The following is a 56,587-nucleotide window of genomic DNA, read 5'->3' on the forward strand; positions in this document are numbered from 1 at the left end:
ACCATTTCTAGTTCATATTGTTGGGGGGTTTTGTCTCTAAGCATGGTGAATCCATGTTGTTCACTATGCTCATTAGATCAAAGGCCTGGATCTGCGTCCAGGCCTTTTTCAACAGTCTGAGGCATCCTTCGGGATGCCTTTTTTTATTCTATTTGTTACAACTGATTGAACGGGAGAAGCGTAAGCTTTTGCTTTCTGATAAAGTCAGCTCTCTCATGGAATGTGCAACCCAGATTGGTAATGTTTGCAGAGTAGGTCGAGCCATTTTGAGTATGAATAGGTTGAAACTGTCGTTGGTACCGCTGCTGGCCCTGCTTGCCAGTGGTTGCAGTACCTTACCCGATAATCAGTACGGGCAGGCGCAAATGGGTAATCTGATTCTGGTTGAGCCCCTGGCGGCGAATATGCGCAGCCAAATGGCGCTGGCCAGATATAATCAGATCCTTGGGCAGGTTGAAATGAGTGATGGCCAGCGTGCTGAGCTTTTATATCAGCGCGGCATGCTCTATGACAGTGTGGGTCTCTCGGGTCTTGCCCAGTTTGATTTCTCCACCGCCCTCAAACTCAAGCCCAATATGGCAGAAGCCTACAATTTTATTGGTATTCACCATACCCAGAATATGGAATTTATCCAGGCTTATGAAGCCTTCGATGCCACTCTGGAAATCGACCCCAACCATGAGTTCGCCTTTTTAAATCGCGGCATTGCCTTGTACTACGGCGGTCGCCCCGAGCTTGCCATTGACGATCTCAATCGTTTCTATGCCAAGGACGAAACCGATCCATACCGCGTGCTTTGGACCTATATCGCCGAGTATGAAGTAAGCGATGCGCAGGCACAGAGCAATCTACGGCAAAGCCGTTCCAAACTCAGTGATCGTAACTGGGCCACCCTATTGGTAGATTTTTACCTGGGTGATTTGTCCGAACAGCAGCTCTTGGCTTCGCTGCTGTTGGATGTGCGTAATCAGCAAGAACTGGCTAACCGCCTTTGCGAAGCGTACTTCTACCTGGGTAAATACTATGGAGAGCGCGGTAACAGAGGTAAGGCATCCAACTATTTCAAGCTGGCCCTTTCTACCAATGTCTATGAATTTGTCGAGCATCGTTACGCCAGACTCGAATTGGATCTGCTGCGTGAAGAGGCGCTGATGAATAGCAAAATCCAATGAAAAGCCTGAAGACATTGCTGGTGGCAGTGCTGATAGCGCTGGGGGCATTTATTCCCTTTACCAGCAGCAGTCGCGATCAGGCCTACTTACTGTCGGTGCAAGAGCAGGGCAGGCCTTATGCCCTGTATTTGGCGGTACAAGGCGGTTCCGAGGAAGCACTGCGCCAGTTGAGTGACTACGCCAGTCAAAGCAATGATCCCTATTGGTTGCAACAGGCGGCTTTGCTCGGGGATGCCGAGGCTTACTATTCCCTGGCCATGCAGGAAGATAACGAGAGCAAACAACAGCGGATCATGAGTCGTGCCGCAGAGGCCGGTCACGCCAAAGCGCAGTACGAACTGGCTTTATTAAGTGACGATCTCAATCGGCGAATCAAATGGTTGCAACAATCCGCTGAGCAAGACTATCTGCCGGCGGTGATTGCGCTTTATCAGTGGTATTTGGCAGACTTGCAGCCAGAGGCTGCACAGCCCTGGCTTGAAAAGGCCGCTCAGTCAGATGGTCCCAGTGCCTTGCTGTTAGCCCGGACTTTATGGCGCCAGGGCGAGTATGAGCAGGCCAAACAATACTTTGAGCGGGCCGACGAGTTGAAAGTACCTCAGGCCGGGGATTATCTGAAACTGATCTCGCAAAACTGGCGTAATCAAGCAGTGAACAAAGTGAACATTGCAGCGGTGAATAACACACAGCAATGTGCCATCAAGATCCAGCCATTGGCGCTGTCGTTGGAAAATCTTATTCAATATAAGCAGCTTGCCAGCAATTTTAAGCAGGATAAACGTCTGCAGGATTTACCCATCTGTTTGGGCACGCCGCTGTGGCTTAAACCTGATACCTTAGCTTGCAGTGATAACTGGCAGGGCTCGCGTCGCTTGGGCTGTGACGCATCGAAGCTGGATTCACTGCCACTGGATGCCGATTTTACCCATGTGCTGGTGCTGGCCGAACTGGGTAAAGCCAACGTCAATAATGGCATTATGTATTTGGATTTGGGCGATACCTACTCGGTGTTTGTACACGAGTTGGCCCACTTTTCCGGGTTTGTGGATGAATATCCCTTGTCGAGCGAGATGGCCGAACAGGTATGTCAGCCTCATCACCCGGCGCCTAATCTGGTATTTGTCGAAGGAGATGAGGTAATGACGGCCGCCTCAGAGAAATGGGGCGAGGCGCAGCAAGGGTGGAAACTGGCCAGGGCACGCACCTGTAATAACCATGCGATGCAGGCCTATAAGGCCAGTGACAGTCTGACCTTTATGGAATATCACGATCAGGAGTATATTCCCGAGTTGTATCTGGCCCTGTGGAAGGCCAGTCTCGAGCAACAAGAAACCTTATTGCCGGCCTATATCAATATTGCCCAAGCCTTGGAAGAAAGAGGGCGCCTTGATGCAGCGCAGCGCTGGTGGCAGCGTCATGCCCGCTATCAATACAATATTTACGGACCTTATCCACAGGTGGTTGGTAGCGCTGCACCAACTACCACCACTGAGCTTGTCTCCCAGTAAGGCGTCTTTCGCTGCATGCCTACCTTATTTGTTATCGGCTATGTATGGCCTGAGCCAAATTCATCGGCGGCGGGCAGTCGCATGGTGCAGCTACTCAGGTTATTCAAAGACGCCGGCTACCGGATCATCTATGGCTCTGCGGCCGAGCCTAGCCAGCACGCTATTGAACTCAGCAGCATCGGCGTGGAGGCGGTCACTCTGGTGCTCAATTGCAGCAGTTTCGATGATTATATTCGCCATCTGCAGCCGGATGTGGTGATGTTCGACCGATTTATGATGGAAGAACAGTTTGGTTGGCGGGTAGAGACCCATTGTCCGAATGCCCTGAGAGTCCTGGACAGCGAGGATTTACACAGCCTGCGCCATGCCAGGCATGTGGCGTTTAAAGCCGGGGAGCCTGTCAGCAATCAGTATCTGCACAATGAACTGGCCAAGCGCGAGGTAGCCGCCATCTTACGCTGCGATCTCAGCCTGATGATCTCTGAAGCCGAGATAGCGTTACTGACCAATCATTTCAAGGTTGAGTCTGCTTTGCTGCATTACACCCCCTTTATGCTGGATGCTGACCAACACCCTGACGTTTTGACCTTTGCTCAGCGGCAGCACTTTGTCAGCATTGGCAATTTCAGGCATGCTCCCAACTGGGATGCCGTCCTCTATTTAAAAGAGTCTATCTGGCCTTTAATTCGCGCGCGCTTGCCTGACGCACAGCTACATATCTATGGGGCTTATCCACCGCCTAAAGCCACCTTGCTACATAATGAGCGCCAGGGCTTCTTGGTAAAGGGCTGGGCCGAAAATGCCCTGGCGGTGGTGGGGAATGCCCGCGTGCTGCTGGCGCCACTACGCTTTGGCGCCGGGCTCAAAGGCAAGCTCATAGATGCCGCCCTTTGCCACACGCCTGCGGTGACAACCACTATCGGCGCTGAAGGACTCTATGCTGAACTGCCAAGTGGCCTTGTGGTGACAGACGAGCCACAGGCCTTTGCTCAAGCGGCCGTGAATTTATATACAGATGCCGGGCAATGGCAAAAGCACAGCAATAACGCCGCGCAGCTGATTGCTAGTCGGTTCAATGCTGCACAACATGGTCCATGCTTACTAGAGCGTATTGAGACCTTAAAGGCGGGCTTGGATCAACACCGTCTGGATAATTTCCATGGCGCCATGCTGCGTCATCATCGACTAAAAAGCACGCAGTATATGGCCCAGTGGATAGAAGCAAAAAACAAGTTAAAGGCCTCGGATGAAAATCAAAACTGATATCCTTTGGGAGCGGAAAAAGTAGAAGGGGAAATGGTGGATACTAGAAAATGGATCGAGGTTATCCTGATGCCACTGGCAGTGGCACTTGTGGGGATATTAGGTACCTATCTCGTTACCGAGCAGCAGGACAGAACTAGCGCAACACTGGCCAATTCAGATCGGCAGATAAAGATCTTAGAAATCTTTGCTGACAAGGTTACCAGTAGCGATGATAAAGAACGTCTCCTTGCCATCAACTTGCTGGGGGCGCTGGACAATGAGCTCGCCGAAAAACTGGCGCAGGCCGTGGTAGATAGCGAGCCTGGGCAAACCCAGGTAAAGCAGGCCGCCATGCGCCTGGCGGCACTGGCGAAGGCAAGGCAGGCCCACATCCCAATTGTTTATCTGCATATTTCATCCGATGCTCTGACCCAGGAAGCCAAGGAGGTTGAAACTTCGCTAAGCGCTTTGGGCTGGCATGTTGAAGGGGTAGAAAGCCTTCAGCACAAAGGATTGTCTCACTCAGAATTGCGATACTTTCATGCCGAGGAAAAACAACAGGCCGAAGCGGCCGTTAAACAGTTGGCAGAAAAAGGCATTAAGCTGAGTTTACGCTTCGTACCTGGTGATAAGCGCACCGCTGAAGTCGGTGCCAGTCATTTTGAAGTCTGGCTTATCGAGTAAACCCTTTGCGGGTGTTACTTGGATTGGGCTCAGCCTCACCCGACTCTCGACCCAATCGGATAGGTTGCTCAGTGCCACAAGCACCGGCGGCAATACAGGGCAGCGGTTTATAGGTCCGTGTGGATTGACTCGTTAGGTATCACGGTAGGCACCGCATTACTTAGCCTGATGCCGTTTTTTCGATGATTACTGAGATAACCGCGGCGGTGATAAAAAGAAAAATACAGCTAATCAAGATATAGAACATCCACTTCATCAAGGCCGGTATTCTCTTTTTAAACAGCACCGCTAAAGCGACTGGAATAGCCGCAGCCAAGAGGAAATACCAGTTCGGAAGTTTGTCCAGGCCGAGCGATGGCCCCACCACTTCCCCTAAGGTCAATAACAGAATCGTGCATACCAGCCAGAATCCAAAAAACGAGTAGACGGGGTGAAGAAACAGGCCCGTGACTATCGCCATCAGCTGACTGCCTGCACTTCCACCACCACCCACGCCATGAACAACACCCTGACCGGCACATCGATCACACCGGTGCATGCCCATACCCGCACCAACCTTGTTTGGATCGTATGCATTAAGGAGGGATACGACCCGGCCTGTACCGTTACATTTCGGACACTGTGCCATCGTCATCTCCCGCGATCGTTTTCGCACAACACCTAACAGCTAATTATACTGTACCTTGCAATTTAGATTACCTTGTAAGGTTGAAAAGTCTAATGTCCGGGATTCGCACCTCCCAGTCCTGTATATGCCATCAAAGGCCTGTTTCTAGCAGGTTATCTTAAAAAGTTTCGGCAGAGCTGTGCGCGAGCAGAGGTGCTGCCTTTCTCACGCTTTATTTGTACTCCAGTTTACAGCTATAAAGCTGCCTGTCAGATTGGCGCCACCACCCATTACTTCACCCGCGCAGTGCAGCAAGCGTTGTTAAATTGGCCTGGTTGCCAGGCTCTCAAAAGAGCGCCAATGGATTTGTGCTTCATGCCGCCATGGCCCTTGTCCGCTCTGATCTCAGCACTCCCGAAAATTTTGCATTTTTTCCCCATATTTCAATCACTTTTCCAACAGCTCCGCGCACTTTGTGCTAGACATATAAATCGCGATTAGCACAATCGCTAAAATTGATTCGCTGGCGCATAAAACATAGATTACCTTCGTCAGCAATCTCACATTCCATCCTTCGGAGCTCCCTATGCAAGATGTCTTTTCGAACTGGACCGTTAAAATGCGTCTGTTTGTTGGTTTTGGGTTGGTATTGGCAATACTGGTAGTGCTGGTGGCGATTGGTATCAGCAATGTGAACTACATTGACAACATGCTGCGCCAAATCACCGAAAAGAACGCGGTAATGCAACGCTACGCCATCAACTTTCGTGGCAGCGTGCATGACAGGGCGATTGCCATTCGCGATCTGGTCATAGCGCCCGATGAAGCAGAAGTCCGAAAAAATCTGGATGAGATAGCACGCCTGGAAAAGTTTTATGCCGATTCTGCCGGGCCTTTGGACGCCATGATGGCGGGGGCGGATGTGTCTGCCAAAGAAAAAGAGATTCTCAGCAAAATCAAAACCATTGAACGCAATACACTGCCGATGATGAAGCAATTGGTGGAGTTGAAACGCCAGGGGCAACAGCAACAGGCAGAACAGCTGTTGCTCGGACAAGCCAGGAGCTCGTTTGTGGACTGGCTGGCGACCATTAACCAATTTATTGATTATCAGGAAGATAAGAATCAGGCGCTGACGGCCGATGTGCTTTCGGAAACCCGCGGCTTTTCACTCTTTATGTTGGCGTTAATGGCGGTGGCGCTATTGATTGGCGCCGTGATTGCGCTGGTCATCAGCCGTGGCTTGTATCGTTCCCTGGGGGCCGAGCCCGATGCGGTTAATCAAAGTCTTGGCCTGGTTGCCAAAGGTGATTTACGCGAGCCCATTGAGAGTCGCCACGAAAAAAGCGTGATGGGCTATTTGGCTGCCATGCAGCAGACCCTGAGTAAAATCGTTGCCAGCATCGACAAGGCCTCTGGTGATGTCAGTGCGCGCAGTCGTCAAGTGGCGGGTAACGCCGAGGATGTACTGAAGCTCTCTGCCCAGCAGCGTCAGTTTAGTCAGCAAGCCTCACAAAGCCTGCAGCGGGTGAGGGAAAGTATTTACAGCGTATCCGACTTACTTAAGCAAACCGTGGAAAACTCTGGCGCCACGGTGAAGTCGGTGCAAAGTGGGCGGCAAACCATTAATGAGACCGCAGCAGAGATCGAGAAGGTGTTTAAGACCCTGGGTAGTGCGGTGGAGCAAATTCGAAAGTTGCATCAGCGTACCGAGGCCATCAGTAATATCACCAATGTGATCAGCGGCATTTCCGAGCAAACTAACCTGTTGGCGCTGAATGCCGCCATCGAAGCCGCCAGAGCCGGCGAGTCAGGTCGGGGCTTTGCAGTGGTGGCAGATGAGGTCCGTACGCTGGCTAAACGTACCGGTGAAGCCACCGATCAGATTGCCGGCTTACTGAATGAAGTACTGAGCCAGACCACCAGTTCCGTGCAGACCATGGAACAAACACTGCCGCAAATTGAACACAGCCTTGAGCTGGGCAATCGCTCCCGCGATTTGCTTTCAGATATTGAACGCCACGCCAACGATTCACAACATCGGGTGATGGATGTGGTGTCTGTCTCGGATGAACAGGTTGCAGAGGTCAAACAGCTTTTGGAACAGATGGATAACCTGGCACAACTGGTGGAGCGCTCTCGTACGGCCCTGGAGGAAAACAAACAGGCTGTGCAAGCTTTGGATAAATTATCCGATGAGCTTGAGCAGCAGGTTGGTTACTTTAAATTGAGTTGATCCAGAATCAGGCCGAGGCGACATGCTTCGGCCTGATAATGCATGCAAAACGTTACTGTCTACGAATAAACAAACCTGTTCAGGCGGCGACAAGTGATTCCCGGCAACTGCGGCAAATATAGCGGGTGCCTTTGAGTACCTTGTTGTGGCGGCGAACCGATAACGATACCGGCCCACAGCCGCAGCGATAAACAAACTGCCTGCCTTGCACTTTGCTCACATCCATTTGATGGGTGGCTTTACCCGGTAGGTTAAAAATACCCTGCATCAAGGCCTTCCACTCGGGCCCATGAGGTAAAATCGGCCGAAAACGGCTGCCCCTTCCGTAGAGTTGAAACACCAGCAAATGACAAAGCTCATGGGGGATCACATCATTTAAAAAACACGCCAGGTTATCGGCCATCAATACCGGATTCAGGCGAATTTCATGCCGCTGCAACCTGGCGCTGCCGGCAATTTTTCCGCGTTGATTAAACGATAGCGTTGGCTTTGCAATGGTACGGTCAAGATAGTGCCCGGCTGCCTGTAAGCATTCATCCAACCGAGCGTGAACTTGTTGGATGATATCGGGGCTGATAGATGAGTGGTTTTGCATCGGCGCAGACTAGCGAAAAATGCAGCAGTTGTCACTGCTGTAAGTCCTTTGGTTTTTGAGGAAGAAGCATGCTTTGAGGCTTGGTATACACTGTTAAAAAAGGCTTGAGTACCAGGGATCATGACTATCTTTCATAACAAGCAAACCAGTGCCGCATTATTAGAACGTTGGGCGGCGCAAAAATGGGGGCCGGACAGCCAGGACAGCAGCGATGTTAATCAACGGCGTTATCTGCTGATCTACGATATCTATATCAAAGCCAGCAGCTATTCCATTATCAATAAAGTGGCCTTTTGGCTGGCCATTATTGGCGGGATGGCGGTGTTGATTTGGCCTTCATTAGCGGTTCTTGCAGAAGATTTCGGTTGGCAGATGGCCTTTTTGCAATCGGCCATGGTGCAAACTACGGTGACTGGATTGGCGGTGCTGATGTTTGGTTTGTACAGCCATTACAAAAAACGTCAGTCAGCTGCGGAAAACCTGATGCGCCAGTTGATATATGGCGACTATCAGTCGCAGGAAGCTCTGGAGCAGGTGCTAACAGAGATGGAACGCCTGGATGGCGGCTTTGGCTTTGCGCAGCATATAACGACTAAAGACAAAGAAAAGCCTTGAGGCGAATTTGCCTGTCTCCCGACTCAGCGTCTATTAATAAAAGTGATCGCTGTTTGATTGATGGAGTGCAGTTTATGGCCTTATCCCACACCCAAACCTTTGAAACCAAGCTGGCCGATTATTTTCGCGAGCGTTTGCAAGCGCAGGCCAAAAATTTGGCGCAAGCGCCGCAGGACGATACTTTCTGGTATCTGGGCCAGTTACTGGCACGACTTGGTCACCGGGACCAATTTTTTACCTACGAACAAGGTGAGTTAAGCGTGCGTCCTCTGGCGCTGCTTTACCATGATGCCTTGCAAAGTGAAGGGCATGAACGCTGTTTGCTGTTACGCCAACTTGGCGATATGGCCTTGTTCTTAGGCGCGCTTTTTCCAGAACGTTATGCCAGGAAAGGTATCGGCAAGGACTATTTTGTGGGCATGGGCGGCGGCGCTTATGACTATCTGGCCGAACATGCCAGGCAACTGCGTCATGTGTTTGAAGAATTGGCTAACGGCTTTGCTCATATGCTGGATCTGATTGCTGCCACTTGTGCCAAGCAGCAACAGTTCGATGCCTCCGATATTCTTGCCCTCTATCAGCGCTGGCATCAAAGTGGTGACAAGTTCGCCAAGCGCCAGCTTGAGGCTTTGGGGATCAGTTTACAAGGCGATAGACGTCCCAACTAAGAGCGAAGCGAAAAAGGCGTGAATTCGGTACCCTTGTCAAACACATCCACCCCTTCTGCTTTCTTAAGGCTATTGACCACTTTATAGGTGATGGGGGTCAGCATGACTTCCCATAGCACTTTGAGCACATAGTTAGTGAGCATTACCGCTAATACTAACTGCGATTCCCAAATGCCATAAAAGGCCAGAGGATAAAAGATCAGGCTATCCACCCCTTGCCCGACCATGGTGGAGCCAATAGTGCGCTGATAAAGCGCTTTACCGTCGGACCAGATTTTCATTTTCGCCATTACATAGGCATTGGCCATTTCTCCAGCCCAGATAGCGACGACGGATGCCAATACGATGCGTGGTACCTGGCCAAAATTAAGGGCAAAGGCGCTTTGCATATCGATACCGCCCAAATCCGTATTCCAGGCCGGATCTGGTGGGATGGCGGTGATAAAGGCGGCCATCCCGGCAGCAAACAATGCTGAGGCAAATCCAGCCCAGATCACTCTTCTGGCCCTGGCATAGCCATAGACTTCGGTAAGCACATCACCAAGCACATAAGAGAGTGGAAAGAACAAAATGCCGGCACCAAAGCTATAGCCGGCGATATTCGCGACTTTCCCGGCACCGATAATATTGGCGCAGACGATGATCACGCAGGTAGCCACCATGGCCAGATCATAATATTTAAAACGGTGCTGGCTTAAGCGGTTGGCGTTGTCGATATGCTCAATGTGCTTCACTTTTATTGTCCTTTTCAGGGCGCCGCGCCAAGGATTACAAAATAGATTGATGCAGTAAGGCCTGCAATCTGTCAGAGACGAAAGTGCGTTTGATGGTAATGGCGTAAAAATGCTCAAACGCCTTGGGCAGGACCATATATTCCATCAGTTGTTTGGTGCTGATTTCATCTTTCACCACCACTTTGGGTAACACGGCCAGTGCGCCCGTATCCCTCGCCAGCAGTCGCAGCATAGCCATATCGTCCGCCTCTGCCTGGACATTGGGTTCAAATTGCCAGCGGCTGCAAAAGGCATCGAAGGCGGCGCGCATTTCGGTGCGCTTGCCGGGTAGCACCCAGCGCATATTTTCATAGCCCTCAGGGAAGCTGCTTTGCGGTGCTTTGCTGACCGGACCGACGATTGAAAGAGGTTGGCGGGCCAGCATCTGTACTTGCCACAGCTGCTGTGAATCGGGCGCCACATTGATATTGGAGAGCACCACATCCAACTGGTGATTAGCCAACTCTTGCAATAACTCGGTGATCCCCTTGGAAGTCAGGGTAAAGCTGGCGCTGGGATCATGCAAAAGCGGACTGACAAAGGCCTCAATAAAGTTACGCGACATATTGGCAATGGCACCGATACGAAGCGGTGTCGCCGCTGGGGAGGAGCCTTTAAGCATGGCCTCTAATTCTTCCCCTTTGGCGAAAATATCATTGGCCATCAGCAGGGTCTGTTGGCCGACTTCGGTCAACACCAGTTTGCGTCCCTGGCGGTGGAAAAGTTGCACGTCCATATTGTGCTCCAACTGACGGATTTGCGCCGACAATGCCGATTGCGAGGTATGTAAGTCAGCGGCGGCCTGCGTCAGGTTACCGGTGCAGGCCACCTGCCAGAAGTAGTAGAGATGATGATAATTGAGTTTGGGCATAGGGGCGCTCGCAAGGTCAACGTTGAGACATCGAATTTATAGTTCGCATAATGTGAACGATTAATTAATTTATATCTATTTTAAAGAATTTCAAGCAAGCCTCATACTTCCTTGCAAATAATGACGAGGATGCCCTGATGACATTTTCCCTGCTGATTGGCTGGATATTGGCCGGCTATTTACTCTGCGGATATCGCTTGAATTCGGGTCAACAAGCCTGGCCCAGGATCCAACGATTTTATCTGGTGAATCTTGCTCTGGCCCTGGCTGCGGCAGTGCTGATGTGGCAAATCCCATCCGATGCTTCAATGTGGTTTCATGCATCGGCCGTGGGCGGCGTGATGCTGGTACTGGTTAGTTTCCTTGGTTGGATCTTAACCCGCTATGCCAAGGAGTATTTGCGCGGTGAAGCGCGCCTGAATGACTTTCAGCGTTACATGTCCCTGGCGTTGGCGTCGGTCGTTCTGCTGGTGACAACCAACCATTTGCTGGTGCTGTTGCTTGCCTGGATTGCCATCGGCTTATCTTTGCATCGCTTATTAATGTTTTATCCGGAACGGCCCCGTGCTGTGTTGGCGGCCCACAAGCAATTCTTGTTTGCACGTTTGGCCGAGGTATGTCTGCTGCTGGCTTTTGGTTTGCTGTGGTGGCAACAGCAAACGCCCTGGTTGACCGAGATCCTGGCCCATTATCAAGAAACTGACGCACTCAGTACCCTGGATGAGTGGGTGGTGATGTTGCTGGCCAGTGCCGCGTTAATAAAATGTGCACAGTTACCGGTGCATGGCTGGCTGATTCAGGTGGTGGAATCGCCCACACCGGTTTCTGCGTTGTTACACGCCGGTATTATCAACCTGGGTGGTGTGTTGCTCCTCCTGTTTGCTCCTCTTTTGAGTCTGTCGGTGTGGGCTAAGACCTTTCTGCTTATCGCGGCAGGCTTAAGTACGGTGTTGGCTGCCCTTATCATGCACACCCGCTCCAGCATTAAAGTAAAACTGGCCTGGTCCACCGTATCGCAGATGGGCTTGTTGTTGCTTGAGTGTGCCTTGGGACTCTATGAAATCGCGCTACTGCATCTGGTAGCCCATTCCTGCTACAAGAGTTTTGCCTTCCTCAATGCAGGCAGTGCGGTGGAAGACTATGTGGTCAGCAAGTTGCACCGGCCGGCCCGCTTGTCCTTGCCTGTATTGGCTGCGGTCGTATTACTAGCCAGTGCACTGGTGCTGGGGATTGCGCACTTTATGCATATCATCTGGTGGGATATGAGCCGTCTGGTGGTGATGTTGCCCTTTTTTCTGATGGCTGTGGTGCTGCTTTCCCAAAGCCTGTTTGGGCATTTGCGCACGCTGCTGCAAAGCCTTGTTTTACTGATGGTACTTGGTGGTCTCTATCTGCTGCAAAAGCAGGGTTTTGCCGAGTTGCTGGGTCTGCCCCCGCAGGTATTGAGCCCCTGGATGATGGGGTGGATGGCGGCCTTGATGACGACGCTTTTCGCCGGATACTATCTGCTCAGTTACCAAAGCAAATGGTCTGTATCACAGCGCTTGTACCGAAATCTGTATGCCGGCTTTTATCTTGATGAATGGGCAACCCGCCTGACCTTGGCGGTATGGCCGGTAAGCTTGCCACCTTCATTGCAAAGGGCGCATACACAATTTAAACAAGTTGAGGGCCGAGTATGATCCCGTTAAAACAGAACCAAAGTGTGCAGATAAACGCCAACAAGTCAGCCTTGCTGGACGGTGTGCGTCGTATCGCCCCTGCCTGGCCACTGGATCAAGCCATTGCCGTTAATCCCTTCTGGCGCATGATAGACCAACCTCTGCCACAGCTGAGTGCGCACCTGGCCTGGCTCAGTCAGGCACAATGTCTGATGAGCAAAGATTACTTCCGTAGCCGCTGGCAACAGCAGGACGTCCAGGAAGAGCAACTGCTGCAGGCCGCCCGTGAGGTGGCCCCAGATAATCCGCCCGGTGTGGAGCAATTGTTGGCGTATTTGGATGAGCAGAGCCCCAACGATCATTGGCACCATTTCAGTCAGCTGTTGGATAAGAGCCGGGATCTCAGCCATGCCATGAGCTGGCAGGATGAGATTATTCATCAGATATCCCAATTTTGCGCCAGCAATGCACAGCAGCAGGATATTAAATGGCAGGCCGACAGCCTCTACAGCACCTGGCTTGATAATATTGCCCACGACCGTGGCATTGCCATTTTAATGGGCGCCGCAGGTTTACCTGCCATCCTGAACGCCTTACCTGAGGATGCGGACAGTTTGGTCACTGAAGCGCTGAGCGAAATGACAGTACCCAGCGAACACATGGCCGATTATGCCCATGCGCTGCTGCTAAATATCAATGGTTGGGCATCCTGGACCGCTTGGCAGGATGAGCAGCATGCCCACTCCGGTCTCGACCTGACCTGGCAATTGATGGCTATTCGTATGGCATGGGAATTGGCCCTGTGGCGCTATGTGAAACAGCGTCATGCTAGTGATTTTGAAGCCCTGGCGCGTCAATGGACGCAACAGTTTAAATTGATGCCCAGGCGCATCGAACAGCAGTTGCAGGCGCAAAAGCTGGGGTGGATCTGGCAGCGCGCGTTGGAACTTAACTACCAACTGCAATTGGCCAACACCCTGCGCCCCTGGGTATCTGAGCCAATGACGCCACGGCCTGAGATGCAGGCCGTATTTTGTATCGATGTGCGCTCCGAGCCTATGCGTTTGGCGTTGGAGCAGCAGGACAGCCGGATCCAGACCCTTGGGTTTGCGGGCTTCTTCGGTTTACCCATCGAGATTGCGCCATCTTCGTCGGATTATCGGCGTGCGCAGCTGCCCGGTTTGCTGCGCCCGAGTCTTCGTCTGCTGCAGCCGGTTAATGCCGGCAAGCTGTCGCGGATTGAACGTATCAGTGCCTGGCAGCACACCACCCAATCGGGCGCAGCCGCTTTCGGTGCGGTGGAGAGCGCCGGGCTTTGGTATGGCGTAAAACTGCTTAAGAAGACGCTGTTTCCTGGCGCCAGTAAGCGTGCCGTTGAGCACCTTTGTGATCCCCAGCAGTGGCAACTGAGCAAAGAGGGAAAAGTGTTGAGCGCTGCTGACAAAGCACAGTTGCTGGCACCTGTGGTAAAAGCCATGGGCTTTGGTGGTGTGTTTGCCAAGCACATTTTGCTGGTGGGCCACGGCAGCAGCAGTGCCAATAATCCACATCGCGCCACCCAGGATTGTGGCGCCTGTGGTGGGCAGACCGGCGAGCTGAATGTGCGTCTGCTGGCTCAGCTACTGAACGATAAAACGGTGCGTGGTGAGCTTCATAAGTTGGAAATAACCATTCCCGAAGAATCGCTGTTTATTGCCGCTTTGCATAATACCACCACCGAAAATATTGAATTGTTGGATGTTAATGCGGCATCCCTGACACTGGTTAGTCATTGGCTCAAAGGCGCTACGGACAGCCGCCATCGTGCCCGTGCAGCGGCGCTAAATGTTGCCGAAGACCAAGTCGGTACAGAGTTACAAAAACGCAGCAAAGACTGGTCGCAGACGCGTCCGGAATGGGCCCTTGCCAATAACGCCAGCTTTATTATTGCTCCCAGGCAGCGCACTCAATGCCGCGATCTGCAGGGGCGTAGTTTCCTGCATGACTATCATTGGCGTGAGGATAAAGATTTCTCATTGTTGGAACTGATCATGACTGCCCCCATGCTGGTTACTCAATGGATCAACTTTCAGTATTACGCCTCGGTAACAGATAACCTGCGCTATGGCAGCGGCAATAAAGTACTGCACAACGTCGTGGGTCGTCATATCGGCGTCTTTGAAGGCAATGGCGGCGATTTACGTATCGGGCTGCCATGGCAGTCACTACATAATGGCGAAAAGCTAATGCACGAGCCGCTGCGTTTGAGCGTCTATATCGCCGCGCCACCTTCGGCCATTCTCGCTATTGTGCGAAAGCACCCTATGCTCAAACAGTTGGTGGACAATCAGTGGCTGTATATTTTTGCCTTGGATGAGTGTGCCGAAGGTTTACCACGCCGCTTGTATCAGGGCAGGTTCGAATAACCGTTTTAATAAGGCAGAGCCGCTTTGGGAATTAACATCAGGCCCTCACCGCAAATGGAGGGCGCATCGGTGGCGCTGTTGACGCGCCATGACAAACAACGGGTGATTGCACCGGTGCTAAAAGAAGTACTGGGTATTAACCTGGTGCCCACCGATGCCTTCGATACCGACCAATTGGGCACTTTCAGCCGGGACATTGCCCGTACGTTGAGTCAGCAGGCCTGCGCCCGCAAAAAGGCACAGCTGGCCTGTGAGTTAACTGGCTTGGAGCAGGGGATTGGCAGTGAAGGCAGTTTTGGCGGTGGTCCCTACGGCGATATGGTGCCATGGAATGTGGAGATGTTAGTGTGGGTGGATAGGCAAACTGGCCATGAGGTTACGGCAATAGCCCAAGGCCCGGCTTGTATGGCCCAAGCCAGTTGTCAAAGCCTGGCCGAAGTGCTGGCATTTGTCGCTAAAGCGCCAGCAGGACAGGGCTTTGTAATGCGTCCGCAGCATCAGGACCATCCACAGATGCTAAAAGGCCTGGTGGGAACGCATGCCCTAACACAAGCGTTTCATCGTTGTATGGAAATTGGGCGTGAGCAGGCGGTCTTTATAGAGTATGATCTGCGCGCCCATTTTAGCCCCCTGCGGATGGAAGCCATTGCCCAAGCGGCGCATAACCTGGCCGAGCGTCTTAAGTGCCGCTGCCCCAAGTGCGATATGCCCGGTTTTTGGCCTGATAAGGTCCAGCTTGGGTTGCCTTGTGCAGCTTGTGGTGAGCCCACTAATCAAGTGCGCTGCAAAACCGCCACTTGCCAAGCTTGTGATTACCAACAAGACTTTTCCGCAGAGAGCCAAACGGCGAATCCGTTTTTTTGCCCAAGCTGTAATCCTTAATGACTGACACTATAGATACCAAGCACCTTTATTTACGCCATGGCGCCGACCGCCAGGTGGCCAAATCCTTGCTGTTGTCGGGAAAGCTGGTCGCGATCCCAACTGAGACCGTTTATGGCCTGGCGGCACTGGCCACCAATCCCACCGCCATTGCAGCGGTATTTGCGGCCAAGCAGCGCCCGTTGGATCATCCGCTGATTGTGCATATTGGTAGTTTTTCGCAGTTGGATTACTGGGTGGAGCATGTACCGGATGAAGCCTGGCGGCTGATAAACGAATTTTGGCCGGGTCCTTTGACCTTGTTGTTGCGAAAATCAGCTAAGGCCTCCGATGCGATTACCGCCGGGCTGGACACTGTTGCGGTGCGCATGCCGGCGCTGCCCGAATTGCGTCAGTTGCTGGCAGAATTAGATCAAGGGGTGGTCGCACCCTCTGCCAATCCGCATAAAGCGTTAAGTCCCACCCGTGCTGAGCATGTACTTGGCTCTTTGCATGGCCGCATTGATGCGGTGCTCGATGGTGGTCCTTGTGATGTGGGCCTGGAGTCCACCATTGTGGACTTAAGCAGTGGCTCTCCCCGGGTGCTGCGCGCCGGCCCTATCGATGCCGATGCCCTGTCCCAGGTATTGGGACAAAAGGTCGCTCAACCTGTATCGCATGATGTCAAAGTGGCGGGCAATATGCGCGCCCATTACCAGCCCAATACCCGATTACAACTCTTAGGTAGTGCGGCACTTCGTCATAAGCTCAGTCAAGTTGGCTCTCAGTCGGCAAATTGGGTAGTGCTGCACTACTCTGAGTTGGAAATTCCTGCAGGCATCACCAGTATTAAACTGGCCAGCCAGAAACAGCTGTTTGCGCGTCATCTTTATGATGCATTGCATCAGGCCGATACTCTGGGTGCAGATGAAATCCTGGTAGAAAAGCCACCCAAAGAAGGGCAGTGGATGGATGTGTGGGACAGACTCACCCGTGCCAGCGCCACCGACCTCTAAAATCCAGTGCTTTGAATAAAAAAGCCCCGCACAAGGCGGGGCAAAGGAAGCTGACGGTTGGGATTAGTCAGCAGAGGAAGTCCATTATTCGTCCTGCATAAATCCAAGCAGGTGCAGCAAGCTGGTGAACAGGTTAAAGATGGCGACGTATAAAGAGACAGTCGCCATGATGTAGTTGGTTTCGCCGCCGTGCAGGATATTGCTGGTCTCAAACAAGATAAGGCCTGACATCAGCAATACAAACAGCGCGGATACCGCCAGGGACAGGGCAGGAATTTCAAAAAATATCGCACCCAGACCGGCCAGGAAAGCCACCAGAATACCCACAAACAAGGTACCGCCCAGGAACGAGAAGTTCTTGCGGGTGATAAGCGCATAGCCTGATAGGCCGGCAAAAATGGCACCAGTACCCAGTAATGCCTGTCCAACCACCGCCGGTGCTGCCGCCCAATAGGCAGACAGGATGGGACCCAGCGTGTAGCCCATAAAGCCGGTCAGAGCGAATACGCTAACGATTCCCCAGCCGCTGTTTCTGGTTTTGCTGGTCAGAAACAACAGCCCAAAGTAGCCGACTAAGGTGATCAGCAGGCCCGGATGGGGCAGGTTGTTGGCCATGCTGAACATGGCCACCGCACCGCTGAACAGCACCGTCATCGAGAGCAGGGCATAGGTGTTACGTAACACCTTATGGGACAGGGCGGAGGCCTGTTCGCCCTGTTGGATAATTGTCACATTTTGCTGGGTAGCCATAGTCACCTCTTAGTAGGATTTAACGTTTTAGGTAGCCGTATCCGATGCCTGATCAAGCGCCCGAGCAGGGACTCCCTGGCCCCCCTTCGAACTCCATTTGATCACTAAGGCACCGAACACGGCGGAGAGGATTGAACCGGCCAGCACGCCCAGTTTGACGCTGGACATGTATTCAGAGCCGGCTGTTTCAAAAGCCAGAGAGCCGATAAACAAGCTCATGGTAAAGCCGATACCACACAAGATGCTGACCGCGTACATCTGTCGCCAGTTAACACCTTCGGGCAGCTTGGCCAGGCCGACTTTCACCGCCAGGTAGCAGGCACCGAAAATACCCACTTGCTTGCCGACAAACAGGCCGGCCATGATGCCGGTGATAACCGTTATATGCAGGGCATTCAAATCCATGCCCAGCAGCGAAACGCCAGCATTGGCAAAGGCAAATACGGGCAAAATAAAGAGCGCAACCCAGGGTTGTAGCTTGTGCTCCAGGTGGTGCAACATCTCATGGCCGTCTTCGTCTTTGCCACGCAATGGAATAAACCAAGCGGCGGCAAAGCCGGCCAGGGTAGCGTGTACACCCGATTTCAATACGGCCGCCCAAATCACCAGGCCCACCAGTAAATACGCACCGTAAGAGCTGACGCCCAAACGGTTAAAGATAAAGAGCACCACCATGCCGGTCAGCCCGATAATCAGGGAGAGTTCGGCCAGTTCCCCAGAATAGAACAAGGCGATAATGATAATGGCGCCGATATCATCGAAGATGGCGACCGATAGCAAAAACAGCTTCAGGGTAATAGGCAAGGTGCGCCCGAACAGGCTGAATACGCCAAGGGCAAAGGCAATATCGGTGGCAGCAGGAATGGCCCAACCATTGACCGCTACGGCTTTTTCATAGTTAAAAAACGCGTAGATCAGTGCAGGTAAAGCGATACCTGCCACGGCAGCGATACCGGGAAGCATGATCTGATCTCTTGAGGCCAGATGACCGTCGAAGATTTCCCGTTTGACCTCAAGACCGATCATAAAGAAAAACACGGCCATCAAACCGTCGTTTATCCACAGCAGCAGGGGTTTATCGATAGCAAAGCCACCGATGCTTACCGCAATGGGTAGGTCCAGCAATGCCTGATAGCTCGCCGCCAGCGGGCTGTTGGCAATCACCATGGCAACTAAAGCGGCGATAACCAGTAACACGCCACCTAATGTGCCTTGCTGAACCATTTGTCGTAATTCGGACATAAATCTCCCCGTATTATCCAAACAAGAGTTATAGAGTAGTTTGATAAACAAAAATATTCGAATATATTTGAATAATCATCAGTTTATTCCTGATTAAAATGCAGCTTAACTATCACCATCTCTACTATTTTTACGTTACCGCACGTGAGGGGACCATTGCCAGGGCCGCGCAGGTGCTAAATGTCACCCCGCAAACCGTCAGTGGACAACTGGCTACCTTCGAGCATCAGCTCGGCGGATTACTGTTCGAGCGTCGCGGAAAGCGGCTGGTACTCAATAGCCGTGGTAAAACCGCTTTTCAATATGCTGAAGATATTTTCTCCCTGGGGGAGGAGCTGCAAGGCCAACTGCGCTTAAAAAGTCCCGGTACCCTCAATCGTTATACGTTGGCGGTAACTGACGTGATCCCCAAGGTCCTGGCCTATGACTTGGTGAAACCTCTGGTGTCAGCGCTGGACAGCACCCGCCTGATTTATCGGGAAGGGGAATTAGATAGTTTATTGGCCGAACTGGCCCTTAACCGAGTGGATTTGATTCTGGCCGACCGTCCTCTACCGCCAGGGGCAAATGTGAAGGCCTTTAGTCACTTTTTAGGGGAAAGTCCGCTGTGTTTCTTTGCAAGGCCAAGTGATGACTTTACTTGCACTGACTTTCCAGAATGTCTGGAGGGAGCGCCGCTGTTGCTATCCGGTGACAAATCCACAATGCGCGTAAATATACTTGCCTACCTGGAATCAGTAAAAGTACGTCCCAAAGTCATCGCCGAGTTTGACGACAGCGCGGTACTGAAACTCTTTGGTCAACAAGGCTATGGGGTGTTTTGTGCACCAGCCTGCATTGCCGAGCACTTGTGTGAGCAGTATCAGGTTATGCGTATTGGCACCGCCGGCAAAATTACTGAGCGCTATTACCTGATTACGCCTGAGCGACAAATCCAAAGCCCTCATACACAAAAGATTGTCAGTGCCGCTGAGCGTTTTTTCAATCATAGCTAGTAAAGGATCATGAAAGCGAGCTCATCGCCCCTTTTTTGGTGATCAGTTAAATATCCTGCTTCCGAAAAAACCAAAGATAGCGGAAAATAGCGCCCCAATTAGCCGGTGTGACGCAAATGTCGCTTTCTGTATTGCCGGACACCCAGTTCCATATCCAAATGTAATAGACAGTTTTTGAATCAAGTATCAGGACACGACCATGCCAAAAGCCAGTGAAATTAAAAAGAACTCAACCATCGTCTTCGACGGCCACACCTGTATCGTGCGCGATATCGAGCGCTCTGTGCCCCAGGGCCGTGCGGGTGGCAGCATTTACCGTATGCGTATGTACGATGTGGTAACCGGGGCCAAGTTCGACGAAACTTTTAAAGACTCGGATATGCTGCCTTTGGCTGATCTGGTGCGTCGTAAGGCTACTTTCTCTTATGTGGACGGTGACCAGTATGTGTTTATGGACAAGGAAGACTACAGCCAATACCTGATCAATAAAGAAGCCATTGCCGAAGAAGCGCTGTTTATTAACGAAGAAACTGATGGTATCCAGGTATTGATCGTTAGCGATGTACCGGTGGCTATCGAATTGCCCATGAGCGTTGAGCTGCAAATCGTTGAAACCGATCCTTCCATAAAAGGTGCGTCTGCCACCTCTCGCACTAAGCCAGCCAAGTTAACCACTGGTCTGGTAGTGCAGGTGCCCGAATATATCGCAACCGGCGAGTGGATCCGCATCAATACCGAAGAGCGTCGTTTCCAGGGCCGCGCGGACAGATAAGATCGCTGGAGAGCGCTGACAAAGTTAATCCTTTAGTCATTTATCGCTCACCACATTAAAAACCCCGGCATGCCGGGGTTTTGTTTTTATATAGCCAGCGGTTAGGTTGCCGGATCCTCAAAGATAGCTTCAATAGGCAACCCAAACAGGCGCGAGAGCTTAAAGGCGAGCGGCAGGCTGGGGTCGAATTTGCCGGTTTCGATGGCATTGACGGTTTGCCTGGATACCGAAAGTGCCTCAGCCAGATCGGCCTGCGTCCAGTTTCGCTCGGCACGCAGGACTTTCAGTCGGTTTTTCAACGGTATCTCCTGTTGCCCACCCATACTGACAATAAAAACGTCAGCGACATCAGCAGAATCAGATGGGCAATATCCGGTTCGAAGGCAATAAGTTTGATGTCTTCCAAGGTGCCGTAGGCTGTGGCGGCAATCACCCCTATACCCAGGGTAAAGGACGATGCATCTAAAAAGATCTTTCGCTCAAGTTCATCCATGCGGTGAACATGTCTGACCATGGCGAGCACCATCATAATGCCCAGCAACAGATTGAGTCCAAGGGCCATCAACGAGAATAATGCATCGAATTGCCACACTGCTTCCGGACCGAAGCTGAGCAGGGCTGTAGAAAGCACCCATAGCAATGTCCATAAACCGAGTTGTTTTACACTTCTCTTGTAGTCTTTTTGCCAATTGTCCGCTGATTTTTCCGAGCGCATTTTTGTCCACCTTGCTTGTCACTATGTCTAGTTTATTTTACATATCATAGTGGTACAGAGTGATGTGTCAAGTATGCTTGTCAAAAAGTAAAAATAATATGACTATAGAAACAATAAACCCCGGCATTAACCGGGGTTTCATTACAAAAGAGGGATACTAGCTAATCTGTCGCCAACATCTTAGTCTCTCTGCTAGCGTAATTGGCATCGTTAACGCTTGTCTGTCATAGTTCGCTGACCGTTTGATAGCCGATTCCCCAATTGTCGGTGTTTACCTCTTCTATCAACACAAAGGTGGTGCTTGGGCTCTTATTCAGTACCTCTACAAGAAGTTGGGTGGTGCCGGCAATCAATTGGCGTTTTTGCTCAGGCGTTACGCCTTCATCTGTTACTTTAATATTTACGTAAGGCATGTTGTTCTCCTAATTCCTTGGCATATAAGGATTATCTGCATACTGTTTGGCCATGATCCGCCAGCGTCCTTCTTCCTTGAGTAAGCTCAGGAAGTCGATAAAGTGTTGTCCCAGCAGCGGACAGGCCACTTTGGCTATGGCCTGCATGCCGCATAGTTCAATAGACAACACCCGATAGGCGAAAGGGTCGCCAATCTGGGCCGGTACCGGCCGGTGGGCCACCAATTCCAGCCACTGTGCCTTGCTGCGACGTACGCCCGGTGCGTAAAGCCTGGCCTGGGGATCAAAGATCTTATCCAACAAGGCAATATCGGCGCGGTGCAGACCGTCGAAGTACTGCATCAGCATTGCTTCAACGGCCTGTAAATCGCTGCTCAGTTCCATGGTGGAGATCATCCGGCCTGTTGTTCGGCTGCCAGGGAGGCTTGGTAACTGGCCCTGGCACTGACATGGTCGATCATGGCCTGAGCTTGGGGTCCAACAGCAATATCGACCGGGAAATACTGTCCCCAACTGGCATAGACGGCGAGTAGTATTTCGGCAGGAGAAAGGTGTTTTCCGTTTAAATACAGGCCGTCCAGTTTGTCCTCAACCACTTGCCATAACTTGCCCACCTGTGCGGCGGCTTTGTCAAAGGCCTGTTGTTTTGCAGGACTATCTTCCAATGCGTTGTTAATAAAAAACAGTTTGCTATAGGCCGGGTGCATAGTCGCATTGGCAAAGAGCAGATGCTCAATGCTTTGGGTCCGCATCAGTCCTTCACCCGGCAACAGGTCATTAGGATGTTGATCCAGAAGGTGCAGGATAATGGCTGCGCCTTCGGTGAAGATCTTGTCTTTAGTGGCCAACACCGGCACGGCGCCGATGGGGTTAATGCTTGAAAAGTCCGCCACTTTGCTTTTGTTGACCAACTCAAAAGGCTGGTTGATTTCACGCAAAATAACCTGAGTCGCCAATGAACAAGCACCGGGTGAGAAGTAAAGTGTATACATAAGGATCTCCTGTTAAATGAATTTTCCCGCTTGCGAGGGAGTTCAATATAGGGGGATTAATTAGCTAGATATATGGCTACAATGTAGTAACTCTATTTCCAAATAGGAAACAATGTGGACAAATTGCGGGCCATGCGGTGGTTTGTGCAAGTGGTCACCCAAGGCAGTTTCAGCAAGGTGGCAGAACAGACCGGTGTTAGTAAGTCTATGATCAGCAAGCAGATCAGCGCACTGGAAGAAAACCTAGGTGCCAGATTGTTGCAGCGCTCCACCCGTCGCCTGAAGTTGACACAAACCGGGCAGGATTATCTGGCCCGCTGTCGTGATATTTTGGCGCAGTTGGATGAGGCAGAGGCCCAGGTGCAGACGTTGCAACAAACCCCCAAGGGACGCCTCAAGATCAATGCGGCCATGGCATTAGGTCTGACAGCCTTGGCGCCGGCATTTGCCGAGTTTATGCGCCGCTATCCCCAAGTGGAATTGGATGTGCATCTTAGCGATGAGTCCTTGGATCTGCTGGAGCATAATTTCGACCTGGGGTTAAGAGTAGCGAGTTGCAGCTTCGATACCGGCTATGTTGGTAAAGTCATCGCTCACTTTGATTACAGCATTTGTGCTTCTGCCGCTTATCTGGAGCAACATGGGCCGATTCGTACACCAGATGATTTACTGAATCATCAGTGTTTTGAATACAGCTACTTTCGCCACAAGAACATCTGGCCGGTGGGGGCTAACGGCGTGCCGATTTCAGGCAGGCTAAAAGCCAACAATTCGGTATTTATACTGGATATGGTAAAGCAAGGACTGGGCGTTGGATTTATTCCCCGTTTTATCAGCCATCAGGCCCTGCAATCCGGGGAGGTAGAGGAAGTGCTGGCCGAAGAGGATAAACCGCCGATGTCTCTCTACGCCCTTTACCCGGTGCGCCACTTTGCCCCGCCGAGACTGACCCTCTTTATCGAATTTTTGCAGCAGTGGTTTGCAGAGCACGGTTATGGATAAGGGCGATAGCGGATAGGAGTGCTGTCAGCCCTACTTTTTCAACTCCTATCCCTTTGTCGCTTCTCTTTGGTAAGCAAAACCCCGGCAATAGCCGGGGTTTTGTATTTCTGAAGTTTGGGTTTTGCCATGACTTCTGAACTTACTTCACCTCTTCACCAGCAGCCTGGCGATCGGCGTGGTAGCTGGAGCGCACCAGTGGGCCGCAGGCGGCGTGGCTGAAGCCAAGCTCGTAAGCGATATCGCGAAGAGCATCAAACTCTGTGGGATGCACATAGCGTTTTACCGGATAGTGATGACGGCTGGGTTGCAGGTACTGGCCCAGGGTCAGCATATCCACATCGTGCTCACGCAGATCTTTGAGTACCTCCGCCATTTCTTCCTTATTCTCGCCCATGCCCATCATCAGACCGGACTTGGTCATCACATCGGGGTGCTGGGCTTTGAATTTCTTCAGCAGCTCCAGTGACCATTTGTAATTGGCGCCGGGGCGACATTCGCGATACAGGCGCGGGATGGTTTCCAGATTGTGGTTAAACACATCGGGTACGCCATTTTTAAAGATTTCCAAAGCACGATCCATACGACCACGGAAATCCGGCACCAGTACTTCAATCTTGGTACTGGGGCTGTGCTTGCGGATGGCGTTGATACAATCCACAAAATGCTGGGCGCCACCGTCACGCAAATCATCTCTGTCCACCGAGGTGATCACCACATATTTCAGCTTCATTTCGGCGATGGTTTTAGCCAGCTTTTCAGGCTCTTCAGCGCTGGGTGGCAGGGGCTTACCATGAGCCACATCACAGAAGGGGCAACGGCGGGTGCAGATATCACCCAGGATCATAAAGGTAGCGGTGCCGTGGTTAAAACACTCGGAGAGGTTGGGGCAACTGGCTTCTTCACAGACCGAGTGCAGCTTGTTCTTGCGCAGGGTTTGCTTGATATGATCGATACGCTCGGTGCTCGACGGCAACTTGATCTTGATCCACTCAGGCTTACGCAGCATCTCTTCCCGTTTGGTGGGAATGATAGTCACCGGAATATGTCTGACCTTGTCTTCGTCACGCAGTTTGACACCGGCTTCCACACGAGCCTTGTTATCTGCTTCGGCGCTTGTATTACTCATCAAAACCTTCTTTAAATTCGGGTTGTTCCAGCCCAAGTTGCTGGCAGAATGCGGCAATCAGCAGGGGACCTGCCTGTTCCAGGCTATTCGGGCCACCCAATTGCGCAGAGTGTACCATTTCCAAGCCAGCGTAGCCGCAGGGATTAATGCGCTGAAAGGGTCCAAGATCCATATTTATATTCAGCGCTAGCCCATGAAAGGAGCAGCCTTTACGTATGCGCAAACCCACTGAACAGATCTTTTTCTCATCCACATACACGCCTGGTGCATCGGCTTTGGCGTAGGCTTTGATAGCAAAGGGGGCAAGCATGCCGACCACAGCTTGTTCCAAGCCGGTGACTAAGTCACGCACACCGAGTTTGCGGCGTTTAAGGTTCAACAGCACATACAGCATTTGCTGACCGGGACCGTGATAGGTGACCTGTCCACCTCTGTCCACCTGTACCACCGGAATATCACCAGGGGCCAGAATATGCTCGGCTTTGCCGGCCTGGCCCTGGGTAAAGACCGGATTATGCTCAACCAGCCACAACTCATCGGCGCTTTGCTCATCGCGATTGTCGGTAAAATCCTGCATGGCTTGCCAGATAGGCTGGTAATCCTGGCGACCTAACTGGCGAACGATAAGAAGCGGGGTACTGCTGCTATTCAACTAGAGTACCACCCTCACCAGTTCCAGTTTACCCAGCTCAATATAAACAGATTCCATATGCTCTTTGCTGGTCACGCGCACGTCGATAGACACAGAATGGTAGTTACCCTTGGAACTGGGGCGTACCTTGGGGCTGTAGTCATCGGGGGCAAGCAATTGCAAACAGCCTACAACATCCTCTGGCAGACGCTCATGGGCAATACCCAGCACCTTAAAGGTCTGGTAGCAGGGGAATTCCAGTAATTCGTCAAATCTGGTTTCCATAGGGGACTCCACAACGCTGGGCCAGGATGGCCGCTAAAATGGCAATATGGCGACGCTGTCCGCAAGTTCAAGGGCGGACCAACATCGACATACAGGAATCGGCAGATTATAACGAATTTGCACAGGCTAGCACAGTCATCTGGGGGACCGATGGCCTAAGGACATTCGTGGCACACGTAGCTGACCGGCAGAAAACTGTCGGTGCGAGCCTCTTCAATATCATGGCGATAGGTTTCGGGCGGTTCATCTTGCATAAATGCGCCGGGTGCCGGGTAGGGATACAGTTTGTCGAAGCGCATCACGCGCTCCTGATTTACCCGCCTGAATAAGTGGGTGCGAGTGATTTCACCGGGAGTGGAGAGACCGGAAGAGGAAGATGTATCCACTGCAGCACGCACCGTCTGAAGATGGAATCGGGCTACCCGTTGGCCTTTGTCGGTTACATCCAGCCCTCTTGTCAGCCGCGGATCTTGGGTGGTAATGCCGGTGGGGCAGCGATTCGTATTGCAAATCAGTGAATGCACACAGCCCAGCGCCAGCATCATGCCACGTGCACTGTTGCAAAGGTCTGCGCCCAGACCCAAATACTTCACCAGGTGAAAGGCAGAGAGCACTTTACCCGAGGCGATCACACGAATATCGTCCCTCAGGTCAAAGCCCACCAAACAATCATCCACAAAGGCAATGGCATCGCGTAGCGGCATACCCACAGAATTACTGTATTCAAGCGGTGCCGCACCAGTTCCACCTTCGCCGCCATCCACAGTAATAAAATCCGGTTTGATGCCCGATTGCACCATGGCTTTGCAAATGGCGATAAATTCACTGCGCCGGCCAATACAAAGCTTAAAGCCCACAGGTTTGCCACCGGCCAGTTCTCTAAGCTGTTTGATAAAACGTAACAGGCCAATGGGGCTATGGAAGGTGGAATGGGCCGAGGGCGAAATAACTTCGGTGTGGGGCGTAACCAGACGAATACGAGCGATCTCTTCAGAGTTTTTTTCTGCCGGCAATATGCCGCCATGGCCAGGTTTAGCACCCTGGGAAAGCTTCAGCTCAATCATCTTTACCTGTTCCAACTGAGCCTTTCGCTTAAAGGTATCGGGACTGAATTGTCCCTGTGCATCACGACAACCAAAGTAGGCAGTGCCAATTTGCCAAACCAAATCGGCGCCATGGGAGAGATGATAGTCTGACAGGCCGCCTTCGCCGGTATTGTGGTAAAAGCCGCCTATTTTGGCGCCTTTATTCAACGCGGTAATGGCATTGCCGCTCAACGCGCCAAAGCTCATAGCCGAGATATTCAGAATGCTGGCCTGATAAGGCTGAGTGCAGTCCGGTCCACCGATGGAAACTTTAGGATCGGTGTTCAAATCTTTGATATGCAAAGCGGCAATGGAATGGCCAATCCATTCATAGCCATTTTGGTTGGTATCCATGCGCGTACCATAGGGCAGGGAATCCTGCACCCCTTTGGCCCGCTGGTACACAATTGAACGGAACATGCGGCTAATGGGGGTGCCGTCGATGTCGGATTCTACAAAATACTGTCTGGCAAAAGGGCGCAGCGACTCCATCAGCCAACGCATACGACCAATCAGCGGGAAGTTCCTACGAATGCTGTGACGGGTTTGCACTAGATCGTACAGACCAATAGCGAAGGTGAAAGCAAGTACCAGCATCAACCATATAAAGCCCGGCCATGCCTGAGCCAGCAGCAGGACAAATAAGGCCAGCAGTAAATGAAGAACAAAGAAGGGCAAAGCCATTTGCAACACCTTTTTCTTTTTAGCTTAAGACCCAATTGCCGACCTTACCAACTCAGTGTTTTTTAAGTTCTTGTTTTTCGATATTAAATGAGGATGATGGTGATGGCGCAAAAATAAGAAGAACAACAATGCAAGATGAAAAGTTACCCCGCAGTTTGGGGGCATGGAGTTTATGGCTGTTGGTAGTCAACGGTCTGATTGGTGCCGGTATTTTTGGCCTGCCCAGCGGCGCGGCGGCCTTGGCCGGCCCCTGGAGCCCATGGGTTTATCTTTTCTGCAGCCTGTTAATCCTGCCCATATTGTTGTGTTTTGCCGAACTGGCCAGCTACTTTCGCGGCTCTGGCGGCCCGATTCGCTATGCCAATGAGGCATTTGGGCCTTTTTGGGGCTTTCAGGCCGGATGGCTCTACTATGTGGCGCGGATGGTGTCATTCGCCGCCAATTCGGTGCTGCTGGTGGACAGCATTGCCTGGTTTGTCGAGGGGGCAAACCAGGGGGTGCTGCGTAGCCTCTTACTCACCCTCATTATTGGCTGCATGACGCTGGTGAACGTATTAGGGGCGGTGCAATCCATTCGCTCCCTGGCCGGCTTTACGGTGCTCAAATTTGCAGTGCTTATTCTGTTGGTTGCCGCTGGGCTGGTATTGATGGGCGATAGCATCACACCATTGCCCTCTGCTTCTATAGAAAATTGGGACCTGGGCGCGGCAACACTGCTTCTTATTTATGCCTTCGTGGGCTTTGAATCGGTGTTGGTACCGGCAGGGGAGAGCAAAAACCCAGCCCGGGATATGCCACGGGCACTTATCTGGGGACTACTGGGCGTTACCCTGTTGTATATGCTTATTCAGTGGGTCAGTTTGGCGGTGGTCCCCGGCGTTGCACAGAGTAAAACACCGCTCTTGGATGTAGCCTCAACCCTGTTGGGACCAGTGGGTGCCAGTATCTTGATGCTGGGGGTGCTGGCGTCGGTAGGCGGGAACCTCCTCGGTGCTTTGTTCTCCACCCCCAGAACGACCTATGCCCTGGCCTTGGAGAAAAGTCTGCCCGATTGGTTCGCCAGGGTACATCCGCGCTATCTGACCCCCTCCAACTCAATCTGGTTGTTCGGAATACTGGCGCTGTTGATGGCGCTATTCGGCTCCTTTATGTGGCTGGCGGCGGCCACGGTGTTGTCCCGTTTGCTGATGTATATGCTTAGCGTTGCAGCTTTGCCTAAGCTTCGTGCCCGTCATGCCAAAAGCGGTGTATCAGAGGGCTTCGTGCTTCCTGGCGGCTATCTGTTTATGGTATTGGCTTTTGCTGCTTGCCTGTGGCTGATGTGGCAGGTTTCTTTGGGCTCTCTGATGATGACCAGCGCTGCGGTGATGGTGGGAACCCTGTTATTTTTTGCGGCAAGCAGGAGAAACGGGCAGTAGTTGCCAGATCTTTGTCCATTGTTTGCACATTATTTGCGAAATTAACGGCTGTAATAAGCATCAACATCCAAATCTGGAGAATCCGATGCGAAGTGCAGTCAAACCCTTGTTGTTAGCCGTTATGCTTGCCTTACATGGCTGTGGCTCATCCTCTGATAGTAATCAAGCGGGCCCGGTCGACAACGGTAGGAGTGCAGATACCGGCGGTGCTGCCACAGGCAGCGGTTCGGGTTCGAGTGGCTCTGGTGGCAGCAGTTCCGGCGGCGATGGTTCCAGCGCCGCACAGGGGCCCTGGGTGCTAAACGACGGCAGTCAGCGCTCTCGCTTTATCCTTGAACAAAACACCGGGCTTGGCGTGCTGGTCAATGTCCAGTCGGTGTCCACCGAAAGCACGAATAGCGGTGACTTTACCCGTGTTATCGCCAGCGGCATCCCTGACTACCAGGTACTTGCGACGGCCGATCTCATCGCTGCACTCAATAGTCGTCCCAAAGCGGGGAGTGATTTCAACGGGGGCAGTGTCAGCATCAGTGAAGGCGAAGTTATCGACTTTGGCCAGGATATCGGCTTTGCCAGTAACAACAGCTGCGAAACCAATGCTGGTTACGGCTACTGGCCGCCAGGACCGGTATGTCCCGAAGAGTTGGATCGCGATGCCTATCTACCGCAGCAACCTGAGGAAACCGATGAAGATTGTGAGACTGGCCTGGGTGTGATTGGTCTGTGGGTCAATGGCACATCGGTTTACAACTGGGGCGATGGACAGAGCTACAGCAATCAGGGTACCTGGTACAATCTTGCCCCCATCGCCGAGCAGTACGATGTGGATATTTGCGGCGGCCATGCGGCTCAGGGGGACTATCACCATCATTTCTACTCAAGCTGTCTGGCAGATATGGTCGATGATGCGGGCAATGGCCACTCGCCCATCTACGGCTATGCCGCCGATGGTTATCCCATTTATGGCCCCTGGTTTGAGGATGGTCAATTGGCCATCAGTGCCTGGGTAACCCGGGATTACTCTGCCGATTCCACCACCGGTTGCGGTGTGGACAATCAACGTAGCTGCACCTTAGTCGATCCCTATGATGTCAGCCGTGGCGTGCAAAGCGCCAGTCGCGGACCCGATGTGGGCGCTGCGGTGACCACATTATCCCGCAATACCCTGGAAGCCTATAGTGGTTACTACCATGAAGACTACTACTGGGATGCCGCGCTGACGGCACAAGGCGGGGCATACTTAGACCAATACAACGGCCATGATCACGACGACCTCGGCTATCACTATCACGTTACCGTGACCGAAGAGGGCGGCAAATTGACCCCGGCTTACCCCTTTATTATCGGCGATCGTTTTGCCGGCAAGCTGCAGGATAACAGCCTGGCGCAATGCAGCGCCGGTGCTGGTCGTCCCTTTTAAATCCGGTTGGGGAAGGAGATAGTGATGAAAAGCAAATTACATTGGCTGCTGGTATCAGCGATCTTGTTCGCCACGCCCGCCTGGGCAACCAAAGAGGTGCACCAGCATGCCAGTAAGGACGTAGGCGCAGACGTTGCCGTCCCAAAGATTGCCTTGAAAGTGGCAAGAGATCCCATTGATGGGATCAATATGTTGGTAGAGATTGATAACTACGTCATCAACTCACCGCTGGAGCCGGTTGAGCAAAGCAACATGCTGTTTGGCCATGCCCATGTGTTTATCAATGGTAAAAAGGTGCAAAGGCTGTATGGCGATGCGCTGCATATTCCCGCCAGTTGGTTAAAGCCTGGGGTGAATCAAATAGCCGTGAGCCTCAACAGTCACAACCATGAAAACTGGACAGTCAATGGGGAGACCATTGTCAGCTCGGTGTTCATTGATCCTGATAGCCCGGAATTGGTATTGCACCACTTCACCAGCCAACCCTTAGTGGCAGCACATCACCATTAAAATGGGGTCAGTTAAAATGGGGTCAGGTCTTGAAATTTGCAGCTAGCTGCAAATTTCAAGACCTGACCCCCAAATCGTGACCCCATAACCGGAGAAGGCCAAGAAAAAATCAGGCGTTGGCAAGCCTCATACAATAAGTCATGGTTGTTTAGTTGGCCTGTCCGGACCACTTTTGTAAATTTATCCCTTTGATCAGCATCCACAGTGCCAGGGCCAGTTCTCCCAGTAAAATGGGTAGAAAAATGCCTGGTACCAGTTGGGCCGCAAAAGAAGGGGCCAGGATCAATGCCAGGCTGTTGACTAGATAACAGAGTCCGGCAAAGGCCTGCATTAACCCAAGAATCTTAGGAAAGTATCCAGACTGATAAATCAGAAAGCCTCGTAGCAGACAAGCGACACCAAAAAATATCAGCCCCACTGCAAAGCCATAGGCATGCAGGTTGATTGAAAGATAAGCCAGTGCATGCAATTGCTCGCTTGGCACTGCCGCTAAATAGTCTGCACCACTAAGCAGCAACAGCGGTAAAATAAGAGTTAGTTTGTTCGCTGCCAGCACTGCTGTCTGGATAAGGTTGGTAAAAGTTGCCGTTAGATTTAAGCCTGCATTGACTCGCTTAAGCAAAAGATAAAAGACAACAATAACAGGCAGGTCTAACAACTGCATTAGCAGATCACCAACTATGCCGCCGGCCCATAGCATCCGCGATGCGCCGATAGCTTCGGCGGTTGCTTTTGCATCACCAGGAAAGACTATGGTTCCCCGGCTAATAGTCTCACCGAATAGTCCTAATAGGATGATCAGTAAATACAGTGCGCCACCAATACGTACATAGCGTTGAGGAGACTGTTCAAATATCTTTTGCATGGCTGAAAAAGGAAATGAAACAAGTGTCAGGCACAATATGCTGAAACAGAGTCCTTAGCTTTGAATTAATAGTAAATAATTGTGTTAGCATGGTTTTAGCTCAGGTCTTGTTTTGTGCAGGTAGCTGCAAATTTCAAGACCTGACCCCAGATTAACGGAGCGCCAAAAGGAAAAGCCGGCAACAGCCGGCTTTGGTATTGCAGGAAGTGGCGTTTATATGGCGTCGCTATGCACGCCTTTCATGGCGCGGCCCGATGGGTCGGCGTTGGCGGTAAAGCTGGCATCCCAGGCCAGGGCCTCGACGGTAGAACAGGCGATAGACTTGCCGCTGGGTACACACTTGGCCGCACTCTCTTGCGGGAAGAAGCCTTCAAAGATGGTCCTGAACAGATAACCTTCTTTGGTATCCGGTGTATTCACCGGAAAGCGGAAGCTGGCAGTTTTCATCTGCTGGTCCGTGACCTGGCTGGCGGCATAGGCTTTAACCGAGTCAATCCAGGAATAGCCTACGCCATCACTAAACTGCTCTTTCTGACGCCATAAGATCTCTGAGGGGAGATATTCGCCATTGTCGAAAGCGGCGCGCAGTACATGCTTTTCCATTTTGCCGTTGCCGCACATCTTATCCTTGGGATTGAGGCGCATGGCCACATCCATAAAGTCTTTATCCAGGAAAGGCACACGGGCTTCCACGCCCCAGGCCGAGGTGGATTTATTGGCGCGCAGGTTATCGAACATATGCAAACGGGAGAGTTTGCGTACAGTTTCTTCGTGGAATTCCTTAGCGTTAGGCGCCTTATGGAAATACAGGTAGCCACCGAAGAGCTCATCGGAGCCTTCGCCGGACAGCACCATCTTGATGCCCATGGCTTTGATCTTCCTGGACATCAGATACATCGGCGTGGCCGCGCGGATGGTGGTCACATCGTAGGTTTCCAGGTGGTAGATCACGTCCTTGATGGCATCCAGACCTTCCTGAATGGTGAAATGGATCTCATGATGCACGGTGCCAATCATGTCTGCCACTTTGCGCGCGGCAATCAGATCGGGCGCACCCTCAAGGCCAACGGCGAAGGAGTGCAGACGTGGCCACCAGGCGGCAGATTGATCGTTGTCTTCAATACGCTTGGCGGCGTACTTGGCAGCAATAGCGGATACCAAGGACGAGTCCAGGCCTCCCGAGAGCAACACCGCATATGGCACATCGGACATTAGGTGGCTTTTCACCGCTTTTTCAAAGGCGACTTTGAGATCTTCAAGACTGGTGTGATTGTTCTCCACCGCCTCATAGCTCATCCAGTCGCGGGCATAGTATTGCTTCAACTCGCCGGTCTTACTGTATAAGCAATGCCCCGGTGGGAACTCCTTGATGGTTTTGCACACCGGCGACAGGGCTTTAAGCTCCGACGCCACATAGAAGTTACCGTGCTCGTCGAAACCGGTATACAGCGGAATAATGCCCATATGGTCGCGGGCAATCAGGTAGGCATCTTGTTCGGCGTCATACAGGATAAAGGCGAACATGCCTTTTAATTTATCAATAAATTCAATGCCTTCCTGCTGGTACAGGGGCAGGATCACCTCACAGTCAGACTTGGTGGCGAAGGCATAGGGTTCGCGTAAATCGGCTTCAAGCTGCTTGTGATTATAGATTTCACCATTAACGGCCAAAATGTGCTGATTATTATTGCTAAACAGAGGCTGGGCACCATTATCTAAATCGACGATGGCGAGGCGTTCGTGGCAGAGGATGGCATTATTATTATTCCAGATCCCTGACCAGTCGGGGCCGCGGTGGCGCAATAACTTGGACAGCTCCAAGGCTTTGGAGCGTAACTCGGTGACATCCGTCTTGATGTCGAGAATACCGAAAATACCGCACATGTTGGGAGTTTCTCCTGGTGATTAACTCGGTCGACCTCGTGCCGACCGCCTTTGTTGTGGCACTTTGGGCATTATCCAAAGCACCGGAAATGTTACGAAACTGTGAAAAAACAGAGTTTTAGCTAAAAATTTCCACATAAGCCCGATTTTTGAAATAAAGCTTTCCCCGACTGTGCCATTCTGGGCGGAAAATGCAAGATGAAGTTGGAAGAAAATTGCCAATTATGGAATATGGCATTTGGGAAAGGTAAATGCGGTGAGGGAGAGAGGGAGTGGGCAATGCCCACTCCCAAGTGGTTACTTGGTGCGCTGGAATTCGCTGCTGGCGTTCCATTTTGGCCAGTCATTTGAGGTAGCGATGTCATAGCCTACTTCAAACAGCATACGGGCGTCCTGCTCTACGCCACCAAAGTCCCAGCCTTCGCGGAACTGGTCACAGACCTGATGGTAGCAGCCGGTGACGATCACCTTGGTACGCTTGCGATAGTCAGCAGTGGCCTCATCCCAGGGCGTGCTGCCGCCTTTGGCATACAGCGCCGGGACGCCTTTTTTGGCAAAGCTGAAGTGATCTGAGCGGTAGTAGTAGCCGGCTTCCGGCCTGTCCTCCCGAGTCAAAGTACGACCCTGACGGCTGACCGCCTTTTCCAGGTATTTTTCCAGCTCTGATTTGCCCATGCCAACCACGGCCACATCCTTGGTACGACCGAGGATATTCATGGCGTCCATATTCAGGTTGGCCACGGTTTTATCCATGGGAATAACGGGATGCTCGGCATAATAGGCTGAACCGATCAGGCCCTGTTCTTCGGCGGTTACTGCCAGGAAGGTCACGGAGCGCTCAGGGGCTTTTTCTAATGAGGCAAACGCCTTGGCCATAGCCAGCAAAGAAGCGGTACCGGTGGCGTTATCATGAGCGCCGTTATAAATCTGATCGCCTTCCTTGCTCTCGTCCTTACCTAAGTGATCCCAGTGAGCGGTGTAAATAATATGCTCATCGGCTTTGCTGCTGCCCGGCAACGTCGCAATCACGTTATTACTGACGGAACGCTTAAGCTTGCTGTTGACCGTGACCGATGTGGTCAGCCCAAGGGCCTGATTAAACGGGCCTTGCTGGGCTTTGGCTTTCATTGCGGCAAAATCCTGACCCGCCTCAGCAAAAAGCTTTTGCGCTGCTTGCAGGCTGATCCAGCCTTCAACCGTCACCCTGGACGCATTGCCGTCGCTGCTGGCCAGGCTGTACTGAGGACCAGACCAACTGTTGGCCACCACTGACCAGCCGTAAGAGGCCGGGGCATCTTCATGCACAATCAGCGCGCCGGCAGCGCCCTGACGACTGGCTTCTTCATATTTGTAAGTCCAGCGACCGTAATAGGTCATGGTTTTGCCCTGGAATTTACCACTGTCCGGTTTTTCAAAGCCCGGATCATTGACCAGAATCACCACGGTTTTGCCTTTTACATCAAGACCCTGGTAGTCATTCCAATTATATTCCGGGGCGTTAACCCCATAGCCTACAAACACCAGTTCAGAATCTTTCAAAGAAACCTGTTCTTTCTCATGTTTAGTGGCCACCACCATATTTTCTTTATAGGCCAGGGTTTGGCTGCCCAGCTGCAGGCTGACATTTGGATCGGCGGTGATTTCCAGTAGCTGTACCGGTTGCAGATAACTGTCGCCATTGCCTGGTTTAAGGCCCAGTTTTTTAAATTCCTTAACCAGAAAGTCGACCGTGCGCTCTTCGCCTACTGTGGTGGGCAAGCGGCCTTCAAATTCATCCGATGAAATAATCCGGGTGTAGTCTCGAAGGGTGTTGCTATCAATGCTTTGATAAACTTGTTCGAAAGACCCTTTATGGGTATCTGCCATCGCCTGCAGGCTAAGCGCCAATAACGCAGGAGAAAGCTTGAGGAAGGTATTTTGCATTCTCTTCTCTTATCATAGGGTTTAAAATCCGCGCCCAGTATAAGAAACTCGGTCAGCCAAGACTAGCCTGACCAAACAACAGTCCTAATTGCCCGATGTCTGACCGTACTTCCCTACGTTTTGCCGATAGTCTGCCACAGCAGTGGCACACTGATTTCCTGGCGAGTGAGCCCTTCGCTCTGTTGGAGCGCCTTTTTCGCTTATCGGAGCATCAGGACTGGCCCGGTTGTGAATGGCTAACGCAGGCTGATTTGCCGGTCTCCTTTGCAACACAACAGAGCATTGACTTTGCCGGTCTGAGCTATGAAGAGTTTATTGCCCACCATGGACTGGTGCCCACCAGAGAGCATAACTGGCATGACTTATTTAATGCTTTGGTGTGGCGCCAGTTTCCGCGTAGCAAAGAAGCGCTGAATCTATTGCATATGGCCGATATCCAAAAGCACGGCGCCAAGCAGCGCACGCCCAGGCGCAACCGTATTACCCATTTCGATGAATGTGGTGTGCTGTTGGCTTATAGCAACGAGGATATTCCCCGAGCCCTCAGTCAACACCAATGGCAGACTGCCATGGTGGATAAGCGTCATGCCTGGGGAAACGAAGTAAAGGCTTTCGTGTTTGGTCATGCCAACTATGAAATGCTGCTAAATCCCTATATTGGACTTACCGGTAAATGGCTGGGTATAGCGGTGGAACCAGGATTTTTCGATGAAAAGGAAGAGGCGCAACTGAGGCATTTGGATAATGCCTTACACATCAGGTTGCAAGAACAGGACTGCCTGGCACATAAGGGCGCCTTGCACCCTTTGCCGCTTTTGGGGGTTCCCGGCTGGTGGCCGGCCAATGAATCGCCGGCCTTTTACGATAATCAGTCTTACTTTATGCCTAAACCTACCAGACGATAGCAATGCTCCACAGGCCCCAAATCACCACATAGGGGCCGATGGCAATATTCCAGGCAGTGTTGCTTCGAATGTTGGTCCATTTGGTGATGGCTACGGCGATTAAATAAATGCTCCAGAAACTTTCCAGGCGGATCACCTGGGCCAGCGTAAACCAAGGGGAGTCCATGGGCACTGACAGCCAGTAGGACAATGAAGTCACGCTTAGCTGTGCCGGTGGGAATTGGTCGTTGCCGCTAAGCACCAGGATCAGCAAGCTCAACATATTGCCCACCACGGCCGGTAGGGAAACCCACCACATCAGACCAAACCAATCAGCAAAGCCATGTACCTGCTCTTGATCCATTCGTGCCATGGTGTTTAGGTACATGGCTTGTAATGCATTCAGGGCGATTAAGCCCAAAGCCGATGTGAACAGCGTTAGGGTGATCATTCCGCCCGGGGTGAGATTGCGGCGCACATTCTCCTGTTCGGCGGGGCTGATATCGGCAAACTGCTGGCTGATGATAAAGTCCCGATACCATTCGAAATCGACCACGTTGAAATAGATAAAGGCTGGCAATACGCTCATCAGCATCAGTAGCAAGAAAGGGATCCATGACCAATTATTGGCGCGGGCCAGGGTGGCGAATACCTGATTAGGCTTGAATAACACCGCATAACAGGCGGTAAATGGGTCGTTGACGCTACGCATTTTGTTTCATTCTGAGGAACGCATATGTGTATTGTTACAAAATTTCGTTGAAAAAACCTTTAGTTATGGCAAGTCTATGCACTGAATTTTGACTTCCCAACGGCCGCAAAGGATGACCGATGATCGAAATTAAAGGATTGGCAAAGAAGTTTGCCGTGCCTAATCCCAAGAAACTGTCGGAGCAGGAGCGCAAAGATCCGAGGCTCAAAGGCCGTTTTTTCCACTCGGTGCAAGATGTGAGCTTTGCCTGTGGCAAAGGTCAGGTTTTGGGCTTGTTGGGACCCAATGGTGCCGGCAAGACCACCACCTTACGTATTCTCTCAACGGCCCTTAAACCGAGCGCCGGCATGGTTGAAGTCAATGGCGTAGATGTGTTGTCGCAGCCCTTGTTGGCACGTCAGAAACTGGGCTTTTTGTCAGGTGCCACCGGTTTATATGGCCGTTTAACGGGTAGGGAAAACATTGCCTATTTCGGTCGTCTGCATGGTGTTCCGGAAGCCCGTATTCTGCAGCGTATTGAAGAGTTGGCCACGTTACTGGATATGCACGCATTTCTCGATAGACGCTGTGAAAGCTATTCCTCCGGGATGAAACAGCGTACTGCCATTGCCCGCGCAGTGATCCATGAACCCGAAGCGGTGATCCTCGATGAACCCACCACGGGGCTCGATATTATGGCGACGCAAACAGTGTTGGATTTTATCCGACGACTCAAAGATGAGGGCATTCCGGTCATTTTCTCCACTCATCATCTGGATGAAGTAGAAGAGCTTTGTGATCGGGTGACGGTAATTGATCAGGGTTTGACGCGCTTTGATGGGGATCTTGCCAGTTTCCAGGCATTGTCGGGGGACAACTTACATAAAGCATTCCTGACATGTTTGGGGAAAGTCGAGCCGCTTCATCAGCAAGGAGCAGCATAATGTGGTTGGTATTTAGAAAAGAGCTGATGGAACTGCTGCGGGATCGCAAAACCCTGTTTTTTATGATTGCCATGCCCATTCTGTTATTCCCACTGATTTTTGGCGCGGTGGCATTTTTTACCAGCAAAGCTGTGGAAGATGCACAAAGTAAGGTGCTGCATTATGTGATTGAAGGCGCGGAGTATGCGCCACTGCTTTCTGAAGCGTTAAGGGAAAGTAGTGAATTCAGCGAACTATCTGGAGAAACAGGCAGTGACTACAAGGTCCTGATCCGTGAAGAAAAACTGGATTTTGTGATCACTGTTGAGGCCAATTATGCCGAGCCGCTGTTAGAGGGCGGACAAAGCAAAGTGGTGCTTATTTATAATGATGCCGGACTGAATTTGGTACAGAGGCGGGTGCAGGCGCTGATTGATAAGGAAGTGGAAGACAAACGTCGTCTTGCCTTTGAGCAGCTTTCGTTGAGTGAAAGTCAGCAACAAGCGCTGCTCTCGCCGATTGTGCTGGAAAAACAAGATGTTGCAGATAAGCGTGAAAACTGGGGCGAGAAGATCGGCGGCCTTATTCCCTATATCGTCTTTATCTTGTGTTTGCAGGGAGCGATGTATCCCGCAACCGATCTGGGTGCCGGTGAGAAGGAACGAGGCACCCTGGAAACGCTGCTGATTTCGCCTATCCCAAGGCATAAGCTGGTGCTGGGTAAGTTTCTGACCATTGCTTTAGCCGGTGTCACATCGGCCCTCATTACCGTGACCAGCATGGCCTTGTGGGGACTGGTATTGGGGCAGGGTATGGCATTGACCTTTGTATCGGAATTTATGGGGGCCATTGGTGCGCTGGACTTTGTGCTGATGTTTCTGATGTTGATCCCTGTAGTGGCTATTTTTGCCTCTATGCTGCTGAGCCTGTCCATCTACGCCAGCAGTTTTAAAGAAGCGCAAAGCTATATGGGTGGCATGATGTTTTTGGTGATTCTGCCTATCGTGCTGGCTACCTTACCGGGTGTCACGCTTGATGGTGGCTGGGCATGGGTGCCCATTACCAATGTGGCATTGGCCATTAAGGAACTGATTAAGGGCACTATGGATTATTTCGCATTGGTGGGCATTTTCGGCTCAACCCTGGTGATTGCCTCAGCCATGATCGCTTTTTGTGTGTTTTGGTTTAATCGTGAGCGGGTATTGTTTCGTTAACTTTTGAGACGGAGTGTAATCTTGGGCATTGAAAATCTGTGGTTGTTTGTTTTGGCCGGGATCATGCTGAATATTCTGCCTGGTCCGGACTCTCTTTATGTCGCCACCAGAGCGGGTACACAAGGATTTAAGGCCGGCTCCATGGCAGCCCTGGGAATTGGTGCCGGGACTATGGTGCATGTCAGTGCCGCAGCGTTGGGCTTGTCTGCGATTTTGGCTACCTCAGCCATGGCCTTCACCCTGATTAAATGGGTGGGGTGCTTGTATCTGCTGTACATCGGCATCAGCATGTTGCTCGCAAGAACCAAGCCCTCAGCATCTGGTGCCTTGCACCTTTCTCAAGAAAGCATGGGAAAAATATTCTCACAGGGTTTTCTGACCAATGTGTTGAATCCCAAAGTGGCGTTGTTTTTCCTGGCCTTTGTGCCTCAGTACATTAGTGCAGAAGCACCAAGCAAAATGTCGGCGTTTTTGTTGCTCGGATTGATTTTCAACCTCAATGGTATGATCTGGTGCCATCTTTTAGCCTGGGGGGCGTCTTCTGCCGGACAGCGTCTTCGTGGCAATAGCGCGCTAAACGTATGGCTGTCAAAAGCCGTCGGTGGCTTGTTTTGTTATTTCGGGATTAAATTGGCGCTGAGCGAGAAGTAAAGATTAAGGCCCTTGCTGCTGTCCCTGATTGGTCAGGCAGAGATTGGGGCTGGCATGCTCGGTCCCCCCTGGATGGAAAATGAAGGTCTCCATGAACAGGCTGCAGTCAGCCTCCCTTAAGGGTACCAATATGTATCACCTGCAGACTCAAATTGCTCAGGCACTTAGCAAAGGCAACGCCATGTACCTGATGCTATTGCCAACGCTGGCACTGTTGATTTACTGCCTCGGTCACACGTTGATCCTGAGCGAACCTTGGCAAATAGCTGCCAGCTTTGCCTGGAGCTTGTCACACGGCCTGGCGGTATCAACACTACTTTTCAGTTTGCGATATATGCCGACCGGTCTTAGCTGGCGGCGCGTCACTGTCATGTTTATGTTACCTGTACTGTCATCTTCTTTGTCTTATTTACTTATTGCAGCACTGTTTTGGCAGCCACTGCAGTGGGTACATGACTATGTGTCCTTGAGCCTGTACCTCTTAATGAGCTTGTTTTCTATTGGACTGACCCAAGTCACGCCTGGCAAGTGCTGGCTGACCCTGGATTTTGGTAGTCACAAGAAAATGATTCCCCTGAATAAGGTCGTGGCCGTGCACGGCGCCAGGAATTATCTGGAATTGGAAGTGTCAGGCCTGCAAAACCAGGGGGTGTTGCGTGATACTCTGGAAAATTTCAGCCATCAGTATGCAGGGACATTTCTCCGGGTGCATCGCTCACACTTGGTCAATCCCAAAACCATAGTGGATGTGATCAAGGGGCCTCGGGGGAATTTGCTGCTTGTATTGCAGAACACCAGTCGCGTACCGGTTTCACCTGGCTATCGGGATGCACTATGGCAAGCACTTAATTTGGTCCCAGGGCAGGAAGATTGGTCCCAAACGGCTTTCCTTCAGGTAGCAGCGAGGCAGAATCAGGGGGCCTAAACTATCTTATTCAAGGAGCCCCTATGCGTATTAAACTCATCGTTGTAACCAACTGCCTGTTACTCAATTACCCTGTACTTGCGGATGCATTGGAGCAAGACAAGAAGATCTTGCGCCACATGAAAGAAGTGCTCTGGCCCCAGGCCTATCGGGAGCAGGATGTGGACCTACTTGACAAAATTCTGGCTGCCAATTTCGTCATGATTGACAGTCAAGGGAATTGGACCGATAAGGCCATCGAACTGGCGGACCTACCCAGCTATGCCTGGCCTCATGAGCAGTTTCACTATGAGATCAAGCGCCTGGAAATCTTTGGTGATGACAGCGCTATTGTCGCCGGTGAAGGCAGGGCAAAGGGACAGGGCAAGGAAGGGCCTTATTGTCTTCGTTATCAATCTACCAATGTGCTGTACAAAGAACACCATCAGTGGCGCGCGGTGAGCTCCCATGTATCGGGAGTACAAACCGCTTGCACCGATTGACTTGGCAAGTATAAAGCAATCAAAACTTTCCTTGTGATGACATTTCCCGGCATACTCTTGCAGAGAAATGTCATCACAAGGAATAGTCAATGAACCCATTGCTGGAATACCTGTTTTCCATCGAATTCTTCTTTATCCTCTTTATCCTGGTTTTACTTAAGACCTCGATTATCTTTGTGCCCCAGAATATGGCCTATGTGATCGAACGTTTTGGACGCTTTCAGTCTTCCCGTGAAGCCGGTTTAAACTTTATCGTCCCCTTTATTGACAAGGTGGCGGCCAAGCGCTCGCTGAAGGAGCAAGCGGTGGATGTACCCGAACAAAGTGCCATCACCCGTGACAATATTTCCCTAAGAGTGGATGGAGTACTGTATTTCCGAGTACTTGACCCCTACAAGGCGACCTATGGTGTAGACGACTATATTTTTGCAGTAACCCAGTTGGCGCAAACGACTATGCGTTCTGAATTAGGCAAGATGGAATTGGACAAAACCTTCGAAGAGCGTGACTTGCTGAACACCAATATCGTGCGTTCGATTAACGAAGCGTCCGGTCCTTGGGGTATCCAGGTAATGCGTTATGAAATTAAGGACATCGTGCCGCCGATGTCGGTAATGGAAGCCATGGAAGCCCAGATGAAAGCCGAACGGGTTAAGCGTGCGCAGATCCTGGAGTCTGAGGGCGATCGCCAGGCGGCCATTAACCGTGCCGAGGGTGAAAAGCAATCCGTGGTGTTGGCGGCCGAAGCGGACAAATCCGAACAAATCCTGCGCGCGGAGGGTGAAGCCCAGGCTATTCTGGCAGTGGCCAAAGCCCAGGCTGAAGCTTTAAGAATGGTGGGTGAGCAGGCCAACACTGAGGATGGCCAAAAAGCCATACAGCTGGAGTTAGCGACCAAGGCTATCGAAGCCAAGAAAGCCATCGCCAAAGAGTCCAGTATTGTGCTGCTGCCAGATCAGGCCAGTGATGCTGCCAATGTGGTGGCTCAAGCCATGACTATCATCAATAAGATGGGCGGCAAAAACGCATGATAGCTTTTTTTGAAGCGCATATTGCGCAGATGTTTGTCGTTATCGGGCTGGCGTTACTGGCCCTTGAAATCGCTATTTTGGGCTTCAGCACCTTTGTCTTTTTCTTTGTCGGCGCCGCCACCTTGTTAACCGGTGGCCTGATGTATCTGGGCATACTGGAGGAAAACCTGCTACAGGGGATTGCCGGTGTGGCGGTGCTTTCCTCGGTGCTGGCCGCTTTGTTGTGGAAGCCTCTTAAGGCCATGCAAAAAGAGGTGGTGAAAACGTCGGTACAGCAGGATTTTATCGGTGAACAGTTTCGCCTCAGTGCTGCTATCGGCCCCGATCAGGATGGCAGTGAGAAGTATTCGGGTATTCATTGGGTGGTTCGAAGCAACTCTCATATTGATGCTCATGCCTTGGTGCGCATCAAGGCGGTAAGTGTCGGGGTGCTGGAAGTTGAGCCTTGCGAATAAGTGGGCCATAGAAATGATTTTACTGTCGGTGAAAATTGGCAGTAGAGCTTTGCGATGTGCCATAGTGGATCAGCATGATCATGCGTGAGGAACGTTCGCAATGTTAAAAATGATGGTGAGTCTTCCTACCTTCTTCATTTGTGGCTTTTCCTTTATGGCTCAGGCCAAGGAAATCGATGTCGCCTTTGGCTGGAGTAAGCCTCCCTACGTGATAGAAAAAGAAGAGCGTGGCTTCGAGCTGGAGCTGGTGCGCAATGTGCTGAAGCGCCTCGATTTGGATATGAATCCCGTCTTTGTGCCCTTCGGCCGTTCCCATTATTTGTTGAAAATGGGCAAGGTGGAGGCCGCAGTTACCCTCAAGGAAAGCATGGATGTGGGCGAAGCCCATTTAAGCGACATCTATATCAATTATCACAATGTCGCCATTAGCCTAAAGGGCCGTGACATCGTGATTAATGCGGTGAATGATTTGTTTCCTCACTCAGTGGTGGCTTTCCAAAATGCCAGTGTGGTGCTCGGTGATGAATTCAGTCAGATCAGCGAGGGAGCCCGCTTCTACCTTGAAATGCCTGATCAATCGAAACAAGTAGAGATGTTGCTACGGGCAAAGACCGATGTGGTGGTGATGGATGTCAACATTTTTAATTACCTTAGCCGTCATCTCACCGGCAGACCCTTTATGGACAATGTTGTTGTACATGAGATCTTCCCTGCCACCCGATACCGGGTTGGCTTTGTGGATGCACAGGTCCGTGACGCATTTAATCGCGAGTTAGCTGCTTACCGCGAATCGCCCGAGTATCAGGCGCTTGTGGATAAATACGAATTTATTCTGGCCAATTAGTCTGTTTCAGGATTTAAAACAGTTTTCCAGCGTTGCTGGCTGACGTGGCTCTTAAGCAGTTCCAAACATTCATCAAGCACTGCAATGGCTTCCTGATCCAATGCAGCTTCTTCCGCTCCAGTGGCTGCTAGCCCATAACTGATCAAACCGTCCACTTTTTCGGGTGTTACCTCGGTGAGCAAGTTGGTAAATGACTGGATCACTATGTCGGCCACCGCATTTTCCAGCATTTTTTCCAAGCTTGAGCCTACCACAGGAACCAGACGCAGGTTGTTCACCTGTCTGTTTTCGCGGACCGCGCGACCTACGCTTTGCTGTACATGGGCCCGAAGAACCTGCCCCAAAGTGGGATCCTGAATGCTGTGACCATAATGTTGCGCCAAACTGGCCAGCCAGCGACAAAGAACCGGACGTCGGGCGGCCAATACCTTATTGCCGATTTCATCCAGCAGGGGTGAACCACGACGCAAATCTTCCTGCGCATCGGTCAGCACTTTGGCAACAATGCGGTCACTGAGCTCCTCAATGAGCACGCCATAGTAAAAAGCAAAGAAACGAAAGGGCGCGGTGTCACGCAAATCGATAATCTGATATTTGTGCAGCCGATGGAGAATGGAAATAATCCTCAGCAATCGTAAAAAGCGGGCGCCACCCACCGGGATACAGCCCACCAGGTCGTACCAATGAATAAAGGGGTAGAAATACCAGCGCAGATAGGTTTTTCGGTACACCGCGACTGCCCAGCGAAAACAAAATTCTGCTAAAAAAATGGAAACAAATATCAGGTCGATAAGGATAAAGTTGGCGTTGATTGGGCGGTACCAATCCAGCAAAGCAGGGGAGAGGCTGTTGAGTCCTCCTCGCACCAGTTCCGTGTCATATAAGGCATCAAAGAGAAGCAGTGCCAGGTTAATCATTAATAAGCCCAGCATCAGCAAGTCAAGGAATAACCAAGGCCCCTCATGGCTTTCCCGCAAGCGTTTTAAGCTGAAGTTGAGCATGATTCCATATCCTTAAAATACGAGCGCCCGCAAAAGCGGGCGCTGAACGGTAGCATAGGGAAGTGTTAGTGAAACGCCTCACTCCTCCCTTTTAACACCTTATGATTTCGTTACATCCACATGCAACTTGAGCTTTTGCCCTGGTTGCAAATAGTTTTCACGAGTCAGTTTATTCCAGCGCTCGATATCCTGAATGCTGACATTAAAGCGTCCGGCGATGCGTGCCAGGGAGTCACCGTTTCTTACTGTGTAAGTCACGGTACGCATCACGGTCATCACTTCTTGATCACCAGAAAGCTCATCAACCCAAACCACCAGTTTCTTACCAGGTTTCAAAGGATCGTTAGGTGCCATACCATTCCACTTGGCCAGGTCTTTATAGCGAATATTGTATTTGACGCTTAAGTCCCACAGGGTATCGCCGGGCTCTACAATATGCGTGATTCGATGATTGGCTCTGGGTTTAGACTGGATGTCTTCCAATCTTTCTTCTACAGAAAGTGCGTATTCATCCAGCGCCTTTAGCGCAACAGGAATCAGCAGATATTCTCCGGCAATAATGGTATTGCCTTTGAGCTTGTTGACCAGTTGAATTGCATCTGGCGTAGTGTGGTATTGCTCTGCCAGTTCCAGCAGGCTGTCACCGCTTTTTACCTGATGACGTACCCAGTTAAGGCGTTTGCTGTTATCTATCTCTTCCAGCGCAGATTTAAAGGTATCTACTCTGTCTACCGGTAGCAGTAATCCGTGAGGTCCTTTGGGATCCGTTGCCCAACGGTTATAACCCGGATTCAATGAGTGCAGCTCTTCCAAGGTCAGCTTGGCCAATTCGGCAGCCAAGGCCAGGTCAATCTGTGAACCCACATCCACTAACTGCGTGACTGGCTGCGCTTCAATGGGCGAGATATTGGCCATAAACTCATCGTCATGCTTAACGATATTGGCCAGAGCTAACAGTTTTGGCACATAGGCGCGGGTTTCTTTTGGCAAATCCAGTGACCAGAAATCTGTGGGTTTGCCCTTACGCTTGTTGGTACGGATGGCACTTTGCACGCGACCTTCACCACTGTTATACGCCGCCAGCGCGTGCAACCAATTTCCATCGAACATCTTGTTCAGGTATTCAAGGTAGTCGAGCGCGGCATTGGTGGAGGCAATAACGTCTCTGCGTCCGTCATACCACCAGCTTTGCTTCAGACCAAAACGTTTGGCGGTACCGGGAATAAACTGCCACATGCCTGCCGCGCGGCCGTGGGAGTAAGCAAAAGGATCAAAGGCACTTTCGACGATGGGCAGTAACACCAACTCCATCGGCATCTGCCGCTTTTCTATTTCCTCAACAATCAGGTACAAAAAGGGGGCTGCTCGCAGGCTTACTCTGTCCATATAAGCCGGGTTGGATAAGTACCAGTTTTGTTGCTCCAACACCCGTTTATCATCGGGGATCTCAAGGAATAATTGGTCGCGAATTTGCAGCCACAGGTTGCTTACCTGGTCGCTGGCGTCTTCTGCTGATGTATCTAAGGGGTAATCGGGTTCTACTTCAGGATGCGTAACAGGAATCACTCCCGTATCCGCCATAGCGCATTCTTCGCCTTGGTATTCGCCTGTCTGACAGGCTTCCAGAATTTCTGCGGCTATCCTATGCTCATTGTCCTGATGCGGGTCGTTGCCGAAAAGCTTGTCTGTGGTTACACAGGCCTGCAAACTGAGCAAGGACAAAAGTAATATTGTCTTTTTCATAAGCGCCGGGCTCTTTTGTTTCTTGTCATTATTCCCGGACATCTTCGCCGGTTTGTTTTTTATCTATCGGTCATTGCCAGTGACTCTGAAGCCAGGCATGAGGCAGATGCCGATGTATCGGGCGTTGCACTCCCTATCAAACAAATGCCGCCCTATTCTATAGGTTAAAATTGATCTTTCCAGCCCCGCAGTGCTGCAAAAATTTCTACCGGTGTATGAAATGTGGCACGCATATGCTCTTCAACCCTGTTTTTAATGGTGTTGCTATGTACCCGTAAAAACGGATTCACGGTCTTTTCCAAGGCAATATTGGAAGGCAAAGTGGGCAGGTCTTTTTCCCTTCGGGTCTTGGCCCAATGGGTATATTGCTGAAGTTCCTTGTTGTCCGGTTCGACCGTACTGGCGAACTTGATATTCGCTAAGGTATATTCATGGGTGCAGTAGACTTTGGTATCTTTGGGCAGGCTGGCGAGCTTGCTCAACGAGGCATGCATCTGCGCTGGGGTGCCTTCGAAAAGGCGGCCACAGCCGGCGCTAAACAGGGTGTCACCACAAAACAGTCCCACTTCATGGTTGTAAAAACCAATGTGATCGAGCGTATGACCCGGGAGTTCTATAACGTCGAACTCAAGATCCAGGCTTTCAAGATAGATCTTCTTGTCTTCGGAAATTACACGGTTTACACCCGGAATTCGTGGGCTTTGCACTCCCCAAACATTAAGCTCAGGAAAGCGTGTCAGTAAATTTTCTACACCACCAATATGGTCACTGTGATGGTGTGTTATCAGAATATCGGTTGGCTGTAGTTTATTTTCTGACAAGTAGTCCAGGACAGGGACATCATCGCCCGGATCCACTAGTGTACAAAGTCCCTGTTTTTGCAGACACCAAATATAATTGTCTTTTAAGGCTTTAATCGGAGTAATTTCAATCATATGCTTGTCGCTTAAAGGCATTTGGAATGCAGACCATATGACCACAATCCAAGCTTGAGGTTTCAATGCGTCCCGCACTGTCTGTACGTAAACCCAAATATCCCCTGTCCTGGCAACAGTTGCCCTGTGGTGATCAGCTAAAAAGCGCAATACAGGCGCAACTAAACGCGGTATGCCGCCAGTGGTTTGGCTATCATTTGGTGAAACTGGGCGCGCTAAGCGCTGAACTTAGCCTACCGGAATGCGCTATTAAGCACCAGGTTGGGATCAGCCGATCAGCCAATGACGCCTGTCATTTGGTCGCAGATGCCAAAGCCCTGCCGTTGCAAGAGCGCAGTGTGGATGCCTTCCTGCTTTGTTTCGAACTGGACTATTCGTCTGATCCGCACCAAGTCTTGCGCGAAGTGGATCGCGTCATTATGCCTGACGGTCATCTGGCTATTGTTGGCTTTAATCCCATCAGTGTGGCGGGTTTGGCCAGGCTGTTACCGCTTAGGAGAGATAGCCTGTTGCATGATGCGCGCTTTTTTACCGCGATGCGCATCAAAGACTGGATGCACTTGCTGGGCTTTGAAATTATCGAAGAACGACGATTGATCCATTCAGAATTGCTCTTCGACCGACCACTTCATCAGGATAGCCGTTGGCAACGTTGGCTGGCGAAGCATTGTACCATGCTGGGGTCTGTCTACATTATGATTGGCAAAAAGCGGGAAATGCCGCTGTCAGTGGTAAAACCCAAGTGGAAACCTAATACTGCTTTCACTCCCGCGGGAGCCAGCTGGCGGGCTAGCAGGGCACAGCTTAAAAGTGTTGTGCAAAGCCATTGCGACTGAGCAGAAAATAGTAGATAAATGATCAAGATTTTTACTCACTACCGGAAATACTGCGTATGCTCGGACTGTTCAATAATCGCGTTAATGAGGAAGACCAGCGCAAAATCTCTGTGCTTGGCCAGGAAAACCTTCGTTTAGAAGAGCGAATCAAGCAGTTAGAAACTGAGTTACAAGCGGCCAATTCGCGATTAGCCGAGCAGCAGAAAGTCTATGATGATGTGCGCACCATCAACCAAATCAGCCTTGAAGGTCAGCAGCACGTCAATAATGTGCGTCATTCCCTGCACACCACTGCAGACACGCTATTACATGAACAATCGCGACTGGATGGCACACAGGGCATCTTCGTCAATTCTGCGGGCATCTTGGATGAGACGGTATCGGGCTTAAAGCAAATCGACCATCTTGCCGCCAAAGGAGTGACCCATGCCGGAGAATTATCGGGATTGGCAAGTCGGATCAGCAACTTTGTGGTGGTGATCAATTCCATTGCCGAACAAACTAACTTGCTGGCCCTTAATGCTGCCATTGAAGCGGCCCGTGCCGGTGAAAGTGGTCGGGGCTTTGCGGTGGTAGCAGAAGAAGTGCGAAACCTGGCCATGCGTTCTTCCGAATCTACACAGGAAATCAATAACCTGGTGGCAAAAATCGAGGAGGGCACGCGCAATATCGAAGGCAATATTAACGATGTGTCGCAACAGTCCCGCTCATTGGTGGAAAAAACCGGTGATGTGAGAGAGCGCATTGGACAAGTATTGGAGTTGTCCCAGTCGATGCAGGATGTGATCCGCATGTCTGCCGAGCGCACGTTTCTGTCAACGACTCAGCTTGATCACTTGATTTATAAAACCAAGGTTTATGAAGGGGTGATGAGTGGCAACAATAAGCTGGCTGAGAGCCTTTCAGATCACACTAATTGTAACCTGGGTAAATGGTATAAGGGCCGCGGTGCTGAGAAATTTGGCAAGATGACTGAGTTCAGAAACCTGGAAGCGGTCCATCGTCAGGTTCATGAACAGGGCAAAAAGGCCCTCTCTGCAGCTAATGGCAGTTTGAGCAAGGACATTATTGGCGCCTTAAAGCAAATGGAGCATGCCAGTGAGGAAGTGATTGCCAGAATCGATCATCTGGCCAGCCGTATCCAATAAGCCGGTTCAATGAGCAAAAAAGAAAGGCGCCGCTGGCGCCTTTTCTATTTTACTTAACCTTCATGCCGGGTTTGGCGCCTTCGTGAGGCTCCATAATCCACAGATCTTTACCACCGGGACCGGCGGCCAGCACCATCCCTTCGGACAGACCAAAGCGCATCTTACGAGGGGCCAGATTGGCCACCATCACCGTCAGCTTGCCTTCCAGATCTTCCGGTTGGTAGGCTGATTTAATCCCGGCAAATACTTGGCGCATTTCGCCGCCAATATCCAATTGCAGACGCAGCAGTTTGTCGGCGCCTTCAACGTGTTCAGCCTTGGCGATACGGGCGATGCGCAGATCCACTTTGGCAAAATCTTCATAGGCGATGGTTTCACCAATGGGATCTTTACTCAGTTCGCTGTCTCTGGCCGCAGCCGGCTCGCTAGCCCCTTTGGCCAGCAGGTTTTCTTTTGAGTCTTCTACCATGGCGTTGACTTTATCCATTTCTACCCTTTGCATCAGGGCCTTGAATTGATTGATTTGATGATTGGTCAGCACGCGCTGTGCACAAATCCAGTCCAGTTTGTCATTGAGGAAGGCCTCGGCCTGCTCGGCAAGCATCGGCAGCACCGGCTTCAGGTACACCATCAGAATGCGGAACAAGTTAATGCCCAAAGAGCACACCTGCTGGGTTTCCAGCTGTTTGTCTTCATCTTTGATGGTGACCCAGGGAGCTTTGGCATCAATATACTGATTGGCCTTATCCGCCAGTGCCATGATCTCACGGATAGCCCGATTGTACTGACGCTTTTCAAAAGCCGTGGCGATGGATTCGCTGGCGCCCTGGAACTCGGCTACCAAGGCGGGCTCACCCAGATCGGCAGCCAGTTTGCCGTCAAAACGTTTGGTAATAAAACCGGCACAGCGGCTGGCAATATTCACTACTTTGCCCACCAGATCAGCGTTCACTTTGCTGACAAAGTCTTCGAAGTTAAGGTCGATATCAGTAACCCCTTCGGACAGCTTGCTGGCGAAGTAATAGCGCAGATACTCAGGATTCAGATGTTCAAGGTAAGTACGGGCCTTAATGAAGGTGCCGCGGGACTTGGACATCTTAGCGCCGTTTACGGTGACAAAACCGTGCACGTTGACCCCGGTGGGTTTACGGAAACCGGCACCTTCGAGCATGGCAGGCCAGAACAGACAGTGGAAGTAGGTAATGTCTTTACCGATAAAGTGGTACAGCTCGGCATCGGAGTCTGCTCTCCAGAAGCTGTCAAAATCGATGTTGTGTTCATTGCAGTAATGCTTGAAGCTGGCCATATAGCCTACCGGCGCATCGACCCACACATAGAAATATTTGCCCGGCGCATCAGGAATTTCGAAACCAAAGTAAGGTGCATCACGGCTGATATCCCACTGCTGCAGGCCGCTGTCAAACCACTCTTGCAGTTTGTTTGCCATTTCAGATTGGATGGCACCGCTTTTCAGCCAGGCTTTGAGCATGTCTTCAAACTTGGGTAGGTCGAAGAAATAGTGCTCGGAATCCTTCAGCACTGGTGTGGCGCCCGACACAACGGAACGCGGGTTTTTCAGCTCGGTGGGGCTGTAGGTGGCGCTACATACGTCGCAGCTGTCGCCGTTTTGATCTTCGGCGCCACAGCTGGGGCAGGTGCCCTTCACAAAACGATCCGGCAGGAACATCTCCTTTTGCGGGTCGTATAGCTGGCTGATGGTGCGTTTGCTAATATAGCCATTCGCATTCAGGCGCTTGTAGATAAGCTCAGACAGTTCGCGGTTTTCCGGCGAGTGGGTCACATAGTAGTTGTTGTAATCCACATAAAAATCGAGCAGGTCCTGATGGTGCTCGGCACGGGTGCGAGTGACCATTTCTTCCGGCGTAATGCCAAGCTCCTGGGCCTTAAGCATAACCGGGGTGCCATGGGCATCGTCGGCGCACACACTGTAGCACTGATGGCCGCGCATTCGTTGAAACCGGGTCCAGATATCGGTTTGGATATGCTCCAGCAAATGGCCAAGATGGATTGAGCCATTGGCATAGGGAAGGGCACTGGTAACCAGGATTTTACGTTGCGAATCTGCCATAACCGCCTTATTGAGTATGCTTTAGGGTTGAATTGGAAAAGAGGCAAATGGTACCCAAATCTGGCGCACCTTGCATCAAGATTCCGGCGCCTCGAGCAGCTTCTCGCCAGGCAGGCCTTGTTTAGATAAGTGGAGGACAACCGTTGTTTTTTAAAAAGTCCAAAGACGTAGAGCAAAATACGGCCATGGCCGAGACTCTTGCGCATTTTTTCTCCCTTGCCCTTGAGCAGGTAACAAGTTGGATTGAGGAGACGCCAGCAGGTTTTGATATCAGCCTGCCTTTTGTCTGTGCATCCATGCATAGTGAGTTGGAGCTGGCCTTAAAACCCCATGCTAAGGGCAAAACCTTAGTGATCAGTCAGGCGGTGCCATTAGGCGGCAAGACGCAGCGGGGACTTCGCCATATCAAGCAGTTGGTGGCCATTGCCTCAGGTAAAGGCGGGGTGGGTAAGTCCAGCACCTGCATTAACCTGGCACTGGCTCTTTCAAGGGAAGGCGCCAGGGTGGGGATTTTGGATGCAGATATCTATGGTCCCTCTATTCCGCTGATGCTGGGAAACCCCGATGCCCAGCCAACCAGTGAAGACAATAAGCATATGCAACCCTTGGTTGCACACAATTTGGTGGCCAATTCGATTGGCTATCTGGTACCCGCCGATGATGCCGCCATCTGGCGCGGACCGATGGCCAGCAAGGCCCTTCAGCAGCTTTTAAATGAAACTCTGTGGCCAGAGCTGGATTATCTGCTGATCGATATGCCGCCCGGCACAGGGGATATTCAGCTAACCCTGGCCCAACAGGTACCAGTTACCGGTGCCGTGGTCGTGACCACGCCGCAAAACATTGCCTTGGCCGATGCACAAAAGGCCATCGCCATGTTTAACAAGGTTTCGGTACCGGTGCTTGGGGTCGTGGAGAATATGAGTTATCACCAATGCAGCAATTGTGGTTACCGCGAGCATTTATTTGCACAAGGCGGCGGCGAGCGCATATCAGAGAAAAACGCCGTGCCACTACTTGGCCAAATTCCGTTGGATATCCATATTCGCCAGTTTACCGATGAAGGCCGCGCTCTTATTCTGGAGCAGCCTGAGCATCTTCTGTCCCAAGCTTACGGTGACACAGCTAGAAAACTGGCCAGAGAAATCTATTTGGCAGGATTGAAGCAACCCCAGGCCATTGATATCAGCCAGGTCTAGTGTTGTCATTCCCGAATGCTGCAATCGGGAGCATCCCCGTGGTAGTAATCGGGAACCTGTCGAAATTCTTATTGCTGTTAAGTGATATGAAAGAGCCACAAATGACATCCTTATAGAAACAGGCTGGTCACTGCTGTCCCTTTAGTGTAAAAACATTGAACCCAGGCGGCAGTATAGGAATAATGCCGCCCCCACTTCTTTACCCGGCGAAATACCATGAGATTATGTGATAAAGACATCAAAAAATGGCTTCAGGAAGAAAAGATCCGCATTGAGCCCATGCCTGAAGAGCATATGATCAGTGGTGTTACCGTAGATATTCGTCTGGGTAACAAATTCCGGGTGTTCCAGGATCATGCTGCGCCTTATATCGACCTCTCCGGTCCCAAAGAAGAAATGCAGGCGGCCCTGGAATCGGTGATGAGTGACGAAATAGAACTACCCGATGGTAAAGCCTTCTTCCTGCATCCTGGCGAGCTGGCGCTGGCGGTGACCGAAGAATCCGTCACTTTACCGGCCAATGTGGTGGGGTGGCTGGATGGTCGTTCCTCCCTGGCCCGCCTAGGCTTGATGGTGCATGTAACCGCTCATCGCATCGATCCCGGCTGGTCCGGCAATATCGTGCTGGAATTCTATAACAGCGGTAAGCTGCCACTGGCCCTTCGCCCCAAGATGAAAATCGGCGCGCTGAGTTTTGAAGTGCTCTCGGATTTTGCCGAGAAGCCCTACAACGCCCGTCAGGATGCAAAATACAAAGATCAAAAAGGCGCCACCGCCAGTCGCATCAGCGCTGACGAAAGGAGTTCCTGAGGTCGCTTAAAGGATGGATGGGTATTTCAACTCTGCCTGATCAAACAGAGTAAAACCATTGCGGCCTTTGGCCTTGGCGCGATACATGGCTGTGTCAGCATGTTTGAGCATCATCAGCGGGGTATCGGCGTCTGCGGGATAAACGCTGATGCCGATGCTGAGGCTGATGACCAAATCTTTACCCGCTATCTGGTGGGGGAACGTGAACGCCTTTAACAGCTTGTTGGCAACATGTATGGCATCCTTTGGCGTCACTAGTTCTGCCAGCAAAATCACAAACTCATCGCCACCATATCGGCAAACAGTGTCACTGGTGCGCACACAATCTTCCATGCGTCGGGCGACGGATTGTAAAAGCTGATCGCCACTATCATGGCCTAACGAGTCATTAATCAGTTTGAAATGGTCGAGGTCGATAAACAGGATGCCCACCTGTTTGTTGTGTCTGATAGCCAGAATAATGGCTTGGTTCAACCTTTCTCCCAACAACGAACGATTGGGCAGTCCGGTCAGGGCATCGTGATAGGCCAGCTTATTGCGGATGCGATTATGGGTGACATCATGCACAACAATGACACTACCCTGGGGCCTGCCTGAGGCATCAGTAATAGGATTGGCGATGACATCTACCGGGGTTTTAACGGCGTCTTTTGCCACCAGCACCATATTGCACGAATGATTGCCCTGTGAATTTAACAACAGGTCCCTTACACGGCTGCTCAGGGCAACATTGGAATACTCGTCAGCCAGGATCAGTACCTCTTCCAAGGGTTTGCCTGTGGCTTGCAGACTGCTCCAGCCGGTTAATTGCCTTGCCATACTATTGGTATAAGCAATCTCTCCATGGGTATTACAGGTAAAAATGGCATCGCTGATGGCGTTTAGTGTTAAGCGCGAATGTTCGTCGCACAAGGCATGAGTGTCGTGCACAGCTTGTCCATCAGCCGCCTGTGCACTGAATTCGTTGCCCTTGCCCAGATAATGGCTCAGTTTTTCTATCCACTGCGGGGTGTGCGGCATGTTTGGCGTAAAAAGCAATAATAGGGTGTGCTCGGGTACTTGTGTCAGCAGGCTAAGCAGGTTGTTGCCATTGGAATTGAAGTCACTCAGGTTGACTGCCATCATGCTGACCCGTGCTTGTTTATTCAGGATTGATAGCGCGGCCTCGGTGGTTTGCACATGCTGCAGATTTTTAAGTGGATGCTCATGGGCCAAGGTACCAAAAATCTGCTCTGCTACAGACATATCCTGCATCACCATTAGCAGGTTAATGGCCCTGCTGGTGGGGGGCTTTGTGCTCTTTCGTGGCGCTGACATGCGGATTACTCCCTTAACTGGTCAAGGCAGCCCTGCCAGCAGGGTCCATTTGCAAGTCATAAGCTACGTTTTGTGAACTGTTGTGGCCAGGACCCATCGTTGCTTCAATTGCAAGTGTTGGTTCAGCCAATACGGCCAGACTATGGTGTGCTGGATACTCTGTCTGTTCGATGGCACACGCTAGTGCTTTTCCCCCCTTTTGCATGGGCTTGACGCGTAAAACACCGTTTAAACCGAATGGCCAGCCTTGAAACTGGTGCAATGTGGTGTTTATCAGGCTTAAGACCTTGAATTTGTTATTTATCCGCAACAATGAGGAGGGTAGAAGGGGCGAGGCATAAGAGCATTAATGGTCGAGTCTCCCTTACCTATCCTAATAATTAGTCTTTGTGTTTGCTATCGTACATACAGGGTGTGGTTGCAACGATAAAGTCACTGTCCTTAAGTGTGAATACACCTGTCCCATGTGGAGAAATGCCTTGAAAGACATTCAACCATCAGATCACTTACATTCTGACTTTTCTGCAATCAGGCCACCTTATGAGCGTCGCAAGGTTGCACTCAGTCCCCATTGGCCCAAGGCGCTGGTAGTCAATACCATAAAACATGTTGAGACGAATATTCCTGACAAGGCACTGTTCATCGAGAAAAAGAATGAATGATGTGGCCTGCAGTTTGCCATGGATGAAACTAAATGAAGGATTAAATATGTCTGCTGAATCACCCAAACCCACTGACAATAAACTGCTGGCGGCGCTGTCTTTGGAGTACCAAGAGGAACTGTTTCCGCGGTTAAAACTGGTTCATCTGCCGTTAGGCGAGGTGGTATATGAGTCAGGTCAGCCCCTTAGCCATGTGCATTTTCCGGTCGATTGTATTGTGTCATTGTTGTATGTGATGCTCGACGGTGCGTCGGCCGAGATCTCAGTGGTTGGCAATGAAGGCCTGGTGGGCATTGCCGTGTTTATGGGGGGAGAAAGCACCCCAAGCCAGGCGATAGTACAAAGCGCAGGCTCGGCATTCACCTTGCCGGCTTCTGATTTTAAAAAAGCCTTTAATAGCTCGGCAAACACCCGGATGTTGATGCTGCGCTATACCCAGGCGTTAATCACACAAATGGCGCAAACCGCGGTTTGTAACCGTCACCACAGTATCGATCAACAGCTTTGTCGCTGGCTGTTGTTGTCCCTGGACAGATTACCCGGTAACAACCTGACCATGACCCAGGAGCTGATTGCCAATATGTTAGGAGTGCGCCGTGAAGGGGTAACAGAAGCCGCGGGGAAGTTGCAAAAAGCCGGGGTGATCGAATACCGCAGAGGTCATATTACTGTGATAGACCGCCCCAAGTTAGAAAGCCTGAGCTGTGAATGCTACCGGGTGGTCAAGCGGGAAACTGAACGTCTGGAATCGTACTGAGCCCAGCGGTTAGCTTACCGAGTGCGGCATAACCCCTAAGCCGTCCCCTTTAGCGGGTCCTGGCTTCCTTGAGTGCTAAGGGAATGAGCCATGTATCACTAAACCGGAGAACGTTGTTATGCCAGCCAAGCCATTGACCCCGTTAAAAAACCGTTTGCTAAGTAACCTGGACAGTCCAGAGTACGACCAGTTTGTTGAACAATGCACTCTGGAGCAGCTTCACTTCGGGCAGTGTTTACATGTTCGGGATGATGCAATGATGAAGGTCTATTTCCCCCTGACCTGCTTTATCTCCCTGCTCAGCCAGGTGGATGATAAAGCGCCCATGGATGTGGCGCTGATTGGTAGCGAAGGGATGCTT

Annotated in this window: 57 protein-coding genes (1 of these 57 cut by a window edge); 33 read left to right on the forward strand and 24 right to left on the reverse strand. The window is 51.3% G+C overall.

What is annotated here, in order from left to right; all coding sequences use genetic code 11:
- Positions 1-272: 272 nt before the first annotated feature.
- The 4 genes from nlpI to P2G88_RS18370 are packed head-to-tail and all read left to right on the forward strand — an operon-like array spanning position 273 to position 4,609.
- Positions 273-1,172 (forward strand): lipoprotein NlpI, encoded by a 900-nt coding sequence (gene nlpI / locus P2G88_RS18355; RefSeq protein ID WP_275798716.1) that lies wholly within the window; start codon positions 273-275, stop codon positions 1,170-1,172.
- Positions 1,169-2,680 carry a hypothetical protein gene (locus P2G88_RS18360; RefSeq protein WP_275798718.1) on the forward strand — a complete coding sequence of 504 codons (1,512 nt, stop codon included), beginning with the start codon at positions 1,169-1,171 and terminating at the stop codon, positions 2,678-2,680. The genes nlpI and P2G88_RS18360 overlap by 4 nt, the downstream gene beginning before the upstream one ends.
- 15 nt (positions 2,681-2,695) lie before the next feature.
- The gene (locus P2G88_RS18365; protein WP_275798720.1) at positions 2,696-3,943 is read left to right on the forward strand and encodes a glycosyltransferase family 4 protein; all 1,248 of its coding nucleotides are present in this window, start codon (positions 2,696-2,698) and stop codon (positions 3,941-3,943) included.
- A gap of 36 nt (positions 3,944-3,979) precedes the next feature.
- Positions 3,980-4,609 carry a hypothetical protein gene (locus P2G88_RS18370; protein ID WP_275798722.1) on the forward strand — a complete coding sequence of 210 codons (630 nt, stop codon included), beginning with the start codon at positions 3,980-3,982 and terminating at the stop codon, positions 4,607-4,609.
- A gap of 160 nt (positions 4,610-4,769) precedes the next feature.
- On the opposite strand, the gene P2G88_RS18375 is transcribed toward P2G88_RS18370, so the two are convergent.
- Positions 4,770-5,237: a hypothetical protein gene (locus P2G88_RS18375; RefSeq protein ID WP_275798724.1), complete on the reverse strand. Its 468-nt coding sequence runs from the start codon at positions 5,235-5,237 to the stop codon at positions 4,770-4,772.
- Between the two features lie 565 nt (positions 5,238-5,802).
- Here P2G88_RS18375 and P2G88_RS18380 point away from each other — a divergent pair.
- On the forward strand, positions 5,803-7,452 hold the full coding sequence (locus tag P2G88_RS18380) for a methyl-accepting chemotaxis protein (RefSeq protein ID WP_275798726.1): 1,650 nt from the start codon (positions 5,803-5,805) through the stop codon (positions 7,450-7,452).
- Between the two features lie 79 nt (positions 7,453-7,531).
- Here P2G88_RS18380 and P2G88_RS18385 read toward each other — a convergent pair whose 3' ends face one another.
- Entirely contained in the window at positions 7,532-8,047 is a 516-nt protein-coding gene (locus P2G88_RS18385; RefSeq protein ID WP_275798728.1) for a SprT family zinc-dependent metalloprotease, read from the reverse strand.
- 120 nt (positions 8,048-8,167) lie between these two features.
- Between P2G88_RS18385 and P2G88_RS18390 the strand changes: the two genes are divergently transcribed.
- Both P2G88_RS18390 and P2G88_RS18395 read left to right on the forward strand, forming a co-directional pair.
- A complete protein-coding gene (locus P2G88_RS18390; RefSeq protein ID WP_275798730.1) occupies positions 8,168-8,662 on the forward strand; it encodes a hypothetical protein in 495 nt (164 codons plus the stop codon).
- 74 nt (positions 8,663-8,736) lie between these two features.
- Positions 8,737-9,330, forward strand: a complete 594-nt coding sequence (locus P2G88_RS18395) for a hypothetical protein (protein ID WP_275798732.1) — start codon at positions 8,737-8,739, stop codon at positions 9,328-9,330.
- Here P2G88_RS18395 and P2G88_RS18400 read toward each other — a convergent pair.
- Together P2G88_RS18400 and P2G88_RS18405 are read right to left on the reverse strand one after the other, a co-directional pair.
- Positions 9,327-10,064: a queuosine precursor transporter gene (locus P2G88_RS18400; protein ID WP_275798734.1), complete on the reverse strand. Its 738-nt coding sequence runs from the start codon at positions 10,062-10,064 to the stop codon at positions 9,327-9,329. The two genes, P2G88_RS18395 and P2G88_RS18400, sit on opposite strands and share 4 nt — an antisense overlap.
- Positions 10,065-10,098: 34 nt before the next feature.
- Positions 10,099-10,974: a LysR family transcriptional regulator gene (locus P2G88_RS18405; RefSeq protein ID WP_275798736.1), complete on the reverse strand. Its 876-nt coding sequence runs from the start codon at positions 10,972-10,974 to the stop codon at positions 10,099-10,101.
- 137 nt (positions 10,975-11,111) lie between these two features.
- On the opposite strand from P2G88_RS18405, the gene P2G88_RS18410 reads away from it, so the two are divergent.
- From P2G88_RS18410 to P2G88_RS18425, 4 genes are all read left to right on the forward strand, one after another.
- Complete coding sequence (locus tag P2G88_RS18410; protein WP_275798738.1) at positions 11,112-12,656, forward strand: NADH-quinone oxidoreductase subunit L; 1,545 nt, start codon at positions 11,112-11,114, stop codon at positions 12,654-12,656.
- Entirely contained in the window at positions 12,653-15,040 is a 2,388-nt protein-coding gene (locus P2G88_RS18415; RefSeq protein ID WP_275798740.1) for a DUF2309 domain-containing protein, read from the forward strand. Before P2G88_RS18410 ends, P2G88_RS18415 begins: the two co-directional genes overlap by 4 nt.
- A gap of 69 nt (positions 15,041-15,109) precedes the next feature.
- The gene (locus P2G88_RS18420) at positions 15,110-15,922 is read left to right on the forward strand and encodes a DUF6671 family protein (RefSeq protein WP_275798742.1); all 813 of its coding nucleotides are present in this window, start codon (positions 15,110-15,112) and stop codon (positions 15,920-15,922) included.
- Positions 15,922-16,917 carry an L-threonylcarbamoyladenylate synthase gene (locus tag P2G88_RS18425; protein WP_275798744.1) on the forward strand — a complete coding sequence of 332 codons (996 nt, stop codon included), beginning with the start codon at positions 15,922-15,924 and terminating at the stop codon, positions 16,915-16,917. The genes P2G88_RS18420 and P2G88_RS18425 overlap by 1 nt, the downstream gene beginning before the upstream one ends.
- Positions 16,918-17,001: 84 nt before the next feature.
- On the opposite strand, the gene P2G88_RS18430 is transcribed toward P2G88_RS18425, so the two are convergent.
- Positions 17,002-17,667, reverse strand: coding sequence for a Bax inhibitor-1/YccA family protein (locus P2G88_RS18430; protein ID WP_275798746.1), 666 nt, complete (start codon positions 17,665-17,667; stop codon positions 17,002-17,004).
- Between the two features lie 27 nt (positions 17,668-17,694).
- Positions 17,695-18,909, reverse strand: coding sequence for a Na+/H+ antiporter NhaA (nhaA, locus tag P2G88_RS18435; RefSeq protein WP_275798748.1), 1,215 nt, complete (start codon positions 18,907-18,909; stop codon positions 17,695-17,697).
- A gap of 98 nt (positions 18,910-19,007) precedes the next feature.
- Between nhaA and P2G88_RS18440 the strand changes: the two genes are divergently transcribed.
- Together P2G88_RS18440 and yeiP are read left to right on the forward strand one after the other, a co-directional pair.
- Positions 19,008-19,904: a LysR family transcriptional regulator gene (locus P2G88_RS18440; protein WP_275798750.1), complete on the forward strand. Its 897-nt coding sequence runs from the start codon at positions 19,008-19,010 to the stop codon at positions 19,902-19,904.
- Between the two features lie 199 nt (positions 19,905-20,103).
- The gene (yeiP, locus tag P2G88_RS18445; protein ID WP_275798752.1) at positions 20,104-20,676 is read left to right on the forward strand and encodes an elongation factor P-like protein YeiP; all 573 of its coding nucleotides are present in this window, start codon (positions 20,104-20,106) and stop codon (positions 20,674-20,676) included.
- A 101-nt stretch (positions 20,677-20,777) separates the two neighbouring features.
- Here yeiP and P2G88_RS18450 read toward each other — a convergent pair whose 3' ends face one another.
- From P2G88_RS18450 to P2G88_RS18470, 5 genes are all read right to left on the reverse strand, one after another.
- A complete protein-coding gene (locus tag P2G88_RS18450) occupies positions 20,778-20,975 on the reverse strand; it encodes a helix-turn-helix transcriptional regulator (RefSeq protein ID WP_275798754.1) in 198 nt (65 codons plus the stop codon).
- Positions 20,972-21,391, reverse strand: coding sequence for a hypothetical protein (locus P2G88_RS18455; RefSeq protein ID WP_275798756.1), 420 nt, complete (start codon positions 21,389-21,391; stop codon positions 20,972-20,974). The genes P2G88_RS18450 and P2G88_RS18455 overlap by 4 nt, the downstream gene beginning before the upstream one ends.
- A 224-nt stretch (positions 21,392-21,615) precedes the next feature.
- Positions 21,616-21,804, reverse strand: coding sequence for a 4-oxalocrotonate tautomerase family protein (locus P2G88_RS18460; protein ID WP_275798758.1), 189 nt, complete (start codon positions 21,802-21,804; stop codon positions 21,616-21,618).
- A gap of 9 nt (positions 21,805-21,813) precedes the next feature.
- On the reverse strand, positions 21,814-22,188 hold the full coding sequence (locus P2G88_RS18465; RefSeq protein ID WP_275798760.1) for a nuclear transport factor 2 family protein: 375 nt from the start codon (positions 22,186-22,188) through the stop codon (positions 21,814-21,816).
- Positions 22,189-22,196: 8 nt separating this feature from the next.
- On the reverse strand, positions 22,197-22,796 hold the full coding sequence (locus P2G88_RS18470) for a glutathione S-transferase family protein (RefSeq protein ID WP_275798762.1): 600 nt from the start codon (positions 22,794-22,796) through the stop codon (positions 22,197-22,199).
- 114 nt (positions 22,797-22,910) lie between these two features.
- Between P2G88_RS18470 and P2G88_RS18475 the strand changes: the two genes are divergently transcribed.
- Positions 22,911-23,798: a LysR family transcriptional regulator gene (locus tag P2G88_RS18475; protein ID WP_275798764.1), complete on the forward strand. Its 888-nt coding sequence runs from the start codon at positions 22,911-22,913 to the stop codon at positions 23,796-23,798.
- A gap of 139 nt (positions 23,799-23,937) precedes the next feature.
- On the opposite strand, the gene lipA is transcribed toward P2G88_RS18475, so the two are convergent.
- The 4 genes from lipA to P2G88_RS18495 all read right to left on the reverse strand — a co-directional run bounded on the left by lipA (position 23,938) and on the right by P2G88_RS18495 (position 27,609).
- Complete coding sequence (gene lipA / locus P2G88_RS18480) at positions 23,938-24,924, reverse strand: lipoyl synthase (RefSeq protein WP_275798766.1); 987 nt, start codon at positions 24,922-24,924, stop codon at positions 23,938-23,940.
- Positions 24,917-25,576 carry a lipoyl(octanoyl) transferase LipB gene (gene lipB, locus P2G88_RS18485; protein ID WP_275798768.1) on the reverse strand — a complete coding sequence of 220 codons (660 nt, stop codon included), beginning with the start codon at positions 25,574-25,576 and terminating at the stop codon, positions 24,917-24,919. The genes lipA and lipB overlap by 8 nt, the downstream gene beginning before the upstream one ends.
- Positions 25,577-25,840, reverse strand: coding sequence for a DUF493 family protein YbeD (gene ybeD / locus P2G88_RS18490; RefSeq protein ID WP_275798770.1), 264 nt, complete (start codon positions 25,838-25,840; stop codon positions 25,577-25,579).
- 155 nt (positions 25,841-25,995) lie between these two features.
- Entirely contained in the window at positions 25,996-27,609 is a 1,614-nt protein-coding gene (locus P2G88_RS18495) for an FMN-binding glutamate synthase family protein (protein ID WP_275798773.1), read from the reverse strand.
- 128 nt (positions 27,610-27,737) lie between these two features.
- On the opposite strand from P2G88_RS18495, the gene P2G88_RS18500 reads away from it, so the two are divergent.
- From P2G88_RS18500 to P2G88_RS18510, 3 genes are all read left to right on the forward strand, one after another.
- Positions 27,738-29,027, forward strand: coding sequence for an APC family permease (locus tag P2G88_RS18500; RefSeq protein ID WP_275798775.1), 1,290 nt, complete (start codon positions 27,738-27,740; stop codon positions 29,025-29,027).
- 85 nt (positions 29,028-29,112) lie between these two features.
- Positions 29,113-30,447: a YHYH protein gene (locus tag P2G88_RS18505; protein WP_275798777.1), complete on the forward strand. Its 1,335-nt coding sequence runs from the start codon at positions 29,113-29,115 to the stop codon at positions 30,445-30,447.
- Between the two features lie 24 nt (positions 30,448-30,471).
- Positions 30,472-30,957, forward strand: coding sequence for a hypothetical protein (locus P2G88_RS18510; protein WP_275798779.1), 486 nt, complete (start codon positions 30,472-30,474; stop codon positions 30,955-30,957).
- Between the two features lie 148 nt (positions 30,958-31,105).
- Here P2G88_RS18510 and P2G88_RS18515 read toward each other — a convergent pair whose 3' ends face one another.
- The 3 genes from P2G88_RS18515 to P2G88_RS18525 all read right to left on the reverse strand — a co-directional run bounded on the left by P2G88_RS18515 (position 31,106) and on the right by P2G88_RS18525 (position 35,629).
- Positions 31,106-31,822, reverse strand: coding sequence for a DUF4386 domain-containing protein (locus P2G88_RS18515; RefSeq protein WP_275798781.1), 717 nt, complete (start codon positions 31,820-31,822; stop codon positions 31,106-31,108).
- Positions 31,823-32,035: 213 nt separating this feature from the next.
- A complete protein-coding gene (asnB, locus tag P2G88_RS18520) occupies positions 32,036-33,706 on the reverse strand; it encodes an asparagine synthase B (protein ID WP_275798783.1) in 1,671 nt (556 codons plus the stop codon).
- A 297-nt stretch (positions 33,707-34,003) separates the two neighbouring features.
- Positions 34,004-35,629 carry a M28 family metallopeptidase gene (locus tag P2G88_RS18525; RefSeq protein WP_275798785.1) on the reverse strand — a complete coding sequence of 542 codons (1,626 nt, stop codon included), beginning with the start codon at positions 35,627-35,629 and terminating at the stop codon, positions 34,004-34,006.
- A 95-nt stretch (positions 35,630-35,724) separates the two neighbouring features.
- Between P2G88_RS18525 and P2G88_RS18530 the strand changes: the two genes are divergently transcribed.
- Positions 35,725-36,534, forward strand: a complete 810-nt coding sequence (locus P2G88_RS18530; RefSeq protein ID WP_275798787.1) for a DUF3025 domain-containing protein — start codon at positions 35,725-35,727, stop codon at positions 36,532-36,534.
- Here P2G88_RS18530 and P2G88_RS18535 read toward each other — a convergent pair.
- A complete protein-coding gene (locus P2G88_RS18535; RefSeq protein ID WP_275798790.1) occupies positions 36,521-37,225 on the reverse strand; it encodes a YIP1 family protein in 705 nt (234 codons plus the stop codon). The genes P2G88_RS18530 and P2G88_RS18535 overlap by 14 nt on opposite strands.
- Positions 37,226-37,344: 119 nt before the next feature.
- Between P2G88_RS18535 and P2G88_RS18540 the strand changes: the two genes are divergently transcribed.
- The 8 genes from P2G88_RS18540 to P2G88_RS18575 all read left to right on the forward strand — a co-directional run bounded on the left by P2G88_RS18540 (position 37,345) and on the right by P2G88_RS18575 (position 43,729).
- Complete coding sequence (locus P2G88_RS18540; RefSeq protein WP_275798794.1) at positions 37,345-38,148, forward strand: ATP-binding cassette domain-containing protein; 804 nt, start codon at positions 37,345-37,347, stop codon at positions 38,146-38,148.
- The gene (locus P2G88_RS18545; RefSeq protein WP_275798797.1) at positions 38,148-39,341 is read left to right on the forward strand and encodes an ABC transporter permease; all 1,194 of its coding nucleotides are present in this window, start codon (positions 38,148-38,150) and stop codon (positions 39,339-39,341) included. The genes P2G88_RS18540 and P2G88_RS18545 overlap by 1 nt, the downstream gene beginning before the upstream one ends.
- Before the next feature lie 21 nt (positions 39,342-39,362).
- Positions 39,363-39,992 (forward strand): LysE family translocator, encoded by a 630-nt coding sequence (locus tag P2G88_RS18550; RefSeq protein ID WP_345798888.1) that lies wholly within the window; start codon positions 39,363-39,365, stop codon positions 39,990-39,992.
- A gap of 91 nt (positions 39,993-40,083) precedes the next feature.
- A complete protein-coding gene (locus P2G88_RS18555) occupies positions 40,084-40,917 on the forward strand; it encodes a LytTR family DNA-binding domain-containing protein (RefSeq protein ID WP_275798800.1) in 834 nt (277 codons plus the stop codon).
- A 23-nt stretch (positions 40,918-40,940) separates the two neighbouring features.
- Complete coding sequence (locus tag P2G88_RS18560) at positions 40,941-41,399, forward strand: nuclear transport factor 2 family protein (protein ID WP_275798804.1); 459 nt, start codon at positions 40,941-40,943, stop codon at positions 41,397-41,399.
- A gap of 89 nt (positions 41,400-41,488) precedes the next feature.
- Positions 41,489-42,430 carry a stomatin-like protein gene (locus tag P2G88_RS18565; protein WP_275798807.1) on the forward strand — a complete coding sequence of 314 codons (942 nt, stop codon included), beginning with the start codon at positions 41,489-41,491 and terminating at the stop codon, positions 42,428-42,430.
- Positions 42,427-42,885, forward strand: coding sequence for an NfeD family protein (locus P2G88_RS18570; protein ID WP_275798810.1), 459 nt, complete (start codon positions 42,427-42,429; stop codon positions 42,883-42,885). The genes P2G88_RS18565 and P2G88_RS18570 overlap by 4 nt, the downstream gene beginning before the upstream one ends.
- A gap of 100 nt (positions 42,886-42,985) precedes the next feature.
- Positions 42,986-43,729, forward strand: coding sequence for an ABC transporter substrate-binding protein (locus P2G88_RS18575; protein WP_275798813.1), 744 nt, complete (start codon positions 42,986-42,988; stop codon positions 43,727-43,729).
- On the opposite strand, the gene P2G88_RS18580 is transcribed toward P2G88_RS18575, so the two are convergent.
- From P2G88_RS18580 to gloB, 3 genes are all read right to left on the reverse strand, one after another.
- The gene (locus P2G88_RS18580; RefSeq protein ID WP_275798816.1) at positions 43,726-44,730 is read right to left on the reverse strand and encodes an ion transporter; all 1,005 of its coding nucleotides are present in this window, start codon (positions 44,728-44,730) and stop codon (positions 43,726-43,728) included. The two genes, P2G88_RS18575 and P2G88_RS18580, sit on opposite strands and share 4 nt — an antisense overlap.
- 99 nt (positions 44,731-44,829) lie before the next feature.
- Entirely contained in the window at positions 44,830-46,473 is a 1,644-nt protein-coding gene (locus P2G88_RS18585) for a LysM peptidoglycan-binding domain-containing protein (RefSeq protein WP_275798819.1), read from the reverse strand.
- 164 nt (positions 46,474-46,637) lie between these two features.
- Positions 46,638-47,408, reverse strand: a complete 771-nt coding sequence (gene gloB, locus P2G88_RS18590; RefSeq protein WP_275798822.1) for a hydroxyacylglutathione hydrolase — start codon at positions 47,406-47,408, stop codon at positions 46,638-46,640.
- Positions 47,409-47,473: 65 nt separating this feature from the next.
- On the opposite strand from gloB, the gene P2G88_RS18595 reads away from it, so the two are divergent.
- The gene (locus tag P2G88_RS18595; protein WP_275798824.1) at positions 47,474-48,244 is read left to right on the forward strand and encodes a methyltransferase domain-containing protein; all 771 of its coding nucleotides are present in this window, start codon (positions 47,474-47,476) and stop codon (positions 48,242-48,244) included.
- A 56-nt stretch (positions 48,245-48,300) separates the two neighbouring features.
- Positions 48,301-49,392 (forward strand): methyl-accepting chemotaxis protein, encoded by a 1,092-nt coding sequence (locus P2G88_RS18600; protein WP_275798827.1) that lies wholly within the window; start codon positions 48,301-48,303, stop codon positions 49,390-49,392.
- A gap of 49 nt (positions 49,393-49,441) precedes the next feature.
- Here the strand turns inward: P2G88_RS18600 and metG are convergent, their stop codons facing one another.
- Positions 49,442-51,481, reverse strand: a complete 2,040-nt coding sequence (gene metG / locus P2G88_RS18605) for a methionine--tRNA ligase (RefSeq protein WP_275798830.1) — start codon at positions 51,479-51,481, stop codon at positions 49,442-49,444.
- Positions 51,482-51,624: 143 nt separating this feature from the next.
- On the opposite strand from metG, the gene apbC reads away from it, so the two are divergent.
- Both apbC and dcd read left to right on the forward strand, forming a co-directional pair.
- Positions 51,625-52,680, forward strand: a complete 1,056-nt coding sequence (gene apbC / locus P2G88_RS18610; protein ID WP_275798833.1) for an iron-sulfur cluster carrier protein ApbC — start codon at positions 51,625-51,627, stop codon at positions 52,678-52,680.
- Between the two features lie 216 nt (positions 52,681-52,896).
- Positions 52,897-53,490 (forward strand): dCTP deaminase, encoded by a 594-nt coding sequence (gene dcd, locus P2G88_RS18615; RefSeq protein WP_275798836.1) that lies wholly within the window; start codon positions 52,897-52,899, stop codon positions 53,488-53,490.
- Positions 53,491-53,496: 6 nt separating this feature from the next.
- On the opposite strand, the gene P2G88_RS18620 is transcribed toward dcd, so the two are convergent.
- Positions 53,497-54,807: a diguanylate cyclase gene (locus tag P2G88_RS18620; RefSeq protein WP_275798839.1), complete on the reverse strand. Its 1,311-nt coding sequence runs from the start codon at positions 54,805-54,807 to the stop codon at positions 53,497-53,499.
- Positions 54,808-55,286: 479 nt separating this feature from the next.
- On the opposite strand from P2G88_RS18620, the gene P2G88_RS18625 reads away from it, so the two are divergent.
- The 3 genes from P2G88_RS18625 to P2G88_RS18635 all read left to right on the forward strand — a co-directional run.
- Positions 55,287-55,469: a hypothetical protein gene (locus P2G88_RS18625; protein ID WP_275798842.1), complete on the forward strand. Its 183-nt coding sequence runs from the start codon at positions 55,287-55,289 to the stop codon at positions 55,467-55,469.
- 46 nt (positions 55,470-55,515) lie between these two features.
- Positions 55,516-56,226, forward strand: coding sequence for a Crp/Fnr family transcriptional regulator (locus P2G88_RS18630; RefSeq protein ID WP_275798845.1), 711 nt, complete (start codon positions 55,516-55,518; stop codon positions 56,224-56,226).
- A 118-nt stretch (positions 56,227-56,344) separates the two neighbouring features.
- A protein-coding gene (locus tag P2G88_RS18635) for a Crp/Fnr family transcriptional regulator (RefSeq protein WP_275798849.1) crosses the window boundary here: on the forward strand, positions 56,345-56,587 show its 5' portion. Its footprint extends 468 nt past the window's final position; 243 of the gene's 711 nt are visible here — the first part of the coding sequence; its start codon is at positions 56,345-56,347; its stop codon lies beyond the right edge, outside the window.

The organism is Aliiglaciecola sp. CAU 1673 (assembly GCF_029223185.1).
Taxonomy (GTDB): domain Bacteria; phylum Pseudomonadota; class Gammaproteobacteria; order Enterobacterales; family Alteromonadaceae; genus Bowmanella.

Coding starts and splice junctions, on each gene's coding strand:
- P2G88_RS18390 (WP_275798730.1), top strand. CDS start 8,168: ATGACTATCTTTCATAACAAGCAAACCAGTGCCGCATTATTAGAACGT.
- P2G88_RS18600 (WP_275798827.1), top strand. CDS start 48,301: ATGCTCGGACTGTTCAATAATCGCGTTAATGAGGAAGACCAGCGCAAA.
- P2G88_RS18575 (WP_275798813.1), top strand. CDS start 42,986: ATGTTAAAAATGATGGTGAGTCTTCCTACCTTCTTCATTTGTGGCTTT.
- gloB (WP_275798822.1), bottom strand. CDS start 47,408: ATGATTGAAATTACTCCGATTAAAGCCTTAAAAGACAATTATATTTGG.
- P2G88_RS18460 (WP_275798758.1), bottom strand. CDS start 21,804: ATGCCTTACGTAAATATTAAAGTAACAGATGAAGGCGTAACGCCTGAG.
- P2G88_RS18515 (WP_275798781.1), bottom strand. CDS start 31,822: ATGCAAAAGATATTTGAACAGTCTCCTCAACGCTATGTACGTATTGGT.
- P2G88_RS18360 (WP_275798718.1), top strand. CDS start 1,169: ATGAAAAGCCTGAAGACATTGCTGGTGGCAGTGCTGATAGCGCTGGGG.
- P2G88_RS18565 (WP_275798807.1), top strand. CDS start 41,489: ATGAACCCATTGCTGGAATACCTGTTTTCCATCGAATTCTTCTTTATC.
- P2G88_RS18580 (WP_275798816.1), bottom strand. CDS start 44,730: ATGCTCAACTTCAGCTTAAAACGCTTGCGGGAAAGCCATGAGGGGCCT.
- P2G88_RS18470 (WP_275798762.1), bottom strand. CDS start 22,796: ATGTATACACTTTACTTCTCACCCGGTGCTTGTTCATTGGCGACTCAG.
- P2G88_RS18425 (WP_275798744.1), top strand. CDS start 15,922: ATGACTGACACTATAGATACCAAGCACCTTTATTTACGCCATGGCGCC.
- P2G88_RS18430 (WP_275798746.1), bottom strand. CDS start 17,667: ATGGCTACCCAGCAAAATGTGACAATTATCCAACAGGGCGAACAGGCC.
- P2G88_RS18440 (WP_275798750.1), top strand. CDS start 19,008: ATGCAGCTTAACTATCACCATCTCTACTATTTTTACGTTACCGCACGT.
- P2G88_RS18545 (WP_275798797.1), top strand. CDS start 38,148: ATGTGGTTGGTATTTAGAAAAGAGCTGATGGAACTGCTGCGGGATCGC.
- P2G88_RS18530 (WP_275798787.1), top strand. CDS start 35,725: ATGTCTGACCGTACTTCCCTACGTTTTGCCGATAGTCTGCCACAGCAG.
- nlpI (WP_275798716.1), top strand. CDS start 273: ATGAATAGGTTGAAACTGTCGTTGGTACCGCTGCTGGCCCTGCTTGCC.
- P2G88_RS18405 (WP_275798736.1), bottom strand. CDS start 10,974: ATGCCCAAACTCAATTATCATCATCTCTACTACTTCTGGCAGGTGGCC.
- P2G88_RS18585 (WP_275798819.1), bottom strand. CDS start 46,473: ATGAAAAAGACAATATTACTTTTGTCCTTGCTCAGTTTGCAGGCCTGT.
- P2G88_RS18540 (WP_275798794.1), top strand. CDS start 37,345: ATGATCGAAATTAAAGGATTGGCAAAGAAGTTTGCCGTGCCTAATCCC.
- P2G88_RS18375 (WP_275798724.1), bottom strand. CDS start 5,237: ATGGCACAGTGTCCGAAATGTAACGGTACAGGCCGGGTCGTATCCCTC.
- P2G88_RS18505 (WP_275798777.1), top strand. CDS start 29,113: ATGCGAAGTGCAGTCAAACCCTTGTTGTTAGCCGTTATGCTTGCCTTA.
- lipA (WP_275798766.1), bottom strand. CDS start 24,924: ATGAGTAATACAAGCGCCGAAGCAGATAACAAGGCTCGTGTGGAAGCC.
- P2G88_RS18455 (WP_275798756.1), bottom strand. CDS start 21,391: ATGCGCTCGGAAAAATCAGCGGACAATTGGCAAAAAGACTACAAGAGA.
- metG (WP_275798830.1), bottom strand. CDS start 51,481: ATGGCAGATTCGCAACGTAAAATCCTGGTTACCAGTGCCCTTCCCTAT.
- P2G88_RS18535 (WP_275798790.1), bottom strand. CDS start 37,225: ATGCGTAGCGTCAACGACCCATTTACCGCCTGTTATGCGGTGTTATTC.
- P2G88_RS18465 (WP_275798760.1), bottom strand. CDS start 22,188: ATGGAACTGAGCAGCGATTTACAGGCCGTTGAAGCAATGCTGATGCAG.
- P2G88_RS18495 (WP_275798773.1), bottom strand. CDS start 27,609: ATGGCTTTGCCCTTCTTTGTTCTTCATTTACTGCTGGCCTTATTTGTC.
- P2G88_RS18415 (WP_275798740.1), top strand. CDS start 12,653: ATGATCCCGTTAAAACAGAACCAAAGTGTGCAGATAAACGCCAACAAG.
- ybeD (WP_275798770.1), bottom strand. CDS start 25,840: ATGGAAACCAGATTTGACGAATTACTGGAATTCCCCTGCTACCAGACC.
- P2G88_RS18395 (WP_275798732.1), top strand. CDS start 8,737: ATGGCCTTATCCCACACCCAAACCTTTGAAACCAAGCTGGCCGATTAT.
- P2G88_RS18630 (WP_275798845.1), top strand. CDS start 55,516: ATGTCTGCTGAATCACCCAAACCCACTGACAATAAACTGCTGGCGGCG.
- P2G88_RS18380 (WP_275798726.1), top strand. CDS start 5,803: ATGCAAGATGTCTTTTCGAACTGGACCGTTAAAATGCGTCTGTTTGTT.
- P2G88_RS18365 (WP_275798720.1), top strand. CDS start 2,696: ATGCCTACCTTATTTGTTATCGGCTATGTATGGCCTGAGCCAAATTCA.
- P2G88_RS18525 (WP_275798785.1), bottom strand. CDS start 35,629: ATGCAAAATACCTTCCTCAAGCTTTCTCCTGCGTTATTGGCGCTTAGC.
- nhaA (WP_275798748.1), bottom strand. CDS start 18,909: ATGTCCGAATTACGACAAATGGTTCAGCAAGGCACATTAGGTGGCGTG.
- yeiP (WP_275798752.1), top strand. CDS start 20,104: ATGCCAAAAGCCAGTGAAATTAAAAAGAACTCAACCATCGTCTTCGAC.
- dcd (WP_275798836.1), top strand. CDS start 52,897: ATGAGATTATGTGATAAAGACATCAAAAAATGGCTTCAGGAAGAAAAG.
- P2G88_RS18620 (WP_275798839.1), bottom strand. CDS start 54,807: ATGTCAGCGCCACGAAAGAGCACAAAGCCCCCCACCAGCAGGGCCATT.
- asnB (WP_275798783.1), bottom strand. CDS start 33,706: ATGTGCGGTATTTTCGGTATTCTCGACATCAAGACGGATGTCACCGAG.
- P2G88_RS18570 (WP_275798810.1), top strand. CDS start 42,427: ATGATAGCTTTTTTTGAAGCGCATATTGCGCAGATGTTTGTCGTTATC.
- P2G88_RS18500 (WP_275798775.1), top strand. CDS start 27,738: ATGCAAGATGAAAAGTTACCCCGCAGTTTGGGGGCATGGAGTTTATGG.
- P2G88_RS18510 (WP_275798779.1), top strand. CDS start 30,472: ATGAAAAGCAAATTACATTGGCTGCTGGTATCAGCGATCTTGTTCGCC.
- P2G88_RS18410 (WP_275798738.1), top strand. CDS start 11,112: ATGACATTTTCCCTGCTGATTGGCTGGATATTGGCCGGCTATTTACTC.
- P2G88_RS18385 (WP_275798728.1), bottom strand. CDS start 8,047: ATGCAAAACCACTCATCTATCAGCCCCGATATCATCCAACAAGTTCAC.
- P2G88_RS18560 (WP_275798804.1), top strand. CDS start 40,941: ATGCGTATTAAACTCATCGTTGTAACCAACTGCCTGTTACTCAATTAC.
- P2G88_RS18595 (WP_275798824.1), top strand. CDS start 47,474: ATGCGTCCCGCACTGTCTGTACGTAAACCCAAATATCCCCTGTCCTGG.
- P2G88_RS18555 (WP_275798800.1), top strand. CDS start 40,084: ATGAACAGGCTGCAGTCAGCCTCCCTTAAGGGTACCAATATGTATCAC.